The sequence below is a fragment of the Stutzerimonas stutzeri genome (assembly GCF_000952685.1).
Classification (GTDB): Bacteria; Pseudomonadota; Gammaproteobacteria; order Pseudomonadales; family Pseudomonadaceae; genus Stutzerimonas; species Stutzerimonas stutzeri_E.
Genome location: NZ_JYHV01000007.1, coordinates 1 through 57,322, shown reverse-complemented (window position 1 = coordinate 57,322; position 57,322 = coordinate 1). Strand labels below are relative to the sequence as shown.

Genomic DNA, 57,322 nt, shown 5'->3' with positions numbered 1-57,322 from the left:
CCGGCATTCCATACGCATCGCTGCAGCCGGGTATGCGGTTGCGGGTGCCCTTCGGGCGACGCGAGATCGTTGGAGTTCTGGTGGAAGTGGCCAACCACAGCGAGATCCCCGAGGCGAAGCTCAAACCGGCCCTGGAGCTGCTGGATGCGCGCCCTCCGCTACCGTCGCCGCTGTTCAAGCTGTGCCTGTGGACCGCCCAGTATTACCAGCACAGCCTCGGCGACACGCTCAGTTGGGCGCTTCCGGTCCTACTACGCCAGGGCGAGCCTGCCGAGGCCAGGCAGGAGCGCTTCTGGCATGTTGTCAATGGAGCACGACCGGAGGATCCACGCCTTAGCCGGGCGCCACGTCAACGCGAGGCACTGAAGACCATCGGCCAGCATCCGCACGGCGTGGCGCATTCATTGTTGACCCAACTGCAATTGAGCAAGGACAGTCTCGATCTGCTGCTACAGAAGGGCCTGTTGCGCATCGAGACACGCCGCAGTCATCGGACTCAGCGGCACCAGGGTAGCTGGCTACTGCAGCCGGAGCTTCCGCTGAACCAGCAACAACGCGCAGCCTTCGAAGCCATCCGTGCCGGCCTCGATGGCTTCCAGCCGTTCCTGCTGGCCGGCGTCACAGGCAGCGGCAAGACCGAGGTCTATCTTCAGCTAATCCATCAGGTGCTCGAAGCCGGCAAGCAGGCGCTGGTACTGATTCCTGAAATCAACCTCGGCCCGCAAACCCTGGCGCGCTTCGAAAAACGCTTCAATGCGCGTATCGCCCTGCTGCACTCCAATGTCAACGACCGCGAACGCCTGGACGCCTGGCTGGCGGCGCGCGATGGCGAGGCGGACATCATCATTGGCACCCGTTCGGCGCTGTTCACCCCAATGAAGAACCCGGGGCTGATCATTCTCGATGAGGAGCACGACGCCTCCTATAAGCAGCAAGAAGGCCTGCGCTATCACGCTCGCGACTTAGCTGTGGTCAGGGCCCACCAAGAGAACCTCCCGATTCTGCTGGGATCGGCAACGCCGTCATTGGAAAGCCTGCACAATGCGCACATCGGTCGCTACGCGCTGCTGAAGCTGACCCAGCGTGCCGGTGGTGCCCAAGCGCCCCGGTTTCTGCGCCTCGACGTGAAAAGCCGCCCGCTGGATTCAGGCATCTCCGGCCCGCTGCAACAAGCCATGGCACAGACACTCGCCGCCGGGCAGCAGGTGCTGGTGTTCCTGAACCGCCGCGGCTTCGCCCCTTCGCTGCTGTGCCATGATTGCGGCTGGCTCAGTCAATGCCCACGCTGCGACGCCCGAATGACTCTGCATCAACGCCACAATGAGCTGCGCTGTCACCACTGCGGGCATTCCGAGCGTCCACCCCGCAATTGTCCGGAGTGCAACAAACTCGACCTGCGTCCTGTAGGTGCTGGCACCGAGCGCGCGGAAGAACGTCTGAGCATTCTCTTTCCGGACTATCCGGTGCTGCGCATCGACCGCGACAGCACGTCACGCAAGGGATCCATGGAGCAATTGCTGGCTACCATCAACCGTGGCGAACCCTGCCTGCTGGTGGGCACCCAGATGCTCGCCAAGGGACATCATTTCCCTCGGGTCACCCTGGTCGCGATCCTCGATGCGGACGGCGGCCTATTCTCGGCAGACTTTCGCGCCAGCGAGCGAATGGCCCAATTGATCGTACAGGTGGCGGGGCGCGCAGGCCGTGCCGAAGAGCCTGGCAAGGTCATCATCCAGACCCATCTGGCCGACCATCCGCTGCTGGTTCAATTGACCGAGCAAGGCTATTTCGCCTTCGCCGACCAGGCATTGAGCGAGCGCCGCGCCGCGGGCCTGCCACCGTTCAGCCATCTTGCTTTACTACGCGCCGAAGCGGCAAAGCCCGGCCAGGCTGAAGACTTCCTCGACCAGGCCTGCAGCCAAGCCGAACACCTGACGACGCAACTCGGCTTAAGCGGGGTTGAATTGCTCGGCCCGGTGCCCGCACCGATGGAGCGACGCGCCGGGCGCTTCCGCGCCCAGCTGCTGCTCCAGGCCAATGCCCGAGCCCCGCTGCACAAGCTGATGAGTGCATGGCTGCCCCAGGTGGAAGCGCTCCCGGGCAGCCGTACGGTACGTTGGTCGCTGGATGTCGATCCGATCGACCTGTTCTGACGCTGGATGAATCCGGCCTTAACCGGCAACCAAGCACCTTAAGCCTTGAAGGTTCGCCCCTCGGACGTCGATAATGCCCAGTTTTCGACCAAAGCCTTCGGGCCGACCGAGCTCACGATGAAAGACAGCATCCGCCACCTGATCCAGCAAGCCCTGACCCGTCTCACCGCTGAAGGCGTGCTGCCCGAAGGGTTGAGCCCGACCATTCAGGTGGAGAACACCCGCGACAAGGCTCACGGCGATTTCGCAAGCAACATTGCCATGATGCTCGCCAAGCCTGCCGGGATGAAGCCTCGTGACCTCGCACAGAAACTCATCGAGGCGCTGCCGGCCGATCCCGGCGTCAGCAAGGTGGAAATCGCCGGCCCAGGCTTTCTCAACTTCTTCCAGAACAGCGCCGCGCTGGCCCAGCGCCTTGACACTGCGCTTGCCGACCCGCACCTGGGCGTCAGCAAGGCAAGCCCACCCCAGCGGGTCGTGGTCGACCTTTCCTCGCCGAATCTCGCCAAGGAAATGCACGTAGGCCACCTGCGCTCCACCATCATTGGCGATGCCGTGGCGCGGGTGCTTGAGTACCTTGGCGACGAGGTGATCCGGCAGAATCACGTCGGCGACTGGGGCACTCAGTTCGGCATGCTGCTCGCCTATCTGGAGGAGAACCCCGCCGCGGCCGAAAGCGAGCTGTCCGATCTCGAGCAGTTCTATCGCGCGGCCAAGCGGCGCTTCGACGAATCCACCGACTTCGCCGATCGGGCCCGTGAATTGGTGGTGAAACTGCAAGCAGGCGATGCCGACTGCCTGCGCCTGTGGACCCGCTTCAACGAGATATCCCTGTCGCACTGCCAGAAGGTCTACGACCGCCTCAACGTCAAGCTGACACCGGCCGACGTCAAGGGCGAGAGCGCCTACAACGCCGAGCTAGGCGACATCGTCGAGTCGCTCAAGGCCAAAGGCCTGCTGAGCGAAAGCAACGGTGCCCAGTGCGTCTTTCTCGATGAGTTCAAGAATGCCGAAGGCAACCCCTTACCGGTGATCGTCCAGAAGGCTGGTGGCGGCTACCTGTACGCCACCACCGACCTGGCGTCCATGCGTTACCGCAGCCAGCAACTCAACGCCGATCGCGCCCTGTATTTTGTCGATCAGCGTCAAGCGCTGCATTTCCAGATGGCCTTCGAGGTCGCGCGCCGCGCCGGCTTCGTGCATGAGGGAATGCAACTCGAACATATGGGCTTTGGCACCATGAACGGTGCCGATGGCCGCCCGTTCAAGACTCGCGATGGCGGCACGGTGAAGCTGGTCGACCTACTCGACGAGGCCGAGCAGCGCGCCTACAGCCTGGTCAAGGGTAAGAATCCGGACCTGAGCGAAGCCGAACTGCGGCAGATCGCTCGCGCTGTAGGCATCGGCGCCGTTAAATACGCGGACCTCTCCAAGCACCGCACCAGCGACTACAGTTTCAACTTCGAGCAGATGCTCAGTTTTGAAGGCAACACCGCGCCCTACCTGCTTTATGCCTACACTCGCGTGGCCAGCGTATTTCGCAGACTGGGCACCGGCATGGACGGGCTTGTAGGCGAGATACGGCTGGAAGCCGAACAGGAACAAGAGCTGGGCGCAAAACTCGCTCAGTTCACCGAGGTGCTGAACGGCGTCGGCGAAAAGGGCGTCCCGCATTTACTGTGCAGCTACCTGTACGAGCTGGCCGGGCTTTTCTCCAGCTTCTACGAGCACTGTCCAATACTCACCGCCGAAAGCGAAACCGTGAAACAGAGCCGCCTGCGTCTAGCTGCCCTGACCGGCAAGACCCTCAAGCAGGGTCTGGAGTTGCTTGGCCTGGAAACGCTGGAGCGAATGTAAGTGGCAGCCAGGAAGAAACCTGCACCGAAGCGTGGCGCGAGCCGCTACCAAGCGCCCGCTAAGAAACCCGTGCCCGGATGGATCTGGCTGGTTTGCGGCTTGGTCATCGGCGGCTTCATCATGTTTCTGATGAACCTCGAACCCGGCGGGGACGAGATCAAGCGTGCCAAGGACACGCCCAAGCCCAAGGAGCAGCCGAAGCGCCATCCGCCGACTACAGGCCAACCGGTGAAGCCGAAATACGACTTCTATACGCTGCTGCCCGAATCCGAAGTGATCCTGCCGCCTGAAGCACCGAAACCGGAGCCTCCGAAACCGGTCACCGCAGAAGAGGCAGCCAAAATCGATGCGGCGCGTGCCGAAGCCGCTTTGAATGGCCAGGTACCGCCACCTCCGCCGATGGTGGCCAAAGCACCGGTTACCCAGTTTTTCCTGCAGGCAGGCTCGTTCCGCAAGCAAGCCGAAGCAGAAAGAGTCAGGGCTCAAATCATCCTGCTGGGTCAGGATGTGCGGGTCGAGAACGTCACCGTCCGCGACGAGGATTGGTATCGGGTGTTGGTCGGCCCCTACGCCAACCGGGAGCAGCTTGGCCAGGCTCAGAAGACGCTTTCGTCAAGCGGCTATAACAACCTGTTGCTGCAGCAGCGGCAGACTCGCTGAGCCGATGCCCCTACCGCAGCGCGCCATAAACGCCTGCGGTGCTCCAACCCCGGGCTCAGGCCTTACCCTACGAAGTTGCTGCCCGCTATCGCTCGCGCGGCGCGTAGGCGAACACGTCTGCGCGCATCTGAGTCGCATCCATTCCCGCCTCGACCAACGCATCCAGCGTGCCATAGATCATCGCTGGCGAACCGCTGGCATAGACATGAACCGGCTTGAGGTCAGCGAAGTCCTCGCAGACCGCTTCATGCAACATGCCGCAACGTCCCTGCCAGCCGCAGACGTCACTGACGACCTGATGGAGCGAAAGGTTCGGCATGTGCTGCCACTCATCCCAATGCGGTAGCTGATAGAAGTCCTCCGGACGCCTTACGCCCCAATACAGGTGCACGGGATGAGCGAAGCCTTCGGCTCGACAGTGCTCAATTAGACTGTGCATTTGCGCCATGCCGGTTCCCGCCGCGATCAGTACCAGCGGACCATCCGGCAGCTCGGCCAGATGGGTGTCGCCGAACGGCATCTGCACTTTGACCATGCCATTGCGTCTGATGAAATCAAGCAGCCCGATCGCGGACGGCTCGCGCGCCAGCACATGCAGCTCTAGCTCACGCCCCCGCCCAGGCGCGGACGCCAGGGAAAAGGCGCTGAACTCGCCATCTTCGCGCTCTAGTAGCAGATATTGGCCAGCGTGATAGCGCGGTGGTTTGCCGGCGGGCGCGCGGAGCCGCAGCCGGAACACGTCGCCACCCACCGCTTCGCAGCTGATCAACTGACAACTGAGGGTCCGCACCGGCAGTTCGCCCGGGGCCAGCACACCATCCCACAGCAAAACACAATCTTCCTCGGGCTCAGCCAGACAGGCGAAGACCTCCCCATGGTCGCGACTTTCGCCACGCTGGCGCACTCGACCGTTTACCAGCAAGGCGGCGCAGATCAGACAACTGCCGTTGCGACAGGCCTGCGGACAGTCGAAGCCTAGGCGCCGAGCCGCATCGAGAATCAGCTCGCCAGGTTGAACTTCAAGCACCGCGCCGGAGGGTTGCAGCGTAACTTTCATTTATTCAAAAACCTGAAATAACGACGGCCAGTCATCAGTCGATACCCAGCCCGGCCCAGAGTTCGTCGATACGCCGCTTGACCGCCTCGTCCTGAACGATGGCACGCCCCCATTCGCGACTGGTCTCGCCCGGCCACTTGTGCGTGGCATCGAGGCCCATTTTGCTGCCCAGACCGGAAACCGGGGAGGCGAAATCGAGGTAGTCGATGGGGGTGTTTTCGATCAGCACCGTATCGCGCTTGGGATCCATACGCGTGGTGATCGCCCAGATGACGTCGTTCCAATCCCGTGCGTTGATGTCGTCATCGGTGACGATGACGAACTTGGTGTACATGAATTGCCGCAGGAAGCTCCATACGCCCAACATCACGCGCTTGGCGTGGCCGGGGTACTGCTTCTTCATGGTAACCACCGCCATACGGTAGGAGCAGCCTTCCGGTGGCAGGTAGAAATCGGTGATCTCCGGAAACTGCTTCTGCAGAATCGGCACGAAGACCTCATTGAGCGCCACGCCGAGGATTGCCGGCTCATCCGGCGGACGACCGGTGTAAGTGCTGTGATAAATGGCGTCGCGGCGCTTGGTGATGCGCTCGACAGTGAATACCGGAAAGCGATCGACTTCGTTGTAGTAGCCGGTATGGTCGCCGTAGGGGCCCTCGTCCGCCATTTCGCCGGGCTGGATATAACCCTCGAGCACGATCTCGGCACCAGCCGGCACCTGCAGATCGTTGCCGCGGCACTTGACCAGTTCGGTGCGGCTTCCGCGCAACAGACCGGCAAAGGCATACTCTGACAGCGAATCGGGTACCGGCGTGACCGCGCCGAGGATGGTGGCCGGATCGGCGCCAAGCGCCACCGCGACCGGATAGGGTCTGTCCGGGTATTTCTCGCACCACTCACGGAAATCCAGCGCGCCGCCTCGATGACTAAGCCAACGCATGATCACCTTATTGCGGCCGATCACCTGCTGACGGTAAATACCCAGGTTCTGACGCTCTTTGTTCGGCCCCTTTGTGACAGTCAGTCCCCAGGTGATCAACGGTCCAGCATCACCCGGCCAGCAAGTCTGTATCGGCAGCGCTGACAGATCGACGTCGTCACCCTCGACGATGACCTCCTGACAGGGCGCGTCCTTGAGCACCTTTGGCGCCATGCTGATAACTTTCTTGTAGATCGGCAGCTTGCTCCAAGCGTCCTTGAGCCCCTTCGGTGGCTCTGGCTCCTTGAGGAAGGCCAGCAGCTTACCGATCTCGCGCAACTCCGACACCTCCTCGGCGCCCATCCCCAGCGCGACACGTTTGGGCGTACCGAACAGGTTGCCGAGCACGGGCATGTCGAAGCCGGTTGGATTCTCGAAGAGCAACGCCGGTCCCTGCTTGCGCAGGGTGCGATCGCATATTTCGGTCATTTCCAGAACGGGAGAAACAGCGGTCGAAACGCGCTTGAGCTCACCGCGCTGTTCCAAACCACTGATAAATTCGCGCAAATCGCGGTACTGCATGCTTGAGCCTCGCATGGGCCGGCAAGTGTCGAGGGCGCAGAGTTTAGCCTTGGCGCCGCCGATTCCGAAACCTGCAGACAGCCAAAGGCCGGGTTTCCCCGGCCTCGACGGTACAACCAGTCGCTTACTTGCGCTTCATCGACATGAAGAATTCTTCGTTGGTCTTGGTGTCCTTGAGCTTGTCCAGCAGGAACTCGATGGCGGCACTTTCATCCATCGGGTGTAGCAGCTTGCGCAGAATCCAGATGCGCTGAAGCTCTTCCTCACTGGTCAGCAACTCTTCGCGACGGGTGCCCGAGCGATTGATGTTGATGGCCGGGAACACACGTTTCTCAGCGATGCGGCGATCCAGTTGCAGCTCCAGGTTACCGGTACCCTTGAACTCCTCGTAGATTACCTCGTCCATTTTCGAACCGGTTTCGACCAGCGCGGTGGCGAGAATGGTCAAGCTACCCCCCTCCTCGATGTTGCGCGCCGCACCGAAGAACCGCTTGGGCTTCTCCAGCGCATGGGCATCGACACCACCGGTCAGCACCTTGCCGGAACTTGGGATCACAGTGTTGTAGGCACGGGCCAGACGGGTGATGGAGTCCAGCAGGATGACCACGTCCTTCTTGTGCTCGACCAAGCGCTTGGCCTTTTCGATCACCATTTCAGCCACCTGCACATGACGGGTCGGCGGCTCATCGAAGGTGGAAGCGACCACCTCACCGCGCACGGTGCGCTGCATCTCGGTCACCTCTTCCGGGCGTTCATCGATCAGCAGAACGATCAGATGGCACTCGGGGTTATTGCGGGTGATATTGCTGGCGATGTTTTGCAACATGATGGTCTTGCCCGCCTTCGGCGGTGCGACGATCAGACCACGTTGCCCCTTGCCGATCGGCGCGCAAAGGTCGATCACCCGGCCGGTCAGGTCTTCGGTGGAACCGTTGCCGGCCTCCATCGTCAGCCGCTTGTTGGCGAATAGCGGTGTCAGGTTCTCGAACAGGATCTTGTTCTTGGCATTTTCCGGCCGATCGAAGTTGATCGTGTCGACTTTGAGCAGCGCGAAATAGCGCTCGCCTTCTTTCGGCGGGCGGATCTTGCCGACGATGGTGTCACCGGTACGCAAGTTGAAGCGGCGAATCTGGCTCGGCGAGACGTAAATGTCGTCAGGCCCGGCGAGATAGGAAGAATCCGCGGAGCGCAGGAAGCCGAAGCCGTCCTGGAGAATCTCCAGCACGCCATCACCGGAGATTTCCTCACCGCTTTTGGCGTGCTTTTTCAGCAGCGAGAAAATCACGTCCTGCTTGCGCGAACGGGCCATGTTGTCGATGCCCATCTGTTCGGCCATTTCCAGCAGTTCGGTGATGGGCTTTTGCTTAAGTTCGGTCAGATTCATAGAAAGAGTCAGGAAGGATGAAGAAAGCGATTAGCTTGAGAAGCCGCGCAGCAAGAGACGAACGGAGTTCGTTGTGCTTTATGAGGCGGAAGTGCGTCGGCGACGGCATGCAGAGGGCGACGGGAGAAGCGTCGCGAGTCCGAATTTAGCACTGCGCAGACGAAGCGTCCACTCTGCAGTTAAAAAAAGCCCCCGCATTCGCGAGGGCCTTTTAAAGACGGAGCTTCGATTCAGATGTTGCTGTCGAGAAACGCAGCCAGCTGCGACTTCGACAGAGCGCCAACCTTGGTGGCTTCGACATTACCGTTCTTGAACAGCATCAGCGTCGGGATGCCGCGCACACCATACTTCGGTGGGGTTTCCTGGTTCTCGTCGATGTTCAGCTTGCAGACTTTGAGCTTACCCTCGTATTCCTTGGCAATCTCATCGAGCACAGGAGCGATCATCTTGCAGGGGCCACACCACTCGGCCCAGTAATCGACCAGCACAGGGCCGTCAGCCTGGAGCACGTCCTGCTCGAAACTGCTGTCGCTGACATTATTGATGTATTCGCTCATGGATTTTCTCCAGGGTCAAAACAGAAAGTGACGCCATCATAGCCCGGCTTGGTGCGGACCGAAAGCCGCAGCCTGTCACCTGGACAATCGCCAAATGGCAACGGGTGCAAGCTATGGGCGCGATATCCAGACGCTTCGTATGGGCGTTGCGCGTTGGCGGATGTCGATGATCATGTCAGGATGTCGGGGTTTTGCACAGAGACTGTCCCATGCGCCCACTAGTCGCCGAACCTTCTCCGATGATCGCCGCCCTGGATCTCGGATCGAACAGCTTCCACATGGTCCTGGCCCGCACCAGCAACGGCGAAATGCGCATCATCGAGCGGCTGGGTGAGAAGGTCCAGCTGGCCGCCGGTATCGACGAAAATCGGATGCTCGATGATGACGCCATGCAGCGCGGCCTCGACTGTCTGCGCCGCTTCGCGCAACTGGTCAATCATCTGCCTCAGGGCGCTGTACGGGTGGTCGGCACCAATGCCCTGCGCGAAGCCCGTAACCGTGCGCAGTTCATCCGTCAGGCCGAGGCGATTATCGATCATCAGGTCGAGGTGATCTCCGGCCGCGAGGAAGCACGACTGATCTATCTCGGCGTATCGCACACCTTTCCGGCGGCCGCCGGAAAGCGGTTGGTCGTAGACATCGGCGGCGGTAGCACCGAGTACATCGTCGGCCAGGGTTTCGATTCGCTGCTACGCGAAAGTTTGCAGATGGGCTGCGTGAGTTTCACCCAACGCTTCTTCCGTGACGGCAAGATTACCGCTGCGCGCTATGCCCAGGCTTATACGGCGGCGCGGCTGGAGCTGATGAGCATCGAGCACGGTTTGCGTCGGCTCGGCTGGCAGGATGCGGTGGGTGCGTCCGGCACCATCCGCGCCATTGGTCTCGCCATCAAGGGTGCCGGGTTGAGCAACGGTCAGGTCACCAGCGAAGGGCTTGGCTGGCTCAAGCGCAAGCTATTCAAGCTGGGCGACGTGGACAAGCTCGACATGGACGGCATCAAGCCGGATCGTCGGGCCATCTTCCCGGCAGGTCTGGCCATCCTCGAAGCGATCTTCGATGCGCTGGAGCTCACCAGCATGGCTCATTCCGAGGGCGCCCTGCGTGAAGGCGTGCTCTACGACCTCATCGGCCGCCATCATCATGAGGATATCCGCGATCGCACGCTGAGCTTTCTCATGGAGCGTTATCACGTCGATCTCGAGCAGGCGACGCGGGTCGAAAGCAAGGCACTGGAAGCGCTCGATCAAGTGTCGACCGACTGGGGGCTGGACGAGGATTGGCACCGTGAGCTGCTTAGCTGGGCCGCGCGGATTCACGAAGTAGGTCTGGATATCGCGCACTATCATTATCACAAGCACGGCGCCTACCTGATTGAGCACTCCGATCTTCCCGGATTTTCTCGTCAGGACCAGCAAATGCTCGCACTGCTCGTGCGCGGCCATCGCCGCAACATACCGAGCCAGAAGTTCGAAGAACTGAGCGAAGACGGCGTAAAGCTCACCCGGCTCTGCGTGCTGTTGCGCTTCGCCATCCTGTTCCACCACATCCGCGGACCGCAGCAGGCGCCAGCGTTCACGCTCAAGGCAGGCGACAACAGTCTCGATGTGGCCTTTCCCGAGGGCTGGCTGGAGAACAATCCGCTGACCCAAGCCGATTTCGCCCTGGAGGCAGAGTGGCTTAATCGGATCGACTTCACCCTGACGGTACGCTGATCGCGCCGTGCCGGACCGTATAGCGGCCGGCAAGGCCAAGGCACGCGGCGGACTGCTCAGCGTGCCGTCGGGCTACCTAGACGCTCTAACAGCGTATTCTGAACGTTACGCGGGTTCTGGTTGCCACTCGGGCTGTTGCGCAGGTAACCACCGTCGGGCTGCAGCACCCAGCTCTGCGTATTGTCGGTGAGGAAGCCTTCCAGCTCCTTTTTTACCCGTGTGATCAGCTTCTTGCCTTCCACTGGAAAACAGGTTTCGACCCGACGGTCCAGATTGCGCTCCATCCAGTCCGCACTGGACAGATAAAGTTTCTCGTCGCCGCCATTGAGGAAGTAGAAGACCCGGCTGTGTTCAAGGAAGCGGCCAATGATCGAACGCACTTGAATGTTGTGCGAAACACCAACGACCCCCGGGCGCAGGCAGCACATACCGCGCACGATCAGATCGATCCGCACGCCGGTCTGGCTGGCCTTGTACAGGGCGCGAATCATCTTCGCATCGGTCAGCGAGTTTATCTTGAGAATGATATGCGCCGGCTTCCCCTCGCTGGCGTGCTGGGTTTCCTGGGCGATCATGTCGAGCAGCGCCTTCTTCAGGGTGAACGGCGCATGCAGCAGCTTCTTCATGCGCATGGTCTTGCCCATGCCGATCAACTGGCTGAACAGCTTCGACACGTCTTCGCATAGCGCATCGTCAGAAGTCAGTAGGCTGTAGTCGGTGTACAGCCGGGCATTGCCGGCGTGGTAGTTGCCGGTCCCGAGATGCGCGTAGCGCCGCAATTCGCCATTTTCGCGGCGCAGGATCAGCATCATCTTGGCGTGGGTCTTGTAGCCAACCACACCGTAGATCACCACAGCACCGGCCTGTTGCAGTCGGCTCGCCAGCTGCAGATTGGACTCCTCGTCGAAGCGCGCCCGCAGCTCGATCACCGCAGTGACTTCCTTACCGTTACGCGCCGCTTCCACCAACGCGTCGACGATTTCCGAATTGGCGCCGGAGCGATACAGCGTCTGTTTGACTGCCAGCACGCACGGATCCTTGGCAGCCTCGCGCAGAAGGTCGACCACGGGCGTGAACGACTCATAAGGATGCAGCAGTAGAATGTCCTGCTTGCCGACGACGCTGAAAATATTCTCGCTGTTCTGCAACAGCTTAGGGATTGCCGGTGTGAATGGCGTGTACTGCAACTCCGGGTGGCTATCCAGACCGGTGATGCCGAACAGCCGGGTCAGGTTGACCGGACCATTGACCCGATAGAGCTCGCTTTCGCTCAGGCTGAACTGCTTGAGCAGGAAATCCGCCAGGTGCGGCGGACAGGTGTCCACCACCTCCAGCCGCACCGCATCGCCATAGCGGCGGGAAATCAATTCACCACGCAGCGCTCGTGCCAGATCCTCAACATCCTCGGTGTCCACCGAAAGATCAGCATTTCGCGTCAAGCGGAACTGATAGCAGCCCTTGACCTTCATGCCGTGGAACAGGTCGTCCGCATGCGCATGGATCATGGAGGACAGAAACACATAATTGGCGCCGGGACCGCCCACCTCTTCGGGGACGCGTATCACCCGCGGCAGCAGCCTGGGTGCCGGAATGATCGCCAACCCCGAGTCGCGGCCAAAGGCATCGATACCTTCCAGCTCAACGATGAAATTCAGGCTCTTGTTCACCAGCAAGGGAAACGGATGGGTCGGATCCAGGCCGATCGGGGTGATAATCGGCGCGATCTCGTCTCGGAAATATCGACGCACCCAGGTCTTGAGCTTCGTCGTCCAGTGCCGCCGACGAATGAAGCGCACCTGATGCTTGGCCAATTCCGGCAGAAGCACCTCATTGAGAATCGAATACTGTCGATTGACCTGTTCATGCACCAGATCGGAAATCCGCGCCAGCGCCTGGTGCGGCTGCAGACCATCGGCACCTGCCTGTTCGCGAGCGAAGGTGACCTGTTTCTTCAGCCCGGCGACACGGATTTCGAAGAACTCATCAAGGTTGCTGGAGAAGATCAGCAGGAACTTCAACCGTTCCAGCAATGGATTGGACTCATCCAGCGCCTGCTCCAGCACTCGGATATTGAATTGCAGCTGCGACAGCTCACGATGGATATAGAGGCTGTTGTCGTCCAGATTCGGCACTGGTTGTACCGGCGGCGCGGGCACCTCCTCCACTTTCTCCGCTTCCTGCGGAAGCTCCAGTGGCAATGGCGCCTCATCGGCGGAGGCCAGCTGCAATTCGCTCTCGCTGAGTCCCTGAGTAGTCATCAATCTGCCTCGGAAGGGCTTATTGCCCCTGTTTCAATTGTTGTGCCGCCTGTTTGGCGAAATAAGTCAGGATGCCATCGGCGCCCGCGCGTTTGAAGGCAGTCAGCGATTCGAGAATTACCGCATCGCTCAGCCAGCCGTTCTGAATAGCCGCCATATGCATCGCATATTCACCGCTGACCTGATAGACGAACGTGGGCACGCGAAAGGCATCTTTGACGCGCCACAAAATATCCAGATAGGGCATCCCAGGCTTGACCATGACCATGTCGGCGCCTTCGGCGAGATCGGCTCCCACCTCATGCAGCGCCTCGTCCCCGTTGGCCGGGTCCATTTGATAGGTGTTCTTGCTGCCCTTGCCGAGGTTCGCCGCCGATCCCACCGCATCGCGGAACGGGCCGTAATAGGCGCTGGCGTACTTAGCCGAGTAGGCCATGATGCGCACGTTGTGGTGATCGGCGACTTCGAGCGCTTCACGAATCGCCTGGATACGCCCGTCCATCATGTCTGATGGTGCCACCACCTGGGCGCCGGCTTCGGCATGGGACAGCGCCTGCCGTACCAGCGCATCGACGGTAACGTCGTTCTGCACGTAGCCATGCTCGTCGAGTATGCCGTCCTGGCCATGAGTCGTGAACGGATCGAGGGCCACATCGGTGATGACGCCAAGTTCCGGGAAGCGCTCACGCAGCGCTCGCGTCGCACGCTGGGCGATGCCGTCCGGATTCCACGCCTCAGAGGCATCGAGCGATTTCTTCTCCAGCGGAGTAACCGGGAACAGCGCCAGCGCAGGAATCCCCAACGCCACCCATTCCTCAGCCTCCTGCAGCAGCAGGTCGACGGACAGACGCTCCACACCTGGCATCGACGGCACCTGCTCGCGACGATTCTCGCCGTCGAGGACGAATACCGGCAGGATCAGATCGTCCACGCTCAGCACGTTCTCGCGAACCAGCCGACGAGAAAACTCATCGCGACGGTTACGACGCAGGCGAGTAGCGGGAAACAATCGATTGGCAGGAACGAAACTCACAACGGACTCCTGACCCGCAACGCGGGCGAATATGACGTTTATAGGCCGACTTCGTGACCAGTTGATGACAGCGGCATCCACACCAGCCACCGAATGACGTCATTGTCGCCACCCAAGGCGGGCACTGCCAGTGCTTTGAGCGACCAATCCTCGCGCGAATGCATCTCGGCCGGAGTCTGCATCGACTGAACACCCGTCGCGATGGAGCATCCAAGCCTATGAGGCATGGGCTTACCTTGAACCTCGCCAAGGATTAGCATCGATCGCCTTCGTCCGGCTCTGTTGCTGGGCCGCTGAATCTGACCAGGAGTACCCGATGAACAAAAAAGTCGCCGTGATTCTTTCCGGCTGTGGCGTCTACGACGGCTCGGAAATCTATGAGAGCGTGATTACTCTGCTGCGCCTGGATCAGAGGGGCGCCACGGTTCAATGTTTCGCGCCGAACATTGAACAGATGCACGTGATCAATCACCTGACCGGCGACGAGATGCCGGAGACCCGCAACGTGCTGATCGAATCCGCGCGGCTGGCTCGCGGCCAGATCAAGGATCTGAAGGACGCGAACGTCGAAGACTTCGATGCGCTGATCATGCCAGGCGGGTTTGGTGCGGCGAAGAACCTCTCCGACTTCGCCACCCAAGGAGCAGACTGCACGATTCTTTCGGACGTGATATCGATCGCACAGGCCTTCGCCAAGGCCCGCAAGCCGGTCGGCATGATGTGTATCGCCCCCACGATGGCCGCACAAATCTTCGGTCCCGGCGTGGTCTGCACGCTGGGCAATGATGACGACCCAGCCGCAGCCGCATCACGGGAAATGGGCGCCGAACACCAGGCATGCGAAGTCACGGAGATCGTCGAAGATTCCAAGCACAAGCTGGTGACAACACCTGCATATATGCTCGCGCAATCGATCAGCGAGGCGGCGTCGGGCATCTACAAGCTGGTCGATCGGGTTCTGGAGCTGACCAATAAATAAGCATCCCTCGCGACGCCCCAATCCCGAGCCCCGGCTCGGGATTTTCGTTAAGCCTGTGGCTATACGGCCAATCGTACCGGTGCTCCCGCCGCGCCACTGGTCAATCTTGCCTCGCTCCGGCAGCTTTGGCTGATCTGCCAGGAAGCCGCTGCTCATGCCCCCCTACAAAATCGACACAATCGAAGAGCAACAGCAGGCCGTACGCCAGCTTTTCGAGCGCATTCCGTTCAACGAGTATCTGGGCATCGAGCTTGACGAAGTGTCTCGCGAGCGCGTCGTGATGCATCTGCCGATGAAACAGGAACTGGTCGGCAATTTCTTTCATGGCATTCTGCATGGTGGCGTGATCGCCTCGCTGCTCGACGTCGTTGGTGGCGCCATGGCAATGATCGGCGCGTTCGAAAAGCATCAGCACCTAACCATTGAAGAACGCGCTCTGCGTCTCTCGCGTCTCGGCACCATTGATCTGCGCATCGACTATCTGCGCCCGGGACGAGGCAAGCGCTTCAGCGCCAGCGGAACGCTGTTGCGCTCAGGCAATAAGGTTGCGGTGGTTCGCTCTGAATTGCACAACGAGGAAGGCGTACTGGTGGCAGTGGGTACAGGCACCTATCTCTGCGGCTGAGCCATGCGCGCGGCACACCCGAAGGGGAACGGTCGGCCGCTAATTGTTTCGCCTAGCGGGCTCTGGCTCGCATCAGCTGGGTCAGCAGGCGATCCAAGGCATTGGCGAAGGCCTGGCGATCCCTTTCGCCATAGGCCGCCTGACCACCGCTGGCCTGGCCCTGTTCACGCAGGTCGGTGAATAGATTGCGCACCGCCAGACGCTCGCCCATGTTGCGCTCATCGAACTCGCGACCGCGCGGGTCGAGCGCAGCTACCCCCTTTTTGACCAGACGATCAGCCAACGGAACATCGCTGCAAATCACCAGCTCGCCGGGCTGGGCGTGCTCGACCAGATAATCGTCCGCAGCGTCCGGACCACTGGGTACTACGATCAGGCGAACACAGGCGAAGGCTGGTTTGATCTGACTCTGCCCCGCCACCAGCAACACGTCGAATTTGCGCTTGAGGGCGAACTTGATCAGCTGCTCTTTCGCCGCCTTTGGACAGGCATCGGCGTCGACCCACACCCGCAACGGTTCGATCGCCGTCATACCGCAGCCCGCCGCACCGTCGCCAGCAAGGCCGCCGTGCCGGCGAACATGGCGGCAAAGCTGCGATTGACCAAGCGCTGCTGGCGGGGCGTGCGCAGCAGCCTCAATACCTTGGCCGCCAGCCCGGTATAGCCAGCCATGACGATCAGGTCGACCACTACCATGGTGGTCCCCATATGCAGGTACTGCACCACCAGGTCCCGATGCGGATCAAGAAACTGCGGCAACACGGCAAGAATGAACACGATGGCCTTCGGGTTGCTGGCATTGACCAGAAACCCGCGGAAAATCAGGGCAAGCGGCTGCCCGATTGGCCGTGGCCCAGCGCTATCGTCAAGCACCGAGGGCACCGCTTGCCACTGCTTCAGCGCGAGCCATAGCAGGTAGGCGACACCAAACCATTTGATCAGGCTGAAGGCCAGTGAGGAGGTCGCCAGGACGGCGCCCACCCCCGCCGCCACGACTGCGATCTGCAACGCCAGCGCGATTTGCAGGCCAATGGCGTTCCAGTAGCCGCGCCAGAAGCCGTACCGCAACCCACAGGACATAGAGGCGATGGCCCCCGCGCCCGGCGACAGGCTGATGACCCAACAGGCAACAAAGAAGGCAAGCCAAGTTTCGAACGTCATGTTGAATCCTCACACCACCGGCTGCACCGAGCAGGCGCAGCCGGCGATAGGCCTCAGTCCGGTATGTCTTTGCCGAGCTTCACCGGCTCTTTCAACTTGCGATTCATTGCCTTGCGCATGCGAATGTTGAGGGCTTCGACCGTCAACGAGAATGCCATGGCGAAGTACACGTAACCCTTGGGTACGTGTGCACCGAACGCTTCTGCGACGAGCAGCGTGCCCACTACGATCAGGAACGACAGCGCGAGGATCTTCAGTGTCGGATGCTTGTCGATGAAATCGCTGATGGTGCCGGCCGCCAGCATCATCACCCCGACGGCGATGACGATCGCGGCGATCATAACTTGCACGTTGTCCACCAGCCCCACCGCGGTAATCACCGAGTCCAGCGAGAAGACGATATCGATCACCGCGATCTGCAGGATGATCCCAACGAAACCGGCCTTGGCCGCGCCTGCGGTGGTGCCGTCCTGCGCCTCTTCCCCTTCGACGCTGTGCCAGATTTCCATGGTGCTCTTGAACAGCAGGAACAAGCCGCCGAAGAACAGAATCAAATCCCGCCCGGACACGCCGTGGTCGAACACGGTGAACAGCTCGTTGGTCAGACGCATCACCCAAGCGATGGATAGCAGCAAGAGAATCCGCGTGCCCATCGCAAGGGCCAACCCAAAGAAGCGTGCCTTGGGCTGCTGCTCCTTCGGCAGGCGCCCCACCAAAATGGAAATGAAGATGATGTTGTCGATGCCGAGGACGATTTCCAGGGCGGTCAGGGTCAGAAACGCGACCCAGATTTCTGGGCTGCTAAGCCATTCCATGAGTGTTACTCGTGTGTGCTGTGATTGGAGGTTTGGATATCGGTCCCACGCCAGCGGCGCAAGACTTTCTGGAAGAACAAGCTGTTTGGCACCTGAACGATCGCACCGGTTCCACTCTCGGAGACTTCCTCCAACGTGGTGTAGAGCATGTTGATGTCGATGACACGGCCTTTGACGATCGGCTTGTCGAAGCTCTCGACCAACTCCACCAGATCGCCCAGCCGAAAGGGCCCCACAGTCATGATCAGCACGGCGCAGAGCAGATTGGACAAAACACTCCAGATAGCGAAAAAGGCGACTGCCGCCACCGCAACGAAACCGGAGAACGCTGTCCAGAGCACCGTCGCCGACACCCCGAAGCGCTCGAGCACCATGATCAGCGCGCCGCCGATGATGAGCCAGCGAACGCCACCGCGCAGCGGCAGCAGCAATTCAGGCGGCAATGGATAACGGCTGCCAAGTCGACCTAGCCCACGCGTCACCAGACGTTGCAACAGGTAAGCGATGAACAGGATCAGCAAGACCTGCAGCCCGAGCAGCAACGGGTCGCGCCATTGCTGGGAAAGCAGTAACAATTGCTCGCTCATACGCTGCCCTCGAGCTGCACTTGCAAGGTTTCCAGCGCTTCCAGTGCGACCAGCCAGGCCTCCTCCAGCTCACCCTCGCGCACTTTCAGCTCCGCCTGCTTGGCCAGCAGCTCGCGCAACTCATCTTTGCGCGCAGCCTCGTAAAGTGCGGCATCACCTATGCGCTGTTCCAGCACGGCCAGCTTTTCCTGAACTCCGGCCAGCTCGTTTTCAAGCTTGTCGGCCTGGCGCTTGAGCGGCGCCAGCTGCTGGCGCAACGCAGCCGCCGCCTGACGCAAGGCACGCTTGTCGGTCTTATCACCGGCGGGCTCGGCTGCGCTGGACGGTTGCTGACGGGCGCGGTAGTCCACCAACCATCGAGCGTAATCTTCCAGATCTCCGTCGAAGGTGACGACTCGCCCATCGGCCACCAAGAGAAACTCATCGGTCGTGCTCTTGAGCAGATGGCGATCGTGCGACACCACCAACACAGCCCCCTCGAAGTCCTGCAACGCCAGCGTCAGAGCCAGACGCATCTCCAGATCCAGATGGTTGGTCGGCTCGTCGAGCAGCAACAGGTTGGGCTTGCCCCAGGCGATCAACGCCAGCGCGAGTCGCGCCTTTTCTCCGCCGGAAAAATTCAGGACTGGCTCGTCACAACGATTGCCGCGAAAATCGAAACCACCGAGAAAATCGCGCAGCACCTGTTCGCGCTCACCCGACGCGACGCGCTGCAAATGCAACAGCGGGCTGGCCTTGGCGTCCAATGCGTCGAGTTGATGCTGGGCGAAATAGCCGATCACCAAATTCTCACCGCGCTGCAGACGACCGCCCAGGGGTTGCAACTCGTTGGCCAGCGTCTTGATCAGCGTCGACTTGCCCGCACCATTGGGACCGAGCAGGCCGATCCGTGCGCCAGGCACCAGTTGCAACTTGACCTTGTCCAGTATCAGCCTGTCGCCATAGCCGAGACGCCCTTCGGCCAGATCCAGCAACGGACTGGAAACCTTGTCCGCTTCACGGAACATGAAGTCGAACGGCGAATCGATATGCGCCGGGGCCAGTTCTTCCAGTCTCTCAAGCGCCTTGATTCGACTCTGCGCCTGGCGCGCCTTGCTCGCCTTCGCCTTGAAACGCCGAATGAAGTCCTCCATGTGCTCGCGCTGCGCCTGCTGCTTTTCGAACGCTTGCTGCTGCTGTGCCAGGCGTTCGGCACGGGCACGCTCGAATGCCGAGTAACCCCCGCGATAGAGGGTCAGCTTGCGCTGTTCGACATGCACCACGTGGCCGACCACCTCGTCGAGGAAGTCGCGGTCGTGGGAAATCAGCATCAGGGTGCCCGGGTAGCTTTTGAGCCAGGCCTCCAGCCAGAGAATGGCATCCAGATCGAGGTGGTTGGTGGGTTCGTCGAGCAACAGCAGATCCGAAGGACACATCAAGGCCTGCGCCAGATTCAGGCGCATCCGCCAACCGCCGGAAAAGCTGCTGACCGGTAGATCCATCTGTTCGTTGGCGAACCCCAGGCCGGCGAGCAGCTTGCGCGCTCGGGCATCGGCGGAATAGCCATCGGCGTTGTCCAGCTCGGTATGCAAACGCGCCAAGGCGGTGCCGTCATGAGCGGACTCGGCGATGGCCAGCTCGACCTGGACACGGCGCAACTCGGTGTCGCCATCGAGGACATAATCGACGGCTAGGCGATCGAGCGTGTCGACCTCCTGGCGCATGTGGGCGATACGCCAATCCGGCGGCAGCTGGCAATCGCCGCCGTCTGCAGTGAATTCGCCACGCAGTAGCGCGAACAGGCTGGATTTGCCGGCGCCATTGGCACCTACCAGCCCCACCTTCTGGCCAGGATGAAGGGTCAGCTCGGCGCCTTCCAGCAGTCGCTGAGGCCCGCGCTGTAGAGTCAGGTTCTGAAGTCGGATCATAATGGCGGCGGAGTTTATCAGGTCGCCCGGAAATCCATCCGGCTCTTACGAAAAAAACCGACACTCATGATCCATGACGATCTCTGGACCTTCGCCCTCAGCTGCTATGCACAGCCCGGTGTGGAGGCAACCTGTCTTGAACTGCAAGCTGCAGGTGCTGATGTTTGCCTGCTATTGACCGGCGCCTGGCTGGAATGCCGCAGCGTCGGCTGTGATGACGCGCGGCTTGCTCAGTTGAAAAATATCAGCGACGACTGGCGGACCAGTGTGGTCGCCCCGCTACGCAACCTGCGCCAGGGCTGGCGCCAACAGGCCATTTCGGACGACGATCTGGCGGGTTTGCGCGCACGCGTGAAGAGGCTGGAACTGGACGCCGAACAAGTCCAGCTCCAGCGTTTGCAGGATGCAGCGCGACATTGGCCGACAAGCTGCAGGCCAGCCGACTGGCTGGAACGACTCTCCATCGACTTGCGCGGCGAGACACGCATGCCGATAGCCATCCTGCGACGTGCAGCAGCGGCTCAACTCGCAGCGGGCGAAGACTGACCGCTTGTTTCGCGTTTGGCCGCGGTCGGTTTGCGTGCTGCCGGTTTCTTCGCAGCCGTCGGCTTGGCTGCCGAAGCCGGTTTGGCAGGGCCAGACTTGGCAGCTGTGCTCGCGGGCCGGCGCGCAGCATTCGCCGCTTTCGCTACGGGCGCCTTGGCTTCGGAGGGCTTATCCGTGGCGCTGCTTTTGGCGCTGGCCGGTCTGGCTCGCGCCGCACGTGCAGGCACCTTGCCTGACGCTGCCTTGCTATCTGCTGAGACGTCGGCGGCCGGTTTGGCTACATTGGAAGTAGCTTTGGTTCGGCTCGCAACACGAGGGGCGGCGGGCTTGTCGCGCGACACCAGCGCTTGGGCGGCGGCTTTTTCGACCTGGGTAACGCCCTGAGCCAGTTTCAGGCTCTGTTCCGCGTCGCGTTTCAGTTCAGCCAGGTAACTCAGCGTTTCACTCTGCCGCGCCTGCAACACGGCGAGCACATCGTCCAGCTCGGCCAGTTTGGCGCGAGCCTTGGTCTGCGCCTTCGATTTGCCAGCATTACCGGCGTCATCAAGCTTGGCGCGCGCCTTGACGATTTTCTCCTGCGTCTTGCCACGCTGTTTTTCGAGCTGCGCCAACAGAACTTCAGCGTCCCTCTGCGCCTCGCTACAGGCCTTCTGCAGATGCACCACCAAACTGTGCGAAAGCTGCTGCAACAGATGCAGCGGAGTGCTGACGGGGTTTTTCTTTGCAGCCATGAAGACGTCTCCTGACGAAATGGATGCAGCCACCAAATAAGGTTCCCAGGCAATCGCCATAGGCCGCGGCTAAAACCGCAGCCACTCTATACAGGACCAGCTTCAAGCGGTAGCGGCGGTCTGTTTATGCGCGGTGTGGAGGACTTCGATCAGACAATCTTCCAACTCGAAGCGCTCATGCAATAACGGCCCCAGTCGCTTCAGCTCATCGGGCAAATCCGGGCTGCTCAAGCAATCGCCTTTATCGCAACGGTCATTGAAGGCCACCGCTACCTCGGTAATGGCTTCGATTCGCGGATAGATCTGACGGGCGAGTTCGAGGCCGCGCTCATCGCCGAACGCTTCGGCCTCATTGAGCAGTTGCTCGTAGATTTCGAAATGACCGGCCGACACGTAGTCGAGCAGAATTTCGCAGAATTTCTGCAAGGCGGAACGGCTGGCAACAGCCTCACCGACATGCAATCCATCGAATGCGTTGATCAATGCATGGCGTTCTTGCAGCCAGCGGTCGATCAGCAAGTGCACACCTCCCCAGCGTTCCTGGGCGTTCCGACAGCTCTCGAGCATGATGACCTCACTTCCCTAATCGATGATGCCTGTTGCGCCTTCCGAGACGGTTATTGTCTTGGGATATCGGCCTTGGGTGAGTGACAGCGACGGACGGAAACCGACGCTGCCAGAGCAGACTAAGCTGAGGCGATCGATGCATCAAGCAGCACAGACCAAATTACTCCGAGCAATCAAATGTCCATCGCTTCGCTCTGGATCATTGACCACCAAGCGCAGCGATCATTCGCTCACCCTGACGAAAAGCCTCAATCGCGTCGCAACAGCTGCCAGAGACAGAAAACCACCATCCCGATGAACGCCAACAAGGTCCATTCCGGGATGCTCATCCCCAGCAATGTCCAGCTGACTTCGGCGCATTCGGCCGTACCATGGAGCACCAGACGGGCAATTTCCTGGAACGGTAACGCATCCATCATGTACTCGAGACTGGGCAAGCAGCTCGGCAGTTGGTCGGCAGGCATGTTCTGCAGCCAAATCTGACGAATGGCCGTGGCACCGCCTGCCACCGCGAACAGCAGCGCCACCGCCGAATATACGCGGCGACCGGTTTTGTGCGGCCCGTGAAGCGCGGCAATCAGGCAGACCAGGCCGAAGCCGATAACGCAAATACGCTGAACGATGCACAGGGGGCATGGCGCGAGCCCGACCACATGCTCGAGATACAGTGCAGCGATCATCATCAGCACGCAGCCGATGAATGCCAGAAGAAACAGCGAACGTGGGCTGGCCAGGTTCATGGTGACTCCGCAGACAGGAAAAGTTCGCTACGGTAGTGCTGCGCGCGGCGAGCTGCAAGCCATACGGAAATCGGCGCAACGGCACGGGATGGCCGTCACGCCACGCGCCCACTGGTTGCTAGCTGCCGTTGACCACTTGCAACCGGTTGTTGCTGGACTGATCGAGAAGCCCGAGCCCTTCCTGAAATAGGCGATTGCTACGCTCTTTGTCACCCAGCTGGGCCAGCAAGCGCGCCAGCTCGGCGCAGGTTTGCGGACGATGCTCGAGCCGCAGGCTCGCTTCCAGATAGTCCCGCGCCTTGCCCCAGAACTCGTTGCGGAGGCTCAGGCGGCCGAGCGCGAGCAGCAATTCGGGGTTGTCCGGATGCGCCTTGAGCCAGGCCTCCGCATGGGCCAATTGGCGTGAAGGCTCGCGCCCACGAACGCGACCGTAGCGCTCGATTAGGAGGTCGTCGAACTGGCGCTTGAGCGCGGCATACAGGATTTCCTCCGCCTTTTCCTCCGCGCCCAGCCGGCTCAAGCCATCCGTATAGGCACGTACCAGCAGCGGTTCGTTACGCAATTTACTCGGTACGGTTTGCCAGCGTTGATTCAGCGCCTGCTGCGCGTCCTCCGAGGTCGCGGCTTGCACCTGCCCCACCTGCTCCAGAGCGGCGGTCCAGGCCAGCCGTTCCAGCTCATCTAGCCGAGCGGGAGGCAGCACGCGGTGCTTGCGCAGCTCTGGTAGCAGCCGGCACAGGGCAGGCCAGTCCTGCAGTTGCACGTAAAGCTGCTGAAGCAAGGTCAGCACATAGGGATGGCGCGGGTGATCGCTGTGCAATGCATTCAGGGACTCACGCGCCGCATCGTACTGGCCGCGAGCGATTTGCAACTGGGCCTGTGTCAGTCCTACAGCCAGGCCGGCTTCGGGTTCGCGTTCGCGGGCTTTGCGCAGCAACTCATCACTTTGCTCATACTCGCCCAGCTCGCTCGCGGCACGGGCGGCACCGAGATAGTGCACCAGCGGTTGGCGATCATGCTCGGCGGCGATACGCAGGTGCCCGAGCGCAAGCCCCCACTGCCCTTCGGCCAGCTCCCGCAATCCCGCGCGCGAGGCCTTGGCTACACGGCGCGCGCGATGGCGCCGGGACCAGGGATTGACCAGTGCGCCGGACGCATGAAGCAATCCGATAACCCAGTGAACCACCATCGCCAACAGCCAGAGACAGGCGATCAGGCCCAGAAATATCCAGAAGCTCGATTCATAGCGAAAGCGGTCATAGCTGATCAGAACGTAGCCGGGGTCCTGGTAAATGGCCCAGCCGAAAAAGCCGACCACCACCAGCAGGATAAGAACAACAAAGGCCAGTCGCTTCATGTGCGCAGATCCCCTTCGGCCGCTTGGTCGGCCTCGCCGGCCGGCTCACCGCGCTCGGCAGGAGCGGCAGCAGGTTCGCTGTTTTGGGACGATTCACGCTTTTGCACATAGGCCTGCATGGCCTGTAGCGCCGGCGCTAGATCCGGCAGGGTGACCGACACCTGCCGCTTCGCCAGCTGCTCGATGCGATCACGCAAACCTCGGCTCTGGCCGTTTTCCTCGCTGAAGTGGTCTTCGATCAGCCGGGCGGCCTGATCCAGCGATTGCCGATAGACTTGTTCGTTGCCATTGAGCACCGCCCACTGCGCCTGCTCGATGGCCAACGATAGGGCGAGCCGCACTTGCGCCAGGCTCTGGCCAGCCAGCAGTGGTTTGACATCGGTCCCGGCATTGAAATCGATCCGCACGTAGCGCGTCAGCTCGTCCAGCCATTGCCGCCAGCGGCTTTCGTTCTGCATATCTGGCGTGCCGGGGCCGTTTTCGAACTCAGGGGCCAGGCCGCTGAGTTGATTGGCCTGTCCACGCAGCGCGCCCAGTTGCATGAACAGGCCGGTCCGATCCAGATCCGGCAGGCTGCGCAAGGCCTCGAGCCCCTCCAGCAGTTTCTGACGTGCACCATACGCGCCCGGATCGTCCTGCTTGCGCAAAATCAGATCCGCCTCGGCAATCAAGGATTGCGCACTGTTCACGTCTTGCATGGCCGACAGACGCAACATCGCCATACGCAACAAATGTTCGGCCTCAGCCAACCGCCACTGTTCTCGGCTCGCCCCCAGCACCTGCTCCACCCGCCCCGCGAGCCGCTGCTGATCACTCTGCAACTCGGAAAGCAGGCGACGCCGGTCTTCCAGCTGTTCCGCCGAAGGCAGCTGCTCCAACCGTCCGAGACGACTGGCCAGCTGTTGATTGCGCGTGTCCAACTGACTCGCCTGCTCACGGGTCGCCTGTACCGCATCGAGCTGCTGGCGCTCCCGCTCAGCCAATTGCTGGGTCTGCCAGACGCTGTAGCCTCCAGCAGCCAGACCGGCCAGGCCGACCAGCAGAGCCAGGCCGGCCAGTGCTTTACCGCCGCGGGAATCGGTCGCAACAGGGGTGGCTTTGGGTGGCGGAGCCTTGGGTGGCTCTTTCGAATCTTTTTTGTTCTCTTTTTCGACGGGCTTCGGTGGGGTGACGGGATCGCTGCCCGTGGGTTGTTTCGCTGTCTTATCGGAATCTGCTTCGCTCACGTTTCCATCCTTTGCATCAGGAGGCGGGCTCGGGATTGCCCCGTAGCGCCGCCAGCAAAGCCGCGGTTCCGGCACCACGGCAGTCCACTATTCTCTTGGCGCCCAAAGACGCAGCCATTCCGGCCACCCGAGGGCTAGGTACGAACAAGGGTAGCTCACGCAGCATGGGCCAGTCGTCCCCTGCCAGTTCGTGCAGGGACTCTAAACCCTGCCCACTGCTGACCACCACGGCATTCAGCCGTTCCGAACGAAGGATCTCGATCAGTGCGCCTGGGTGATAGTCGGGTAGGCAGCGCCGGTACAACTCAAGGCTGTCGACCTGGGCACCGCGGTGGCGAAGCGTTTCGGCAATATGTTCGCGACCGCCTTCACCGCGCAGGATCAAGACTTTCGGGTCCGCTATGTCGAGCGCCGCAGTCAGACGCGGCAGCGCCAGGAGAGCCTCGCTGTCGTCGCCACGATCAGGCCAACAGGCATTCACGCCATGGTCTTTCAGGATGGCCCCTGTAGCAGCACCAACGCTGAACCAAGCTTGGCCAGGCGATGGCTGCAGCCCATAGCGATCGAGCAATGCCAGACCCAGCCTCGCCGCTGGCTTGCTCACTACCACCACCGCGCCATAACGATCCAGCTCGCGTATCGTGGTGCGCTGCCCCACGGTCTCGTCCAATGCTTCGATCTCGAGCAGTGGCAGGCTCGCGCTGTGGATACCCGCCTCAGACAGCGCTGCAGCCAAGGCGACGCATTCTTCAGCCGGACGCGTCAGCAGCAGACGCCAGCCGCTCACGCCTTGCCGGCCTCACCGTAAACGTCCTGCAGGATCTTGGCCGCGCCTTGTGCCAGCAGCGCTTCGGCAACGCGCACGCCGAGCGTTTGCGCATCGGTGGCCGGAGCACGGTCTTCGGCGCGCAACAGCAAGGTGCCATCCGGCTGTCCGACCAGGCCCCGCAACCACAACTGATCGCCTTCAAGCACTGCATAACAGGCAATCGGTACTTGGCAACCGCCATTCAGATGACGATTCAGTGCACGCTCAGCACTGACACGCAACGCCGTCTGCGGATCGTTCATGCACTGCAGTAGTTGATGTAGCTCCGTATCGCCAGTCCGGCATTCGATACCGACTGCACCCTGGCCTCCTGCTGGCAGACTGTCTTCGACGCCGATGCTGGAGCGGATGCGTTCACCGAAACCAAGGCGGATGAGACCGGCCGCGGCGAGGATGATGGCGTCGTACTCGCCGGCATCGAGCTTGGCCAGACGGGTGTTGACGTTGCCGCGCAGGAACTGAATCTTCAGATCCGGGCGGCGCGCCAGCAATTGCGCCTGACGCCGCAGGCTGGAAGTACCGACGATCGCTCCCGGCGGCAATGCATCGAGATTCTCGAAGCGATTGGAAACAAAGGCGTCGCGGGGATCTTCACGTTCGCAAACGCAGTACAGGCCGAGCCCTTCGGGGAACTCCATCGGCACGTCTTTCATAGAGTGCACGGCAATATCTGCCTGGTTCTCCATCAGCGCCGTTTCCAGCTCCTTGACGAACAGCCCCTTGCCACCGATCTTCGCCAGCGGAGCATCGAGCAGCTTGTCACCGCGACTGACCATCGGCACCAGGCTGACGGACACGTCGGGATGAGCAGCCTCAAGGCGCGCCTTGACATATTCGGCCTGCCACAGGGCCAGGGCACTTTTTCGGGTGGCGATGCGAATTTCGCGGGACATGGGCAATTCCTGGCAAATGAACTGCCGCCGATGATAACAGGCCGGGCAACCCGGCTGGATTGGCAGGAATCAAGGAAAGTAGCGTGGAGCTAGAAGCTAGAAACGGCGCAGCATGGTGCGTCCCTGCATCAACCCAGCCCCCACCGCCGCAGCACTCGCTCACGGCCCTGCGGCCACCAATCAGCTTCTGACTCACAGCTGCGCCTCAAAGGTTCTGCATCAGCTTACGCACACCGGCGACATGTCTCCGGCTGACCGTCAGCGGCTCACCTTCTAGGCCCTTGAGAAACAATTGAAAATGACCAAGCGGCGTGCGCTGTAGGCGTTCGATGCGGTCCCGGTACACCAGGGCGTTGCGATGAATGCGTACGAAGCGGTCGCCGAACTCGTCCTCGAGCGCCTTGAGCGGCTCGTCCAACAGCACCTCGCCGCCCTCGTGACGCAGGGTCACGTATTTATGATCGGCGATGAAATAAATCACCTTGGGCAGCGGAATCAGCTCGATGCCCTTGCGAGTCCGGGCGCTGATATGGCTGCGAGGTCCGGTCCCTGAAACCGCCGCAGGACGTGTGAGTGCGGCAAGCTGGACCCGGTTCGGGCGCTCAGCCTTCTTCAGCGCCTCGGCCAGATGCTCCGGGCGCACTGGCTTGACCAGATAGCCGACCGCACTGACCTGGAACGCATCCAGCGCGAATTCGTCATGGGCCGTACAGAAAATCACGGCCGGAGGGGCATCGCGCTCGCAAAGCTTGGCAGCGACCTGAAGACCATCGAGGCCTGGCATACGGATATCCAGCAACACGACATCGGGGCGCAGTTCCTCGATCAGGGACAGCGCCTCCTCGCCGTTGGCGGCGGAAGGTTCCAGGACACGATAGCCGTCAAGATCACCTACCAGTCGGCTAAGGCGCTCGCGGGCTAGAGGTTCGTCATCGACAATCAGCACATTCATATGGATCTGGCTTCCTGCTTTTGTGTCGCACACGGATAGCGTAGACAGGTGTAGTGACGGGCGTTATGCCGCTTCACGCTGAGACTCGCTGCGGGACCGAAAAGTGCCGTTAGTCGTGCGTCTATATTGTGCAGGGCCTGCTGCGTGCCCCGGGATGGCGGCGTTTGGGCGGCCTCATCAAAGGGATTGCTGACCTCCAAATGAAACACGCCATCGGCATAATGCGCCGCCACGCTGACCATTCCTCCCTCGATCCGAGGCTGAATACCATGAATCAGCGCGTTTTCCAGTAGCGGTTGCAAAGTCAGCTGAGGAATCGGCAGATCATCCGGAACGCCCTCCACCTGCCATTCGATCTGCAGCCGCTCGCCAAGACGGTAATGCTCGATCGACAGGTAGCGACGCGACAGCTCCAGCTCCTCGCTCCAGGGCACCAGCGTTCCGGGACGCGCCAGGCTGGCGCGAAACAGATCGGACAGGTCCAGCACCGCCTGCTCGGCCTTGCTTGGATCCGTCGCGACCAGACTGGCGATACTGTTCAGGCTGTTGAACAGAAAATGCGGACGAATGCGCGCTTGCAGCGACTCGATGCGCGCCTTGAGCTCGGCCTGCTCCTGTCGCCGCCACTGGCTCTGGAGGTAGAAGTAGCGCAACAGCAGCCCCGACATGATCAGACTGATCAATGCATGTCGCAGGTACAAATTGACCTCACCGACACGAGTCAGCGGCCCGCCCAACTGGTAGATATCGGCCACCGCCGTGCAAGCCAGCGTCAGCCCAACCACCAAAGCGCAGCAGGCCAGGCCCGCCAGCCAGGGCGACAATCGCGCCAATAACGGCCTCAACTGGCAGGTCAGGCCGGCCGATAGCAGCATCACCCACTGCACGAACAGCGATGTCAGCGCCAGACGCATCCAGTTGAAGCTGGGCTGCATCGGCTCGGCCAGCACCAATACCAGCACCAGTAGTTCGGCGAGCAAAACCAGTCCGAGAAGCGCTTCTGGCTCGCACAATTCGGGCACGAAGAAGTCATCGGTCTGGGCAGCTGGGCGTGACCGGCTGGAGGTTTTTATTTGCATGGAGTGAGTTTCCGCGCGGCTAGGACACAAAGCAATGAGCAGACCGGGGAAGGTCGAATGGCTGCCACCGCATCTGTAAACGCCTTAGTCTATCGACGCCTCAAGAACCGGAAGTACTAAGCCTTCGCAACTTGCGCGCGGAATCGAATCGGCGACGGTTCATCGGGGCGGTTAAAGACACGAACAGCCTGGCCGATACGGAAATAGTGGCCTAATGATTGCATTGCGCCTACCGACCATTGGCCGCCCGGGGCGGCAGGAGTATGAGCCGTGCTGCTGTTTTCCTCTTTGCGTAGCCGTTTGCTGCGTCCGGTATTTCTCACATTGTGTGCGGCGGTGGTGGTGCAGGTTGTGGTCGCTCTCGCACTGACGAGGGGCACTATCGGCGCGCTGGAGCAGGAAATTCGGAAAAGCCTGGACCAGGATGCCGCGCGCCTGCTGGGCGAACTTCAATCCGCTGATGTGGAAGTGCGAAGCGGTCTTTCCAGTCTGTCCGAGCGCATGCGAGGCGATCTCGCCCAAGGCCTGACGCAGCGCCTTACCGGCGAACAGGCACAGCTGCAGGACGTGCTCGAACGCCACCTCAAGCAATCCGGCGATGACTTGGCCATTTTGCTGGCTGGCGTCGCGCCTTCGGCGATCTGGGACAACGACATTCCCGCGCTGACCGAGTTCGTCAGGATGGCGCACCGAAACCCGGCGGTCGTCTTCGTCGTTTATTTCGATGCCGGCGGCAATCAACTCACCCGTCATCTGAATCGCAAGGACCCGAGAATCAAGGCACTGATCGACAAGGGCAACGGTCGATCCGCTTTCGACAAGGTTCTGTCCGCAGCCGCGAACGACCCGGCGCTGTACCTCGCTAAGGCCGCCATCAACCCCAAGGGCGCCGTCATTGGCCAGGTTGTTCTCGGCTTGTCCACATCGGCGGTAGACGCCGAGCTCGCCGCCTTCGACAGCCGGTTCCAGACGCTGATCGAGGGCACCGTGAAACTGGTCGAAACCGGCCTTGCCGCCACCGCCAGCGACAGCGCAAAGGTATTGGCTGCGCGCCTGACGGCTGCTGCGGAAGTGGCGCAAGCCCTCGATGCGAACAGCCAGAAGGCCGTGAAACAGTCGGCGACCAGCCTGCTGTGGAAAATCAGCCTCGGCCTCGCGATAACTGGCGCGCTCCTGCTGATTGCCGTGACGCTGGTGCTGGGCCGTCGGGTCTTGCGGCGCCTGGGTCTGTTGGTGACGGCGCTGCGCGACTTGTCGGCCGGCCACGGCGACCTCACCCAACGCGTGAAGATTCACAGCGCGGACGAAGTGGGCGACATGGCCGATGCCGTCAACCTCTTCCTGGCCAAACTTCAGCCCATCGTCCAGGAAGCGCGCGCGATCGCCGTGCAGACCGGTACTGAAATCGCTGCGCTGAGCAGCCGCAGCACTGCCGCAGCGACCGCTGCCGAGCGCCAGCGCGATGAGGTGGCCGGCAGCCTACAGGCGCTTGCGGACATGACGCACCGCGCCCAGGAAGAAAGCCAGGCAATGCAAGCTGCGCTGGAGCAGGTGATTTCGATCCGCAAGGCGGCTCGCGACAACGAGGCCATCTCGGACCAGGTCGAAAAAACCATCGCAGCACTCGGCGAAGGCGTACGCAGCAGCACCGAGGTGATCGAGAAGCTGGCCAAGCAGAGCGAACAGATCGACGTCGTGCTGACCGTGATCCAAGGCATTGCCGAACAGACCAACCTGCTCGCGTTGAATGCGGCCATCGAGGCAGCTCGTGCCGGCGAAAGCGGCCGCGGCTTTGCCGTCGTGGCCGATGAGGTACGAGCGCTGGCCAGCAAGACCCAACAGTCCACCGGCGACATCCGGGCGCATATCGAGAGCCTGCAGCAAGGTGCGCGGACTGCCGTATCGACCATCAGCAGCACAGGCGAGCAGGCCGACAGCGGCTTGGCTTCGCTCACGACCAGCCGCGAGCTGCAGCGCACGCTCCAGCTCGCCGTGGCGCAGGTGCATGACACCGTACAGGAAGCGACAGCGGGTGCCGAACGGCAGGCCAGTACTGCGTCCGATGTCCGCGCCCGGGTGCAGGTGATCCTGACCGAGGCCGAACGATCGGCCGACGCGGTTACCGCCACCGCCACCAGTGGCCGAGCGCTAGGCAATCTGGCAGACCGGCTCGAAGCCAGCCTGGGTCAGTTCAGGGCGTGACGGGAAATCGCGCCGGGTAGTCGCTCAGGTTTGAGCGCGATCCTAGCCGACGTCGCTTCCGGGCGGCTCCCCGGTTGGCCAAAGACCGGGGAGCGCATGAGGGGCCACTGAACCCTGTTATTATTCGGCCTTTCTTTCGCCCATTCCGATTCTGCGAGCGCATTCATGAGCACCGACAAGACCAACCAGTCCTGGGGCGGCCGCTTCAGCGAGCCCGTCGACGCCTTCGTCGCCCGATTCACCGCCTCCGTCGAGTTCGACAAGCGCCTGTACCGCCACGACATCATGGGCTCCATCGCCCACGCCACCATGCTGGCAAAGGCCGGAGTGCTGAGCGATGGCGAACGTGACGAGATCATCGCCAATCTGAAGGACATCCAGGGCGAGATCGAGGCTGGCAGCTTCGACTGGCGCGTCGATTTGGAAGACGTGCACATGAACATCGAAGCACGACTGACCGACCGCATCGGCGTGACCGGCAAAAAGCTGCACACCGGACGCTCACGCAACGATCAAGTCGCCACCGACATCCGCCTGTGGCTGCGGGATGAAATCGACACCATCCTCGGCGAAATCACCCGCCTGCAGCAGGGCCTGCTCGGACTGGCGGAAGCGGAAGCCGATACGATCATGCCCGGTTTCACCCACCTGCAAACGGCACAACCGGTCACCTTCGGGCATCACCTGCTGGCCTGGTTCGAGATGCTCTCGCGCGACTACGAACGCCTGGTCGACTGCCGCAAGCGCACCAACCGGATGCCGCTGGGCTCGGCCGCACTGGCCGGCACCACCTACCCGATTCAGCGGGAAATCACCTGCGAACTGCTGGGTTTCGAGGCGATCTCCGGCAACTCGCTGGACGGCGTCTCCGATCGCGACTTCGCCATCGAATTCTGCGCCGCCGCCTCCGTGGCGATGATGCACCTGTCGCGATTCTCCGAAGAGCTGGTGCTCTGGACCAGCGCGCAGTTCCAGTTCATCGACCTGCCGGACCGCTTCTGCACCGGCTCCTCGATCATGCCGCAAAAGAAAAACCCGGACGTGCCGGAGCTGGTTCGCGGCAAAACCGGACGCGTGTTCGGCGCGCTGAGCGGCCTGCTGGTGCTGATGAAAGGCCAGCCACTGGCTTACAACAAGGACAACCAGGAAGACAAAGAGCCGCTGTTCGACGCCGCCGACACCCTGCGCGACTCGCTGCGCGCCTTTGCCGACATGGTCCCGGCGATCAAGCCGAAGCGCGAAATCATGCGTGAAGCGGCGCTGCGCGGCTTCTCCACCGCGACGGATCTGGCCGACTACCTGGTGCGCAAGGGGCTGCCCTTCCGCGATTGCCACGAGATCGTCGGTCATGCAGTGAAATACGGTGTCGACAGCGGCAAGGATCTGGCCGAAATGAGCCTCGACGAGCTGCGCCGGTTCAGCGACCAGATCGACGAGGATGTCTTCGCCGTGCTGACCCTAGAAGGCTCGGTGAATGCCCGCGACCACATCGGCGGCACCGCCCCGGCGCAGGTTCGCGCGGCCGTCCAGCGCGGCCGCGAACTGCTCGCCTCGCGTTGATACGCAACCTGAAGAACAGTCGACGACTTCGTTCGTCGGCTGTCCCAGCGTGGTCAATTCCCTGGCTGCGCCTATTGCCCATCATCGTGGCCAGGCGCTGAAGTACGCTCCGCCGCCCGTCCAAGCCACACGTTCAGCTGGAAGTCTGTACATGCCCTTGAATATCCGTCATGCCACCCGAGAAGACGCAGCGTTGATCCTGCGCTTCATCACCGAACTGGCGATCTACGAGCGCGCCGAGCACGAGGTCAAGACTGAAGTCGCTGGCATCGAAACCAGCCTGTTCGCAGAGAATGCCAGCGCCAGTGCGCTGATCTGCGAGAGCGATGGCCAACCGATCGGTTATGCGGTGTATTTCTTCAACTACTCGACCTGGCTCGGCCGCAACGGCCTGTACCTCGAAGATCTTTACGTCACCCCCGAGGCTCGCGGCACCGGTGCCGGCAAGGCGCTCCTCAAATATCTCGCGCGCCTTGCGGTGTCCCGTGGTTGCGGGCGCTTCGAGTGGTCGGTATTGGACTGGAACGAGCCGGCGATTCGTTTTTACGAATCACTGGGTGCGCGCCCGCAGGACGAATGGACGACCTATCGCCTGACGGGCGACGCGCTGCAGGCGCTGGCAGAGCAGGTCTAAGATCGACTCAAGGGGGAACTCGACCGACCGGATAGCGCCAAACGCGTTAATGCCCGAGTTGCTCCCCCTTATGACCGACCTCAAAACGCTGTTGCTCAATCAGGACACCGTAGGCGCTGAAGTCTTCGACTCGCCGAAGGAACGGTTGAATTTCTATCGTTCGGAGATTCATTTCGAGTCGACGCTACTGGCCAGCCGCACCAGCGGCTACCTGTCTTCGCAGTCGTTTCTGATGATTGCCTTCGCCTCTTCCATGGCCAATACCAATCCCGACTGGGGAAGCCTGTTCAGGCTGGTTGTGCCGAGCGTGCTAGCGCTGCTTGGACTGCTCACCTCGCTGCATGCGATACCCGGCATCCGGGCGAGCTTCGACGTGATAGAGCGCTGGCATCGCAAGCAGGCCGAGCTGCTGCAGACCGAAGGCAATGTCGGCCTGCTACCCAACCACGATTCTGCCCTGTTCGGCGAGGGAAATAGCCCGCCGGGAGGAGAGCGCTACAAACGTACACTGCTGTTCTCGCTGCGCACGCCCGTCATTTTTGGCGCCGTTTGGGCGCTGCTGGGCGCATTCTGCATCGTTCTTTATTTCTTCGGCTGATCAGAGCCAGTCGCGGAACTTGAACCAGGCATAGGGAATGATCGCGGAGACCACCATCATGCCCAACGCCATGGGGTAGCCGAGCGACCAGCCAAGTTCGGGCATGCGCTCGAAGTTCATGCCGTAAACCGTCCCCACCAGCGTAGGGGGCAGGAACAGCACCGCGGCGATCGAAAACACCTTGATGATGCTGTTCTGCTCGATATTGATCAGGCCCAGGGTGGCATCGAGCAGGAACGCGATATCGCCGAGCAGGCGTGCCTGGTGCTCGCCCAGTGATCGCACGTCCCGCTCCAGCGCCTTCAATAGGCCCTTGGCGACGCCCTGTTTGGGCTCGTCGGCATGCAGACGATAGAACGCGATCAGTCGACTCGAACTGAACAGGCTTTCGCCCAGCTGCGACAGCAGCGAGCGATGCTGCCCGAGCTGTTGAATGATCTGCTGCAGGTCCCTGCGGTGCTCCTTTCCTTCATCGAAGATGCGCCGCGACAAGGCCTGCAATTCGATTTGCACGCTTTCCAGCACGTCCGCGATGCGATCGACCACGGCGTCGGCCAAGGCGAGGAAGATCTGATGACTGGTGGCGTAGTTGGACGGCTGCCGTGAGCTCTTGGATTCGAACTGGCGAAACGCGCTGAGTTCGCTGTACCGCACCGTCACCAGGCGGCGCTTGGTCAGCACGAAGGTCACCTCGGCATTTTCCGGGCGCCGATCGGCGATCCCCATCACCACCGTGGTGGTCATGAAGATGGCGCCGTCCTCGTCGTAGAACCGCGACGAATCCTCGATTTCCGCCAGTTCTTCGCGGGTCGGAATATCCAGCCCCAGTTCCGACTCGACAAAGCGCTCTTCCTGTTGATCAGGCGACAACAGGTCGATCCACAGCACGTTATCGGGCAGCGTCTGCAGGCTTTCGGCAACGCGACGCACCAGCGCGCCATTTTCAAGGCAGTACAGAGTGATCATTGCTGCGGTCGTGCTCCTTGATGGTCCATAGTAGAAATAGAGACCGGCCCAAGCGAAGCGTTCAGAGGTTCGCGGCTGGCGCCAGCTTGCCGGGACTCGCCGAAACCCGCTATCGAGATTTTTCCTGACGAGAGTTGCGACATGAACGATGCCACGTCCGATGAAGATGAAAGCTTCGCCGAAGAAACCCTGATCCAGGCGATCGAAAACCAGCTCGAAGCCGGCGAGCCTGCCGCCGCGCAGGCTACGCTGAACAAACTGACCCTGGTCGGCTACGAACGCGACGAGATTCTCAAGCTGATGGCCCTCGTCCTCGCCCGCGAGATTCGGCAGATGCTCGAGCAAGACCGCGCATTCGACGTCGAGAGCTACGAAACGCAGCTGCGCAATCTGCCTGATCTCGCCGAATAGGCGAAGAGTGCGGCACGTCGCGGCGCACAGCATCTACACTTCGCAAACCGGGCCAAGGCCCACCACCCGAAGGAACAGTCATGTCCTATACCCCCGAACTGGTAGCCGAGCTGGAAATCCTTAGCCTGTTCAACCTCGACAACACACTCGAAGGTCTGAAAGTCCATCAAGACGCCGATCAGGCAGCGATCGCCGCTGCTCGCCGGCTGCATACCAAAGGCCTGACCACTCAACCCGACGGCGGCTATCTGACCAGCCTCGGCCGTGACGCAGCCGAGCACGCGCAAGCGCTGCTGACGATCCTTTCGGAAACCGTCCCGGCCTGAATTCGTTCGGTTCTTCGCGAGAGCACCGCGCCGACTGAATTGCGCCATAGCGCAACCGTTCTGTCGGCCGGCAGCGATTGTTGCTGTTCTTCCTCTTCCTGCCTTGCGTTTTTCCTCCGGCCTTCAGCCATGTTATTTTTCCGCCCTTTCTGCCTCGCTCAACAGGCGGATCCCAATCGCTTTCACGAACAATCTGAATGACCCGCCACCAGGAAATCCGCCCCGTTCTCGAAGAGGGTATCGACCGCAAGGTACTCGGCGTCCTGCGCGACCGCTTTCTGTCAGTGAATGCCGGACGCCTGGAGCGTACCCGGCTGGCGATGTCGCCACGTCAGCAAGCGGTGCTCAAATTGTTGCCGCTGCTGTTTCATGTCAATCACCCGATTCTCCCGGGGTATGTGTCGGGAACCACGCCAGCTGGACTGGCCGGCTTCGAACCGGACGCCGAAACCCTCGCCGAAGCTCAGCGCCTGAGCCGCTCGTTCGCCTACAAGCCCCTGCGCGGCAAACCACCGCAGCCGATCCTCGGCCTGTTCCTTATGGGCAGCCTGGGTACCGTTGCCCAGGGCGAGCAAAGCGATCTGGATGTCTGGGTCTGCCATGATCCAGAGCTGCCTGCACCTCGGCTCGATGAGCTGCAGCGAAAGTGCGAGCAGTTGCAGGCCTGGGCCGCGACCCAAGGTAGCGAGGCGCATTTCTTTCTGGTCGACCCGGTGCGTTTCACCCAGGGTGCGCGCGAAGCGAAACTGACCTCCGATGACTGCGGCACCACCCAACACTACCTGCTACTCGACGAGTTCTACCGCACCGCCATCTGGCTCGGTGGCCGCACACCGCTTTGGTGGCTGGTGCCGGATTACGAAGAGCATCGTTACCAGGATTACGTCCGCACCCTGCTAGATAAACGCTTCGTGCGCAGCGACGAGGTGCTGGATCTCGGCAGCCTCGGCAATATCCCGCCGGGCGAATACCTAGGTGCGGGCCTCTGGCAGCTGTACAAGGCCATCGAATCGCCCTACAAGTCACTGTTCAAGTTGCTGCTGGTCGAGGTCTACGCCAGCGAGCATCCTCAGGTGCGATGCCTGAGCCTTGATTTCAAACAGGCGGTTTACGCCAACCGCCTGGAACTGGACGACCTCGATCCCTATATCGTCGCGTACCGCCGGATCGAAGCCTATCTGGTCGAACGCGGCGACATGGAACGCATGGCCCTGTTACGGCGTTGCCTGTATTTGAAGGTCAACAAGCCCCTGAGCAATCCGCCAATCGGTCGCCGCAAGAGCTGGAAGCGACACCTGCTTGAACGCCTCACCCGCGACTGGGGCTGGGACGAGCGACAGTTCGCCCTGCTCGATCGTCGCAGCCAGTGGAAAACCCGACAGGTTGATCAGGAGCGCCGAGCGCTGGTCAACGAGCTGACTTATGGCTATCGCTTCCTCAGCGAATTCGCCCGACGCCTGCAGATCACCAGCAGCATCAACGGGCGTGATTTCGGCGTGCTCGGCCGGCGCCTGCATGCAGCCATCGAGCGCAAGGCGGGCAAGATCGAAGCGATCAATCTGGGCATCTCGCCTGACATGGCCGAGCACAGCTTGACGCTGGTGCAGGGCTACGACGCGGCCTCCGATATCTCTTGGGCGCTCTATGAGGGCAATCTGAACGCCCAGGAAGTCACGAACCACTCGCCGCTGAAGCGCTCGCGTGATCTGATACCGCTGCTCGGGTGGTGTCATCGCAACGGCATAGTCGATAGCGCCACCCACGTCGCGCTACACCCGGGCGATAGCGGATTGAGCGAAGCCGAGCTGTTCTCCTTGCTGACCGATCTGCGTCAGGCCTTTCCCATGCCGCCACCTGCCGTAGCCGAGGATGCACTGTTGACGGCGGCGGTACCGACCCAGGTGCTGCTGCTGGTGAATATCGGACTCGACCCGTTCAGCCCTGAGCACCCGCTCTCGCCCGACGAGCGCAACGATCCGTTCGGCTATGGCGCAGCGCGGGAAAATCTTGTCCTGAGCATCGATCGCCTCACCCTGAATAGCTGGAACGAGCTGATCGTCAGTCGCTACGAGGGCGCTTCGGCACTGCCCGATTGCCTGCGCGATTACCTTGACGAACTGCCCGCGCGCGGTGTTCGCCCCGCTCTGCAGGTGCGCTGCTTCTGTCGCCACTCCGGCCTGGCCATCGCACGGCGGGTGGAAACGCTCTTCAGCGACGCTCAGAGCGGCCTCGACGAAGCGAGCGACGGCCGCTACCTGCTGCAGGTACGCCAGCATTTTCACGTGCTCGACCTGACTGCAGGCAACGTCCATCACACGAAGCTGAGCGACCTGCAGGCCGTGGTCGAACATTTGGGCGAGGCACACCAGCGCGCTCGCCCGCTGCGCGTGGATCGACATGCCTTGGAAGGCCAGGACCTGGCGCTGATCCTGGCCCAGGCCAGAGCGCAATGCCTACAGGTGTTCTATCGCATCCAGGGAGCGATGGCGGAGCTGACGGTGTTGGACGAATTCAATGCCCTGTGGCGTCAGCAGGTGCCGTATCGCGACGAGCAGACCCTGCTGACGCCATTGCTGCGCTTCCTTCAGTCGGTGAGCTACCGCCGCACCACTCAGCTGCCGTTCGAAGAAAGCCGTCTGGCGGCCATGGACATCCTCTTCTACCGGCTACAACAGGCTTCGCCGGATCGCCCCTTGGCTGTCGAGCGCCGAGCGGCACCGCGCGAGGAAGCCAGCGATCCGCTCTACGACATCCAAGCGATCATCGAACCCAGCGAAAAGGGCCGCTCGCAGGTAGCGCTGTATTGCAACCATCAGGAGTTTTCCAGCCTGGAATATGGCGCCGGGCTCTTCGCCGCGGTAGCTCGCTACATCCTCGCCCAACGGAGCGGTGGCGAACGTTATCCCTGCTACATCACCGACCTGGATCTGTCCGGTCTGCACGGTGGGGGGAGAACCCAGACCGTGCAGCATCTGCGCTACAAAGCGCATCTCGAAGCAGCGCTCAATCAGGCACTGGGGTCGGTCTGAACGGACGCGACGCGAGGACTAAAACGCTCGTTACAGACCAACGTCGCCGGCCGCTTCAGGTTGGTACTCGACCGCCAGCAACGTGAGTTTGAGCACCTTGCCGCCAGGGGTCGGCCAATCGATGTGCTGGCCGACACTCATGCCCAGCAGGGCGGTACCTACCGGCGCCAATACCGATACGGTGCCCTCCTTTCCGGCATCCTGCGGGAAGACCAACGTAAGATGGTAGTCCTTGCCGCTCCCCTCCTCGCGGCAATGGACGCGCGAGTTCATCGACACCACGCCAGCAGGCAGCTCGCTACGCTCGACCACCTGGGCACGCGACAACTCTTCTTCGAGCGCCTCGGCGGCCGGACCGTAGTCAGCCAGGCTGTCGAGCAGCCGCTCGAGCCGCTGCAAATCAGGTTGAGTGATGATAATGGGCGGTGCACTGGCCATGGTTCCGGGTGAGCTCCTGTAAAAAACGTCGGTGGGTAAAAAAGCAAAACCCCGCCCGAAGGCGGGGTTTTTTAACCTGCACTCGACCCTATCACAGCTCATTAAATAAGCAAGGGTGCCGGAAAAATCACGGCCCAGGTACGGCGACCCGGCTCAGGCAGCGTCTCGCATCACAAGTCTTCGAATTCGAGCGCCTCGCCCCCCTGCTCCTGCGTAACCCGGGCCAATAGTTCACCGAGTCGCTCGTCGTTGGTGTCACAGATCCACAACGACGCGGCTTCGTCGTAATCGAAGTGGAAGCCGCCCGAACGCGCGGCCACCCACAGTTGGCGCAACGGCGGCTGACGGCTGAAGATCAACTGCGTGCCGTTTTCGAAACGCACGGTGAGAACGCCACCGGAATTGTCCAGATCGACATCCATGCCGCTGTGATCGAACACATCCTCGATTTCTTCCTGCGCGGCATCGACAAGATCGTGAAAGCGGGCTTCGCTCAGACTCATGAATCGTTTTCCTCGGTGCGGTTTTGTACGGCGGGACAGGGCCGCCGACGATGCCGACGAGCTTAGCAGGCCACCGCCGCGTCTAGCGAGCGGCTGTCGGAGCGGTCGCCCGATGTGGCTGCCGACGAGCGCGGCCACATAGGCAATCCGGTAGGTGCTGGGTATACTCCGGCCCATCGATTTTCAAGGATTGCCCCCGATGAAGCGTCTACTGCTTCCACTTATTGCACTCGCGGTTCTCGCTTCCGCACTTAGCGGCTGCGGCCAGAAAGGCCCGCTGTATCATCCGGACGACGAAGCAACCGCCAACGAACGTTCCAAAGACCGTTTCGAACTGTAAAGGAGGCATTCCATGGAGGCCTTCTCGTACCGCGACGGTCAACTCTTCGCGGAGGGCGTGGCGCTGCCCGCTCTCGCGCAGCGCTTCGGCACCCCTACCTACGTCTATTCGCGCGCCCATATCGAGGCCCAGTACCGCGCCTATTCCGACGCGCTGCAAGGCATGCCGCACCTGGTCTGCTTCGCGGTCAAGGCTAACTCGAATCTAGGCGTGCTCAACGTACTGGCTCGCCTCGGTGCCGGTTTCGATATCGTGTCGCGCGGTGAATTGGAGCGCGTGCTGGCAGCAGGCGGGCAGCCTGAGCGTATCGTGTTTTCCGGCGTCGGCAAGACCCGTGATGACATGCGGCGCGCGCTGGAAGTCGGCGTGCACTGTTTCAACGTAGAATCCACCGACGAGCTCGAACGTCTGCAGCAGGTCGCTGCCGAGCTCGGTGTAATGGCGCCGGTGTCGCTACGGGTCAATCCCGATGTGGATGCCGGCACCCATCCGTATATCTCCACCGGCCTCAAGGAAAACAAGTTCGGCATCGCCATTGCAGACGCCGACGCGGTCTACGGCCGCGCTCACGCGTTGAGCAACATTGACGTGATCGGCGTCGATTGCCACATCGGCTCGCAGCTCACCACGCTGCCACCGTTTCTCGACGCGCTAGACCGCTTGCTGGCACTCATCGATCGTCTGGCCGTGCGGGGCATCCGCATTCAGCACCTGGATCTGGGTGGCGGGCTCGGTGTGCGCTATCGCGAAGAGCAACCGCCGCTGGCCGGCGATTACATACAGGCGGTGCGCAAGCGCATCGACGGGCGCGACCTGGCGCTGGTGTTCGAACCCGGTCGCTCGATCGTGGCCAACGCCGGTCTGCTGCTGACGCGTGTGGAGTACCTCAAGCACACCGAACACAAGGACTTCGCCATCGTCGATGCGGCGATGAACGATCTGATCCGCCCGGCGCTGTATCAGGCCTGGATGGACGTGGTGCCCGTGCAGCCACGCGAGGGTGATGCGCGTCACTACGACATCGTTGGCCCGATCTGCGAAACCGGTGATTTTCTCGCCAAGGAACGCCCACTGGTCCTGGCCGAAGGCGACCTACTGGCGGTTCGTTCGGCTGGTGCCTACGGTTTTGTCATGAGTTCCAACTACAACACCCGCGGCCGAGCCGCCGAAGTGCTGGTGGATGGCGACGAAGTCTACGAAGTGCGCCGCCGCGAGAGCGTGCAGGAGCTATACGCCGGCGAAAGCCTGCTGCCTGCCTGAGGCCACGACGATGCTTTTGCGTTTTACCAAGATGCACGGCCTGGGTAATGATTTCATGGTCATCGACCTGATCAGCCAGCACGCGCATATCCAGCCGAAACACGCCAAGCAATGGGGCGATCGGCATACCGGCGTGGGCTTCGATCAGCTGTTGCTGGTCGAGCCGCCGCACGATCCCGATGTTGATTTCCGCTACCGCATCTTCAACTCGGACGGTTCCGAAGTGGAGCAATGCGGCAACGGTGCGCGCTGCTTCGCACGCTTCGTGCTCGACAAGCGTCTGACCATGAAGCGGCAGATTCGCGTCGAGACCAAAGGCGGGATCATCGAGTTGGACATCCGCCCCGACGGGCAGATCAGTGTCGACATGGGCCCTCCACGTCTGGTGCCGGCCGATATTCCGTTCCTGGCTGATGGCGAAGCCCTGAGCTATCCGTTGAATGTCGACGGCCAGCAGTTAGAGATCGCCGCGCTGTCCATGGGCAACCCACACGCCGTGTTGCGGGTGGATGACGTCACCACCGCGCCGGTGCATGAACTGGGGCCGAAGATCGAGCACCACCCGCGCTTCCCGCAGCGAGTCAATGCCGGTTTTCTGCAGGTGGTTGACCGCCAGCACGCGAAACTGCGGGTTTGGGAACGTGGCGCTGGCGAAACCCAAGCCTGCGGCACCGGCGCGTGCGCCGCAGCGGTCGCTGCGATTCGCCAGGGCTGGATGGACTCACCCGTACAACTCGATCTACCGGGTGGCCGTTTGTCCATCGAATGGGCAGGACCAGGGCAGCCGGTTATCATGACCGGTCCCGCCGTTCGCGTTTTCGAAGGACAAGTTCGCCTATGACCGAGCAAAACCAGGATAAGCCGCACCTGCCGGACGCCGAAACCGTCGTGGCCTATCTGCGCGCCCATCCGGAATTCTTTGTCGATCACGACGAGTTGATTCCCGAGCTGCGCATCCCCCACCTGCCCGGCGGCGCCGTGTCGCTGGTCGAGCGGCAGGTGAAGCTGCTACGTGAACGCAACATCGAAATGCGCCATCGCCTGTCGCAGCTGATGGATGTGGCTCGCGACAACGACAGGCTGTTCGACAAAACGCGCCGGCTGGTCCTCGACCTGCTGGACGCCAACAGCCTGGAAGAAATCATCGGCGCGGTGGATGAAAGCCTTCGGCATGAGTTCCAGGTGCCCTATGTCAGCCTGATCTTGTTCAGCGATTCGCCGTTGCCGGTTGGCCGCAGCGTGACCGCCGCCGAGGCGCAGCAGGCCATTGGCGGCCTGCTCGGCACCGGCAAAACCGTCTGCGGTGTACTGCGCCCACATGAGCTGGCGTTTTTGTTTGGCGAAGAAGAAAGCAGCGGCATCGGCTCGGCCGCCGTGGTTGCGCTCAACCAACAGCAAGGCATCCTGGCGATCGGCAGCCAGGACCCGCAGCATTACAAGAGTTCGCTGGGCACGCTGTTTCTCGGCTATATCGCCGAGGTGCTGACGCGCGTCCTGCCGCACTACTCAGCACCGCTGCGCTCGGTACGTTAGACGCCGCTGGACGCTGGAAGCCAATGCACGAACCACGAGCACTTCGTCCGGCTTCTACGTTCAGCTTCCAGCTGATGGCTGCCTCTTATCGAAGTGAGCCCTGATGCAGAACGATCTCGACGCCTATTTCGAACACCTGCGCAGCGAGCGGCAGATGTCGCCTCACACCCTCGATGGTTATCGGCGCGATCTAATCAAGGTGATGAACTTCTGCCACAAGCAGCACCTCGAGCGATGGGCCGAACTGAAAAGTCCTCAGGTTCGCCAGCTGATCGCCGAACAGCATCGCCAAGGTCAATCCGGCCGCAGCCTGGCACGTCTGCTGTCGTCGTTGCGGGGCCTTTATCGCTATCTCAACGAGGAAAAGCGCTGCGCCCATGATCCGGCGGCCGGTATCTCCGCGCCCAAGGGCGAGAAGCGTCTGCCGCGCCTGCTCGATACCGATAGAGCGATGCAGCTGCTCGACGGCGGGATTGAGGACGATTTCATCGGCCATCGCGATCAGGCCATGCTCGAACTGTTCTATTCGTCCGGTCTGCGTCTGGCCGAGCTGGTCGGTCTCAACCTCGATCAGCTCGATCTGCCGGCCGGTCTGGTTCAGGTTCATGGCAAAGGCAACAAGGAGCGTGTGCTACCCATCGGTCGCAAGGCCCGTGAAGCGCTGCAGGCCTGGTTACCACTGAGGACGCTGAGCAATCCAGCCGATGGCGCGGTCTTCGTCAGCCAGCATGGTCGGCGCCTCGGGGCTCGCGCGGTACAGCTGCGGGTACGCCAAGCCGGCGTGCGAGAGCTCGGCCAGCATCTTCACCCGCACATGCTCAGGCACAGCTTCGCCAGCCACATGCTGGAATCCTCCCAAGACTTGCGCTCGGTGCAGGAGTTGCTCGGTCATGCCGACATCGGCACCACGCAAATCTATACCCACCTGGACTTTCAGCATCTGGCCAAGGTCTATGATCAGGCGCACCCGCGAGCGCGCCGCAAACAGGACAGCGAGCCATGAGTATTCAGCTGATCACCTTCGACCTCGACGACACGCTTTGGGATGTCGCGCCCGTCATGCGCGGCGCCGAAGCGACCCTGCGCGATTGGCTAGGACGCAATGCGCCACGCCTGGGCGACTTCACCACTGAAGCGCTGTGGGCCATCCGTGAGCGGCTGCTGCAAGCCGACCCTATGCTCAAGCATCGCCTCAGCGAGCTGCGCCGGCAGATACTGTTCAACGCACTGGAGCAGGCCGGCTACCCGCCGGGCGAAGCCAAAGAGCTGGCCGAAGCGGGTTTCCGGGTCTTTCTCGAGGCGAGACACGCTGTCGAGTTATTTCCCGAGGTGCACCCCACACTGGAGCTGCTCGCCAATCGCTACATGCTCGGCGTGCTGACCAACGGTAACGCCGACGTCAGCCGGCTGGGGCTGGCCGACTACTTCCGCTTCGCCCTCTGCGCCGAGGAGCTCGGGGTCGGCAAGCCCGACCCACATCCGTTCCGCGAAGCGCTCAAGCGGGGCGGCGTGGAGGCCACCCACGCGGTGCATATCGGCGACCATCCCAGCGACGATATCGGCGGCGCCCAGCGCGCCGGCATGCGTGCGATCTGGTTCAACCCCGGCGGAGTTGAGTGGCAACACGCCGGCAGACCCGACGCTGAAATCGGCAGCCTGTCCGAATTGCCGCCATTGCTCGACCGCTGGCACTGAGCGCAGCGCGATCAAAACGCGACATCCTGATTCACAAAAAAGCCCGCAATAGCGCGGGCTTTTTCATGGGCGGCGATTCAAATAGGCCGACTGCCGTATTTGCTGTCCGGCTTTTTCGGCGGATCGGCGACTACATTGGGCTCGACTTCCTGCACACGTCCTCCCCGCGCCAAAAATTCCTCCATGGCGCGCGCCAGCTCATCGCGTTCGCGCTGCTTGGCCTCCAGACTTGGCAGCTCGTCGACGACGACAGCCTTGGCCTTGGCCTTCTTGGTCGTTGGAGTGGCGCGCTCGCTGTCGGTCCCCTCTTCATCAGCGAGATCGTCGCCGTCGTCGGCAGCAGCCAGCTCCTCGTCATCTTCCTCGTCGTTAACGTCCAGGTCTTGTTCTAATTCTTCGTCGCTCATGTTCAACCTCGTACCTTGCCAAAGCGGAAGTTATAGCCCAGCGATGTGATTTGTTCGCCATCGCCAAAAAAAATTCAACTTGCCATTCCGTACAGCGTTGCAAGGATCTGCCTGGAGCCGCCCTGATCACGGTGCTCGCCCAGATAGATACCCTGCCAAGTCCCCAATGCCAATCGCCCCTCACTGACCGGCAAACTCACCTGGCAACCGAGCAGGCTCGCCTTGAAGTGTGCCGGCAGATCGTCCGGCCCCTCGTAATCATGTTCGTAACCATCCTGACCCTGCGGCACCAGGCGGTTGAAGAACCGCTCGAAGTCGCGCCGCACCGCGCCGTCGGCGTTCTCGTTGATGGTCAGCGAGGCCGATGTATGACGCAGCCACAGGTGTAACAGACCGACCGGGCATTGTTGCAGTTCCGGCAGTTGTGCAAGCAGCTCGTCGGTAACCAGGTGAAAACCGCGCGATTTCGGGCGCAGCGTGATCATCGTCTGTTGCCACATGCCGGAGCCTCTGCGATCACCTGAACGGGCGCATTCTAGCGCGGCGCCAGAAAAAACAAAGGGCGCCATAGGCGCCCTCGTCATTAGATTGCAGGTCAACGTTTACTGGTGAACTCCGGGTAGGCTTCGAGGCCGCACTCGACCACATCAACACCCTCGTATTCCTCCTCTTCGCTGACACGCAGGCCGAACACGGCCTTGATGATGCCCCAGACGATCAGGCTGGCGATGAACACCCAGGCAAAGATCGACACCAGACCCAGCAGCTGCGCTCCGAACGAGGCGTCCGCATTGGTCAGCGGTACGGCCAGCAAGCCCCACATGCCGACAACACCATGCACCGATATAGCACCGACAGGGTCATCAAGCTTGAGCTTGTCCAGGCCAAGGATGCTGAACACTACCAGTACGCCGCCCACACCACCGATCAACACGGACTGCAGCGCGCTCGGGGTCAGCGGCTCGGCGGTGATGGCGACCAGACCGGCCAGTGCACCGTTGAGGATCATGGTCAGATCGGACTTGCCGAACAGCAGGCGCGCTGTGATCAGTGCCGCAACTAGGCCACCGGCAGCCGCCATATTGGTATTGGTGAACACCTGAGCGACCGCGTTGGCGTCTTCGATGGTGCTCATCTTCAGTTGCGAACCGCCGTTGAAGCCGAACCACCCCATCCACAGGATGAACGCACCGAGGGTCGCCAGCGGCAGGTTGGCGCCGGGGATCGCGTTGATCTGACCGTTCGGGCCGTATTTGCCCTTGCGCGGCCCCAACAGCAGCACGCCAGCCAGAGCAGCGGAAGCGCCGGCCATGTGCACCAGACCGGAACCGGCGAAATCGAGGAAACCAGCCGCGTCGAGGAAACCACCGCCCCATTTCCAGAAACCCTGCACCGGGTAGATGATGCCGGTCATCACCACTGCAAAGGCGATGAAAGCCCAGAGCTTCATCCGCTCGGCCACCGCACCAGAAACGACCGACATGCAGGTCGCAGCGAATACCACCTGGAAGAAGAAGTCCGCGCGCGTCGAGTAGTAAGGCGCGTCTTCGCCGCCGGCGGCGACCACGTCTACCGCGTTCTCATCGCCGATCAGAAAGCCCAGGCTCGGCAGAATGCCGCCGTCCGGACTGGAATACATGATGTAGTAACCGATCAGCAGATACATGATCGACGCCACGGCGTAGAGCACGATGTTCTTGGTGAGTATCTCGGCGGTGTTCTTGGCCCGGACCAGACCGGCTTCGAGCATGGAAAAACCGGCCGCCATCCACATCACCAGCGCGCCGCAGATAAGGAAGTAGAAGGTATCGAGTCCGTACTGAACGGGTATCAGTGCTGTGCTATCCATTTGTTATCACCTTTTGCCGAGCGCCTCACGACGCTGTTCGGTTAAAGGCGCCCGGGTTGGCTCCGGGCGCACTCCGTGTGCTTACAGGTTGTAGCCACGCTCGTTGTGCAGGCTGAGGTCGAGGCCGATGGTTTCCTCTTCTTCGCTGACCCGCAGCCCCATCACCACATCGATCACCTTGAGAATCACGAAGGTGACGATGGCGGTGTACACGACGGTGAACAGCACACCCTTGAACTGGATCCACAGCTGCAGCGCGATGTTGTCCACTTCACCGAAGCCGCCCAGCGCCGGAGCCGCGAACACACCCGTCAACAACGCACCGACGATGCCGCCGACGCCATGCACGCCAAAGGCGTCCAGGGAGTCGTCGTAACCGAGCTTGCGTTTCAGACTGGTGGCACAGAAGAAGCAGATGGCGCCAGAGGCCAGACCGATGATCAGCGCACCCATCGGGCCCACGGTGCCGGCAGCCGGGGTAACGGCAACCAGACCGGCAACCACGCCCGAAGCGATGCCCAGCGCGCTGGGTTTGCCGTGAGTCAGCCACTCGGCGAACATCCAGGCCAGTGCCGCGGCAGCCGTCGCGATCTGGGTAACCAGCATGGCCATGCCGGCGGTGCCGTTGGAGGCCAGTGAGGACCCGGCGTTGAAGCCGAACCAACCGACCCACAGCATCGCTGCACCAACAAGGGTCAGGCCCAGGTTATGCGGCGCCATCGGCGTGGTGGGGAAGCCCTTGCGCTTGCCGAGCACGATGCACGCCACCAAGCCTGCGATACCGGCATTGATGTGCACCACGGTGCCGCCGGCGAAGTCGAGCACCCCCCAATCCCACATCAGGCCGCCGTCGCCACCCCAAACCATATGCGCGATGGGCGCATAGACCAGGGTGAACCAGACACCCATGAACACCAGCATCGCGGAGAACTTCATACGTTCGGCGAAGGCACCGACGATAAGCGCCGGAGTGATGATGGCGAAGGTCATCTGGAAGGTGATGAACACGCTCTCCGGCACGGTACCGGTGAGGCTGTCCGGCGTCAGCCCGCTGAGGAAGACACGCCCCAGACCGCCAACGAAGGAATTGAGATTGGTGACCCCCGCTTCCATGCCAGCCGTGTCGAAGGCCAGGCTGTAACCGTAGACCATCCAGAGGATGCTCATCAGGCCAGTGATGGCGAAGCACTGCATCATGACCGACAGAATGTTCTTGGAACGGACCATGCCGCCGTAGAACAGTGCCAGGCCTGGAATCGTCATGAACAGCACCAGCGCAGTGGCTGTGAGCATCCATGCCGTGTCACCTGAATCAAGCGTTGCCTCCTGCGCCATGGCGATGCCGGGGCTGATCAGAGACAAAAGGGCTCCTAGCCCTGCGAATTTTCGCAGAGTCATGGTTTTACTCCTGGGGCGTGGGGTTCGTAGGCCTGCTAGGCAGGCAATCGCAAAACGATCGAGATCGTGCGTGGCAGCGAGAAATCAGACTCGGTTGGCTTGGCTGATTTCGGCGAACTCGGGCGTCTCCGCCCGGTCAATCGCTCCCTACGCGACGAAGCCGATCAGATCGCGTCGGTATCGGTTTCGCCTGTCCGGATGCGGATGGCCTGTTCCAAATTGACGACGAAAATCTTGCCGTCACCGATCTTGCCGGTATTGGCCGCCTTGGTGATGGCTTCGATCACCCGATCGAGCTGATCGTCGGCAATCGCCACGTCGATCTTCACTTTCGGCAGAAAATCGACCACGTACTCGGCACCGCGATACAGCTCGGTATGGCCTTTCTGGCGCCCGAAACCCTTGACCTCGGTGACTGTGATGCCTTGAACACCGATCTCGGACAGCGACTCGCGTACGTCGTCCAGCTTGAACGGCTTGATGATGGCAGTGACTAGTTTCATGAAACTCTCCCGTTAGGTGGACTTGCCCCAGAAGTACGAACCCGGCTCAAGTCTAAGCTCAGTGTCTGGCTCTTGTAACGCGCCGGCGTGGCCGAGCGACTCCCGACACCATCAACCGATCCGACGAAACGTCCCGAATCGCCTGCGCACCGCAACGCTCTGGTGCATCGTCATGGCCCTCCAAGCAGAATCGGTGCCAGTTTGCTGGAAAGCGCGGTCTGGTGCGTTCCGCGACGCCGGGATGCCGTGGTGCCTGTAGCGAACCAGCGCAACCGCGCACCAATACCGCGCACAACGACGCAGGCGTCTGCCCATAATCGTGCATGCTGGTAAAAAATGACCGCGGACGGCCCGTGTTACACTGCCCGCCGCTCAGAAACAGGTGATGCTCATGTTTCCACCCAAAGCTTTTCTCGACGCCATCGGCTCCCAGGCTTCGCGCCTGTTCAACGGCGAAACGCCACTACCCCGCCCGGAAATCGAAGCCCAGCTGAAAGGGATCGTGCAGGGCGCGCTGAGTAAGCTGGATGTCGTCAGTCGTGACGAGTTCGACAGCCAGATGGTCGTCCTGGCCCGCACACGGGCGCGGCTCGAAGCGCTCGAGGCCAAGGTCGCCGAGCTGGAAGAAAGACTGGTGCCCCCCGCCTCCGAATAAACCCGGTGGCGACACGATCAAAGGAGTGATCGAATGTCCCTTGCCATTGTTCATAGCCGCGCCCAGGTGGGCGTCGAGGCGCCCAGCGTCACCGTGGAAGCCCACCTGGCCAACGGCTTGCCCTCGCTGGCGCTGGTCGGGCTGCCGGAGACCGCCGTCAAGGAAAGCAAGGATCGTGTGCGCAGCGCGATTCTGACCTCCGACTTTGACTTTCCTGCCCGCCGTATAACCCTCAATCTCGCCCCGGCGGACTTGCCGAAAGACGGTGGCCGCTTCGATCTGGCCATCGCCCTGGGTATTCTCGCGGCGAGCGGTCAGATTCCCCCGGACCGCCTCGATAGCCTCGAATGCCTGGGCGAGCTGGCACTGTCTGGAGCGCTACGCCCGGTTCAGGGCGTTCTGCCCGCCGCACTGGCCGCACGCAAAGCCGGACGTGCTCTGCTGGTACCACGCGCCAATGCCGAGGAAGCCAGCCTGGCCTCTGGCCTGGTGGTCTACGCCGCCGATCATTTGCTCGAGGTCGCAGCGCATTTCAATGGCGTCGCGCCTCTTGCGCCGTTCGAAGCCCAAGGTTTGCTGCGTCAACTGTTGCCCTATCCCGACCTGGCCGAGGTGCAAGGCCAAGTTGCTGCCAAGCGCGGCCTGCTGGTCGCTGCGGCGGGCGCGCACAACCTTTTGTTTTCCGGGCCGCCGGGCACCGGCAAGACGCTCCTCGCCAGCCGTCTTCCGGGCCTGCTACCGCCTCTGGAAGAGCAGGAGGCGTTGGAAGTCGCGGCGATTCATTCGGTCGCCAGCCAGTCACCGCTCGAGCATTGGCCGCAGCGGCCTTTCCGTCAGCCCCATCACAGTGCATCGGGACCGGCTCTGGTTGGCGGTGGTAGCCGACCGCGGCCGGGCGAAATCACCTTGGCGCACCAGGGCGTGTTGTTTCTCGATGAGCTGCCGGAATTCGATCGCAAAGTCCTGGAGGTGCTCCGCGAGCCACTGGAATCAGGCTGCATCGTTATTGCCCGGGCACGGGACAAGGTGCGATTCCCGGCTCGCTTTCAACTGGTCGCGGCGATGAATCCCTGCCCCTGCGGCTACCTGGGAGACCCGAGCGGGCGCTGCCGCTGTTCACCCGATCAGATTCAGCGCTACCGCGGCAAGCTGTCCGGGCCGTTGCTCGATCGTATCGACCTGCACCTCACCGTGGCACGCGAAGCCACGGCACTGAACGCGCCACTGGCCGGCAGCGAAACCACTGCACAGGTCGCGGCCCAGGTCGCCGAAGCGCGACGCATCCAGTTGCAGCGCCAAGGCTGCGCCAATGCATTTCTCGACCTCAGCGGTCTGCGCAGCCATTGCCAATTGCAAGCCGAGGACCAGCAATGGCTGGAACGCGCCTGCGAGCGACTCGGACTTTCGCTGCGCGCCGCGCACCGGATCCTGAAAGTCGCGCGGACCCTGGCAGACCTGCAGCAGCACACGGCCATCGGCCGTGCGCACCTGGCCGAAGCCCTGCAGTACAGACCCGGCAGCCAGGGCGGCTGAGTTACGCCCCCTCCAACGGCGATCGATTGGAATCGGTAATTCAATTGCAAACCGGATTTCCAGGCGGCCCAACCAGCGAAGCGAGGCAGTGGACGACCTGCGTGTCCGGTCGAAAGCTGACCGATATGTTAGATTGCGTCCTCTTCGCCACAGGCGGCCACTCCCTAATCGGTTATCAAAGGAGCGCAGCATGGAGGCCAACAAGTCTTCTTCCCCTACCCTCAACCCCCCCGTTTTCTACGGCTCTGCCGTTCTGATCCTGATGCTGGTGATCTACAGCGTCGCCGCCCCGGAGCATGCTCAGCGCGTCTTCAGCGATGTCCAGGCCTGGATCATCGCCAATGTCAGTTGGCTGTACATTCTTGCCGTGGCGATCATTCTGCTGATGGTCGTGTTGCTGGCCCTCAGCCGGTACGGAGAGATCAAGCTCGGCCCCGATCACAGCGAGCCGGACTATAGCTACCTCACCTGGTTCTCGATGCTGTTCTCGGCGGGCATGGGTATCGGTCTGATGTTCTTCGGCGTCGCCGAGCCGGTGATGCACTTTCTATCCCCCCCGGTCGGCGAAGGCGGCACCGTAGACGCCGCACGCGAAGCGATGAAAATCACCTTCTTCCACTGGGGACTGCACGCCTGGGCTATCTACGCCATCGTCGCGATGATCCTGGCCTATTTCAGCTATCGGCAAGGGTTGCCGCTGACCCTGCGCTCGGCCCTGTACCCGCTGATCGGTGAACGTATTCATGGCCCGATCGGCCACGCGGTGGATATCTTCGCCATCATTGGCACCGTACTCGGCGTCGCCACCTCTCTGGGTCTTGGGGTCACCCAGATCAACACCGGCTTGAACCATCTTTATGGGCTGCCGGTATCGATACCGGTACAGATCGCACTGATCGCAGGCACCACGTTGCTGGCGACCATTTCCGTGGTCACCGGGCTGGACAAGGGCGTACGCCGGCTGTCCGAGTTGAACCTGACGTTGGCGGTCCTGTTGCTGCTTTTGGTACTGATCGCCGGCCCCACCGTGTTCATCCTGCAGACCTTCGTGCAGAACACCGGTAACTACTTCTCCCAGATCGTCACCGCTACCTTCAATCTCTACGCCTACGAGCCGAACGACTGGATAGGCGGCTGGACGCTGTTCTACTGGGGCTGGTGGCTGGCCTGGTCGCCCTTTGTCGGGCTGTTCATCGCGCGGATCTCACGTGGCCGCACCATTCGCGAGTTCGTCACCGGCGTCCTGTTGGTGCCGACTGCCTTCACGTTGCTTTGGATGACGGTGTTCGGCGATACCGCGATTCACATGATTCTCTGGGACCACGTAACCAGTCTGGGTGAAGCCATCGAGCGCGACAGCTCATTGGCACTGTTCGCCTTTCTCGAGCACTTCCCCTTTGCCTCGCTGCTATCGCTGATCGCGATCATCATGGTCGTGGTGTTCTTCGTTACCTCGGCGGACTCCGGTGCGCTGGTGGTGGACATGCTCGCTTCCGGTGGCCAAGGCCAGACGCCCGTCTGGCAGCGCGTGTTCTGGGCCGGTTCCATGGGCGCGGTGGCCATCGCGCTGCTGCTCGCCGATGGCCTGACGGCCTTGCAGACCGCCACGATCGCCAGCGCGCTGCCCTTCACCCTGGTACTGCTCTGCGCCATGTGGGGGCTGCTCAAGGCGTTGCGCGTCGATGCCACCAAGCAAGGCCTGCGCTATCAGTCACTCAGCACCACGCCCACCGCGCCGCAGGAAGGCGGTTGGCGGCGACGCGTGCAGAACCTGACCAAGTACCCGCGCCGCCGCGATGTGGAGCGCTTCATCAGGGAAGTTGCGGCCCCGGCCTGTACTGCAGTGGCCGAGGAGCTGCGCCAGCAGGGCTACAGCGTAGAACTGACCAGCGGTGAGGACAACCGTACCGGGTTGGCGATCACCCACGAGGGCGCTCCCGACTTCATCTACCAGATCCGTCCGCGCGGCTATCCGATGCCGAGCTTCGTCGTCTCCGAAGAAGGTGACGAGGACGAGCGCAACTACTACCGCGCCGAGGTGCACCTCAAGGAAGGCGGACAGAACTACGATGTGATGGGCTGGAGCCGCGAGGGCGTCATCGGCGACATCCTCGACCAGTACGAGAAACACATGCACTTCCTGCACATGGTGCGCTAGCCGGCTGGGCGCCGGGTGCCGCACCCGGCGTTCGCCTCAGCCGCTGAGCTGGGCCTGATGCTCCTGATCCAGGAAGCGCTCCAGCTCCGCCAGTGGCAGCGGCTTGCTGATCAGGTAGCCCTGCACCTGATTGGCGCCGTAGCGCTCCAGCAGTTTCAACTGACCGGCCCGTTCCACGCCTTCGGCCACCACCTCTAGCCCCAGGTCATGAGCCAGACCGATCATGGCCTGGACCAGGCTGTTGTCCGCCTTGGCGCTGACCCCATCGACGAAGCTCTTGTCGATTTTCAGCAGGCTGATAGGAAGCCGGCTCAGGTGCACGAACGACGAAAATCCGGTGCCGAAATCGTCCAGCGAGAAGCGCACACCCAGCTCCGCCAGCGCGCTCATGGTCCCGCTGACCTGATCGCTGCGGCGCATCACCGCGGTCTCGGTGAGCTCGAATTCAAGCCAGCGCGGGTCCACACCGCGCTCCTCGATCAGTCGCTGCAGGGTGACCAGCAATTGGCTGTCCTGAAATTGCCGAAACGACAGATTCACCGCCATATGCAGCTCGCCGGAGCCCTTTTCACGCAGGCTCTGCATGTCGCGCAGCGCCCGTGAAATGACCCAATAGCCCAGCGGAACGATCAGCCCGCTTTCCTCGGCCATGGGGATGAACTCGTCCGGCGCCAGCAGACCGCGCGAGGCATGCGGCCAGCGCACCAGCGCTTCCAGCCCGACGATGCGGCCGGTCTCCATGCACAGCCGCGGCTGATAGTGCAATTCCAGATCATCGCGGCGCAGCGCACGGCGCAGCTCACCTTCCAGGTCCGCCAGGCTGCTGGCGCTGCGATTGACCCGCTCGTTGTAGAGATACCAGGTACACCCTTGCTTGGCCTTGGCCTGCCGCATGGCAACCTGCGCCAGCCATAGCAGCTGATCGGCATCGGTATCGGCCTTGGCGTGGGCCAGCCCGAGGCTGCAGCCGAGCATCAGGCTTTCGCCGTCGAGCCAGTAAGGCTCGGCCAAGGCTTCCACCACCCGATCGGCTACCTGCTCGGCGCGCCCGGAGCGGCGCCCGGTATCCAGTAGCAGGCCGAATTCGTCGCCACCCAGCCGCGCGATCCGGTCGCCAACCTCCAGCTGCGCCTTCAAGCGCGCCACCACTTGCAGGATCAGCCCGTCACCGGCCTGGTGCCCCAGCGCCTCGTTGACCCGGCGAAAATTGTCCAGGTCCAGCAGTCCCAGGGCCAACCCCCCGCCGTCGTGCTCCGCCAGCTCTCCCGCAAGCAACGCCTGGAATCCCTGGCGGTTCACGACTCCTGTCAGCGGGTCCTGCTCGGACAGGCGCTGCAGTGCCGCATGCAGAGCGCACCGTTCTCGTGCATAACGCAGGCTGCGGCGCAACACATCGGCGCTGAACTGCGAACCGACCAGCCAGTCGACAACGCCATCGGGCGCCTCGTCCGGCTCTTCGTCGAGCAGGAGCATGGTAGGAATGGGAAAACGGCCCGAAGCCGGACGGCGGCGCGGCGTGGTGAGCAGCAAGACGTGACCCGCTTCAGCCAGATGCGCAGCGGCGGAGGGCCAGTCATCGGCGATCAGCAGCAGGTGTTGGCTACGCAACGCGACCAGCGCGGCGTGCAAACGTTCGCCCCACTCGGGCTCGTCTGCCAGCAGAACCAGACGCATGGGTTGGATGGGCGCTGTCACGGTGTGTCCCCGGTTCGTGCGGAGCAAGAGGATGGTTGGCCACCTCGACGGCACACCTCCTTGTGCGAAGCGGAGCGGTGACTGAACAGCCTAAGGCGGTCACGGCGCGCATAGACTAGAGCATTCCTGTCCAAAACTGAGTACGGCGGGCGACGACTGGTAGGCACGAAGCCTGGTCAACGTCATCTGGCAGGGCTTGCCCTGCTAAACTCTCGCCCCCCGCTTCAACAGACCGAACGAGAATGTCCCGACTCAACCCCCGGCAGCAGGAAGCCGTGAACTACGTCGGCGGCCCCATGCTGGTGCTCGCCGGCGCCGGCTCCGGCAAGACCAGCGTGATCACCCGCAAGATCGCCTACCTGATCCAGCAGTGCGGCATCCGCGCCCAGTACATCGTCGCCGTGACCTTCACCAACAAGGCCGCCCGTGAAATGAAGGAGCGCGTCAGCAGCCTGCTGCGCGGCGGGGAAGGCCGCGGCCTGACGGTCTCGACCTTTCACAACCTCGGTCTGAACATCATTCGCAAGGAATACGCCAAGTTGGGTTACAAGCCCGGCTTCTCGATCTTCGATGAGGGCGACATCAAGGCGCTGCTGACCGACATCATGCAGAAGGAATACGCCGGTGACGACGGCGTGGACGAGATCAAGGGCTACATCGGCAACTGGAAGAACGACCTGATCCTGCCTGAAGAGGCGCTCGAAAACGCACGCAACCCCAAGGAGCAGACCGCCGCTATCGTCTACACCCACTACCAGCGCACGCTCAAGGCGTACAACGCGGTGGATTTCGACGACCTCATCATGCAGCCGGTCAAGCTGTTCCAGAACCACCCCGAGGTGCTGGAGAAGTGGCGCAACAAGGTGCGCTACATGCTGGTGGACGAGTACCAGGACACCAACGCCAGCCAGTATTTGCTGGTCAAACTGCTGGTGCAGGAGCGCGCGCACTTCACCGTGGTGGGCGACGATGACCAGTCGATCTACGCCTGGCGCGGCGCGCGGCCGGAAAATCTGATGCAGCTGAAGGAGGACTTCCCCTCGCTCAAGGTGGTGATGCTCGAGCAGAACTACCGCTCCACCAGCCGTATCCTCAAGTGCGCGAACATCCTGATCGCCAATAACCCGCACGCCTTCGAGAAACAGCTGTGGTCGGAAATGGGCCATGGCGATCCGATCCGCGTGATCCGCTGCCGCAACGAGGAAGCCGAGGCCGAGCGGGTGGCGATGGAAATCCTCACCCTGCACCTGAAGACCCAACGGCCCTACAGCGATTTCGCCATCCTCTATCGCGGCAACTACCAGGCCAAGCTGATCGAGCTGAAGCTGCAGCACCACCAGATTCCCTATCGGCTGTCCGGCGGCACCAGCTTCTTCGCCCGTCAGGAAGTGAAGGACCTGATGAGCTACTTCCGCCTGCTGGTCAATCCGGACGACGACAACGCCTTTCTACGCGTGATCAACGTGCCGCGCCGGGAAATCGGCTCGACCACACTGGAGAAGCTCGGCAACTACGCGACCACGCGCAAAATCTCGATGTATCAGGCCTGCGACGAGATGGGTCTGGCCGAACATCTCGACAGCCGTTTCACCGATCGCTTGTCGCGCTTCAAGCGTTACATGGACAACCTGCGCCAGCAATGCGCGCAGAACGACCCGATCGCCGCGCTGCGCAGCATGGTCATGGACATCGACTACGAGACCTGGGTGCGCGGGCAGACCTCCAGTGACAAGGCCGCCGACTTCCGCATGGGCAACGTCTGGTTTCTGATCGATGCGTTGAAGAACACGCTGGAGAAAGACGAAGAAGGCGAAATGACCATCGAGGAGGCCATCGCCAAGCTGGTCCTGCGCGACATGCTCGAACGCCAGCAGGACGAGGAAGAAGGCGCCGATGGCGTGCAGATGATGACGTTGCACGCCTCCAAGGGGCTGGAGTTTCCTTACGTGTTCATCCTCGGCATGGAGGAGGAAATCCTCCCGCACCGCTCCAGCATCGAGGCCGATACCATCGAAGAGGAACGCCGTCTGGCCTATGTCGGCATCACCCGCGCGCGGCAGAACTTGGCCATGACCTTTGCCGCCAAGCGAAAGCAGTACGGCGAAATCATCGAATGCATGCCCAGCCGTTTCCTCGACGAACTGCCGCAGGAGGACCTGGAGTGGGAAGGCCAGGAAGACGCGCCGGTAGAAGTGAAAGCGGCCCGCGGCAATGATGCATTGGCGGCGATGCGGGCGATGTTGAAGAAGTAACTAGGCCAGCCCGCAATGCTTCGTAGGAGCCGCGACCCCGCGGCGAATGCAGGCCGAAGGACTGCCAGGGACGAAATCCGAGCAGTTGTAGGGTGGACCACGCTTCACCGATTCACCGGGTGGCGATCCACCGGGTGGCGGTCCACCCGGTGACGGCCACCGAGGCGGAGCACGGTGGATGAAAAGAGCGTCATCCGCTCTATTACCGAAG

The 57,322-nt window shown here is 61.7% G+C and carries 52 protein-coding genes and 1 pseudogene (1 of these 53 cut by a window edge); 24 read left to right on the top strand and 29 right to left on the bottom strand.

The window, feature by feature from the left end; all coding sequences use genetic code 11:
* The 3 genes from UF78_RS02460 to UF78_RS02450 form a co-directional block, all read left to right on the top strand.
* Positions 1-2,153 carry the 3' portion of a primosomal protein N' gene (locus tag UF78_RS02460; RefSeq protein ID WP_045160572.1) on the top strand. It extends 70 nt beyond the left edge of the window, so the window shows 2,153 of its 2,223 coding nt (coding positions 71-2,223); the start codon falls outside the window, past its left edge; its stop codon occupies positions 2,151-2,153.
* A 117-nt stretch (positions 2,154-2,270) separates the two neighbouring features.
* Positions 2,271-4,010 carry an arginine--tRNA ligase gene (gene argS / locus UF78_RS02455; protein WP_045160484.1) on the top strand — a complete coding sequence of 580 codons (1,740 nt, stop codon included), beginning with the start codon at positions 2,271-2,273 and terminating at the stop codon, positions 4,008-4,010.
* Complete coding sequence (locus UF78_RS02450) at positions 4,011-4,670, top strand: SPOR domain-containing protein (protein ID WP_045160483.1); 660 nt, start codon at positions 4,011-4,013, stop codon at positions 4,668-4,670.
* Positions 4,671-4,755: 85 nt separating this feature from the next.
* On the opposite strand, the gene UF78_RS02445 is transcribed toward UF78_RS02450, so the two are convergent.
* From UF78_RS02445 to trxA, 4 genes are all read right to left on the bottom strand, one after another.
* Complete coding sequence (locus tag UF78_RS02445) at positions 4,756-5,727, bottom strand: CDP-6-deoxy-delta-3,4-glucoseen reductase (protein ID WP_045160482.1); 972 nt, start codon at positions 5,725-5,727, stop codon at positions 4,756-4,758.
* Positions 5,728-5,761: 34 nt separating this feature from the next.
* Positions 5,762-7,228, bottom strand: a complete 1,467-nt coding sequence (gene ubiD, locus UF78_RS02440) for a 4-hydroxy-3-polyprenylbenzoate decarboxylase (RefSeq protein WP_045160481.1) — start codon at positions 7,226-7,228, stop codon at positions 5,762-5,764.
* A gap of 124 nt (positions 7,229-7,352) precedes the next feature.
* On the bottom strand, positions 7,353-8,612 hold the full coding sequence (gene rho, locus UF78_RS02435) for a transcription termination factor Rho (protein ID WP_019341285.1): 1,260 nt from the start codon (positions 8,610-8,612) through the stop codon (positions 7,353-7,355).
* 230 nt (positions 8,613-8,842) lie between these two features.
* Complete coding sequence (gene trxA / locus UF78_RS02430) at positions 8,843-9,169, bottom strand: thioredoxin TrxA (RefSeq protein WP_019341284.1); 327 nt, start codon at positions 9,167-9,169, stop codon at positions 8,843-8,845.
* 209 nt (positions 9,170-9,378) lie between these two features.
* Here trxA and ppx point away from each other — a divergent pair, with 209 nt between their 5' ends.
* Positions 9,379-10,881 (top strand): exopolyphosphatase, encoded by a 1,503-nt coding sequence (gene ppx, locus UF78_RS02425; RefSeq protein WP_045160480.1) that lies wholly within the window; start codon positions 9,379-9,381, stop codon positions 10,879-10,881.
* Positions 10,882-10,937: 56 nt separating this feature from the next.
* On the opposite strand, the gene ppk1 is transcribed toward ppx, so the two are convergent.
* Both ppk1 and hemB read right to left on the bottom strand, forming a co-directional pair.
* The gene (ppk1, locus tag UF78_RS02420; protein WP_045160479.1) at positions 10,938-13,139 is read right to left on the bottom strand and encodes a polyphosphate kinase 1; all 2,202 of its coding nucleotides are present in this window, start codon (positions 13,137-13,139) and stop codon (positions 10,938-10,940) included.
* A gap of 19 nt (positions 13,140-13,158) precedes the next feature.
* Entirely contained in the window at positions 13,159-14,172 is a 1,014-nt protein-coding gene (gene hemB / locus UF78_RS02415) for a porphobilinogen synthase (protein ID WP_045160478.1), read from the bottom strand.
* Between the two features lie 316 nt (positions 14,173-14,488).
* Between hemB and elbB the strand changes: the two genes are divergently transcribed.
* Both elbB and UF78_RS02400 read left to right on the top strand, forming a co-directional pair.
* Positions 14,489-15,151, top strand: a complete 663-nt coding sequence (elbB, locus tag UF78_RS02405; protein ID WP_045160476.1) for an isoprenoid biosynthesis glyoxalase ElbB — start codon at positions 14,489-14,491, stop codon at positions 15,149-15,151.
* A 154-nt stretch (positions 15,152-15,305) separates the two neighbouring features.
* The gene (locus UF78_RS02400; protein ID WP_045160475.1) at positions 15,306-15,776 is read left to right on the top strand and encodes a thioesterase family protein; all 471 of its coding nucleotides are present in this window, start codon (positions 15,306-15,308) and stop codon (positions 15,774-15,776) included.
* Between the two features lie 52 nt (positions 15,777-15,828).
* On the opposite strand, the gene UF78_RS02395 is transcribed toward UF78_RS02400, so the two are convergent.
* The 5 genes from UF78_RS02395 to UF78_RS02375 are packed head-to-tail and all read right to left on the bottom strand — an operon-like array spanning position 15,829 to position 20,246.
* Positions 15,829-16,290, bottom strand: a complete 462-nt coding sequence (locus UF78_RS02395; protein ID WP_045160571.1) for a YaiI/YqxD family protein — start codon at positions 16,288-16,290, stop codon at positions 15,829-15,831.
* A gap of 14 nt (positions 16,291-16,304) precedes the next feature.
* Positions 16,305-16,937, bottom strand: a complete 633-nt coding sequence (locus UF78_RS02390; RefSeq protein WP_045160474.1) for a LysE family transporter — start codon at positions 16,935-16,937, stop codon at positions 16,305-16,307.
* Positions 16,938-16,990: 53 nt separating this feature from the next.
* Positions 16,991-17,752, bottom strand: coding sequence for a TerC family protein (locus tag UF78_RS02385; protein WP_045160473.1), 762 nt, complete (start codon positions 17,750-17,752; stop codon positions 16,991-16,993).
* Positions 17,753-17,757: 5 nt separating this feature from the next.
* Positions 17,758-18,339, bottom strand: coding sequence for a mechanosensitive ion channel family protein (locus tag UF78_RS02380; protein WP_045160471.1), 582 nt, complete (start codon positions 18,337-18,339; stop codon positions 17,758-17,760).
* The gene (locus tag UF78_RS02375; RefSeq protein ID WP_045160470.1) at positions 18,336-20,246 is read right to left on the bottom strand and encodes an ATP-binding cassette domain-containing protein; all 1,911 of its coding nucleotides are present in this window, start codon (positions 20,244-20,246) and stop codon (positions 18,336-18,338) included. Before UF78_RS02375 ends, UF78_RS02380 begins: the two co-directional genes overlap by 4 nt.
* 66 nt (positions 20,247-20,312) lie before the next feature.
* Here UF78_RS02375 and UF78_RS02370 point away from each other — a divergent pair, with 66 nt between their 5' ends.
* On the top strand, positions 20,313-20,792 hold the full coding sequence (locus tag UF78_RS02370; protein ID WP_045160469.1) for a TIGR02444 family protein: 480 nt from the start codon (positions 20,313-20,315) through the stop codon (positions 20,790-20,792).
* Here the strand turns inward: UF78_RS02370 and UF78_RS02365 are convergent.
* From UF78_RS02365 to UF78_RS02325, 9 genes are all read right to left on the bottom strand, one after another.
* Positions 20,768-21,523, bottom strand: a complete 756-nt coding sequence (locus UF78_RS02365; RefSeq protein ID WP_045160467.1) for an AlgP family protein — start codon at positions 21,521-21,523, stop codon at positions 20,768-20,770. The two genes, UF78_RS02370 and UF78_RS02365, sit on opposite strands and share 25 nt — an antisense overlap.
* A 102-nt stretch (positions 21,524-21,625) precedes the next feature.
* The gene (locus UF78_RS02360) at positions 21,626-22,090 is read right to left on the bottom strand and encodes an Rsd/AlgQ family anti-sigma factor (protein WP_045160465.1); all 465 of its coding nucleotides are present in this window, start codon (positions 22,088-22,090) and stop codon (positions 21,626-21,628) included.
* Between the two features lie 248 nt (positions 22,091-22,338).
* Positions 22,339-22,830, bottom strand: a complete 492-nt coding sequence (locus tag UF78_RS02355; RefSeq protein WP_045160464.1) for a disulfide bond formation protein B — start codon at positions 22,828-22,830, stop codon at positions 22,339-22,341.
* Positions 22,831-22,948: 118 nt separating this feature from the next.
* A complete protein-coding gene (locus UF78_RS02350) occupies positions 22,949-24,187 on the bottom strand; it encodes a heme biosynthesis HemY N-terminal domain-containing protein (RefSeq protein WP_045160462.1) in 1,239 nt (412 codons plus the stop codon).
* On the bottom strand, positions 24,184-25,413 hold the full coding sequence (locus tag UF78_RS02345; protein ID WP_045160461.1) for a uroporphyrinogen-III C-methyltransferase: 1,230 nt from the start codon (positions 25,411-25,413) through the stop codon (positions 24,184-24,186). Before UF78_RS02345 ends, UF78_RS02350 begins: the two co-directional genes overlap by 4 nt.
* Positions 25,414-25,429: 16 nt before the next feature.
* Positions 25,430-26,200, bottom strand: coding sequence for a uroporphyrinogen-III synthase (locus UF78_RS02340; protein ID WP_045160459.1), 771 nt, complete (start codon positions 26,198-26,200; stop codon positions 25,430-25,432).
* Positions 26,197-27,135, bottom strand: a complete 939-nt coding sequence (gene hemC / locus UF78_RS02335; protein WP_045160458.1) for a hydroxymethylbilane synthase — start codon at positions 27,133-27,135, stop codon at positions 26,197-26,199. The genes UF78_RS02340 and hemC overlap by 4 nt, the downstream gene beginning before the upstream one ends.
* A 205-nt stretch (positions 27,136-27,340) precedes the next feature.
* Positions 27,341-28,087 carry a LytR/AlgR family response regulator transcription factor gene (locus tag UF78_RS02330; protein ID WP_045160455.1) on the bottom strand — a complete coding sequence of 249 codons (747 nt, stop codon included), beginning with the start codon at positions 28,085-28,087 and terminating at the stop codon, positions 27,341-27,343.
* On the bottom strand, positions 28,084-29,166 hold the full coding sequence (locus UF78_RS02325) for a sensor histidine kinase (RefSeq protein WP_045160453.1): 1,083 nt from the start codon (positions 29,164-29,166) through the stop codon (positions 28,084-28,086). The genes UF78_RS02330 and UF78_RS02325 overlap by 4 nt, the downstream gene beginning before the upstream one ends.
* Positions 29,167-29,436: 270 nt before the next feature.
* Here UF78_RS02325 and UF78_RS02320 point away from each other — a divergent pair, with 270 nt between their 5' ends.
* From UF78_RS02320 to UF78_RS02305, 4 genes are all read left to right on the top strand, one after another.
* Positions 29,437-31,368 carry a methyl-accepting chemotaxis protein gene (locus tag UF78_RS02320; RefSeq protein ID WP_045160451.1) on the top strand — a complete coding sequence of 644 codons (1,932 nt, stop codon included), beginning with the start codon at positions 29,437-29,439 and terminating at the stop codon, positions 31,366-31,368.
* 165 nt (positions 31,369-31,533) lie between these two features.
* A complete protein-coding gene (gene argH / locus UF78_RS02315) occupies positions 31,534-32,928 on the top strand; it encodes an argininosuccinate lyase (RefSeq protein ID WP_045160449.1) in 1,395 nt (464 codons plus the stop codon).
* A 151-nt stretch (positions 32,929-33,079) separates the two neighbouring features.
* Entirely contained in the window at positions 33,080-33,562 is a 483-nt protein-coding gene (locus UF78_RS02310; protein ID WP_045160448.1) for a GNAT family N-acetyltransferase, read from the top strand.
* Between the two features lie 70 nt (positions 33,563-33,632).
* A complete protein-coding gene (locus UF78_RS02305; RefSeq protein WP_045160447.1) occupies positions 33,633-34,160 on the top strand; it encodes a hypothetical protein in 528 nt (175 codons plus the stop codon).
* Here UF78_RS02305 and UF78_RS02300 read toward each other — a convergent pair whose 3' ends face one another.
* Complete coding sequence (locus tag UF78_RS02300) at positions 34,161-35,126, bottom strand: magnesium transporter CorA family protein (protein ID WP_045160445.1); 966 nt, start codon at positions 35,124-35,126, stop codon at positions 34,161-34,163. It abuts the gene before it with no gap.
* Between the two features lie 153 nt (positions 35,127-35,279).
* Here UF78_RS02300 and UF78_RS02295 point away from each other — a divergent pair.
* The 3 genes and pseudogenes from UF78_RS02295 to UF78_RS02285 all read left to right on the top strand — a co-directional run.
* Positions 35,280-35,537 (top strand): annotated as a pseudogene (locus tag UF78_RS02295) (hypothetical protein); the annotation flags it as partial.
* 80 nt (positions 35,538-35,617) lie between these two features.
* Complete coding sequence (locus UF78_RS02290) at positions 35,618-35,863, top strand: TIGR02647 family protein (RefSeq protein WP_045160442.1); 246 nt, start codon at positions 35,618-35,620, stop codon at positions 35,861-35,863.
* Between the two features lie 197 nt (positions 35,864-36,060).
* Positions 36,061-38,892, top strand: a complete 2,832-nt coding sequence (locus UF78_RS02285) for a class I adenylate cyclase (protein ID WP_045160440.1) — start codon at positions 36,061-36,063, stop codon at positions 38,890-38,892.
* 30 nt (positions 38,893-38,922) lie between these two features.
* On the opposite strand, the gene rnk is transcribed toward UF78_RS02285, so the two are convergent.
* On the bottom strand, positions 38,923-39,330 hold the full coding sequence (rnk, locus tag UF78_RS02280; protein WP_045160438.1) for a nucleoside diphosphate kinase regulator: 408 nt from the start codon (positions 39,328-39,330) through the stop codon (positions 38,923-38,925).
* Between the two features lie 170 nt (positions 39,331-39,500).
* Positions 39,501-39,833 carry an iron donor protein CyaY gene (gene cyaY / locus UF78_RS02275; RefSeq protein ID WP_045160437.1) on the bottom strand — a complete coding sequence of 111 codons (333 nt, stop codon included), beginning with the start codon at positions 39,831-39,833 and terminating at the stop codon, positions 39,501-39,503.
* Positions 39,834-40,032: 199 nt separating this feature from the next.
* On the opposite strand from cyaY, the gene lptM reads away from it, so the two are divergent.
* The 6 genes from lptM (at position 40,033) to UF78_RS02245 (ending at position 44,661) form a co-directional block, all read left to right on the top strand.
* Positions 40,033-40,173, top strand: a complete 141-nt coding sequence (gene lptM, locus UF78_RS02270) for an LPS translocon maturation chaperone LptM (protein WP_045160435.1) — start codon at positions 40,033-40,035, stop codon at positions 40,171-40,173.
* Positions 40,174-40,185: 12 nt separating this feature from the next.
* Entirely contained in the window at positions 40,186-41,433 is a 1,248-nt protein-coding gene (gene lysA, locus UF78_RS02265) for a diaminopimelate decarboxylase (protein WP_045160433.1), read from the top strand.
* 10 nt (positions 41,434-41,443) lie between these two features.
* The gene (gene dapF, locus UF78_RS02260; RefSeq protein ID WP_045160432.1) at positions 41,444-42,274 is read left to right on the top strand and encodes a diaminopimelate epimerase; all 831 of its coding nucleotides are present in this window, start codon (positions 41,444-41,446) and stop codon (positions 42,272-42,274) included.
* Positions 42,271-42,966 (top strand): DUF484 family protein, encoded by a 696-nt coding sequence (locus UF78_RS02255; protein WP_045160430.1) that lies wholly within the window; start codon positions 42,271-42,273, stop codon positions 42,964-42,966. The genes dapF and UF78_RS02255 overlap by 4 nt, the downstream gene beginning before the upstream one ends.
* A 103-nt stretch (positions 42,967-43,069) precedes the next feature.
* On the top strand, positions 43,070-43,969 hold the full coding sequence (gene xerC / locus UF78_RS02250) for a tyrosine recombinase XerC (protein WP_045160428.1): 900 nt from the start codon (positions 43,070-43,072) through the stop codon (positions 43,967-43,969).
* Positions 43,966-44,661, top strand: coding sequence for an HAD family hydrolase (locus UF78_RS02245; protein WP_045160426.1), 696 nt, complete (start codon positions 43,966-43,968; stop codon positions 44,659-44,661). Before xerC ends, UF78_RS02245 begins: the two co-directional genes overlap by 4 nt.
* A gap of 77 nt (positions 44,662-44,738) precedes the next feature.
* Here UF78_RS02245 and sutA read toward each other — a convergent pair whose 3' ends face one another.
* The 5 genes from sutA to glnK form a co-directional block, all read right to left on the bottom strand.
* A complete protein-coding gene (gene sutA / locus UF78_RS02240; protein WP_045160425.1) occupies positions 44,739-45,068 on the bottom strand; it encodes a transcriptional regulator SutA in 330 nt (109 codons plus the stop codon).
* Between the two features lie 74 nt (positions 45,069-45,142).
* Positions 45,143-45,568, bottom strand: coding sequence for a secondary thiamine-phosphate synthase enzyme YjbQ (locus UF78_RS02235; RefSeq protein ID WP_045160423.1), 426 nt, complete (start codon positions 45,566-45,568; stop codon positions 45,143-45,145).
* Between the two features lie 95 nt (positions 45,569-45,663).
* A complete protein-coding gene (locus UF78_RS02230) occupies positions 45,664-46,917 on the bottom strand; it encodes an ammonium transporter (protein WP_045160422.1) in 1,254 nt (417 codons plus the stop codon).
* A gap of 81 nt (positions 46,918-46,998) precedes the next feature.
* On the bottom strand, positions 46,999-48,315 hold the full coding sequence (locus UF78_RS02225; RefSeq protein WP_045160420.1) for an ammonium transporter: 1,317 nt from the start codon (positions 48,313-48,315) through the stop codon (positions 46,999-47,001).
* A gap of 164 nt (positions 48,316-48,479) precedes the next feature.
* Positions 48,480-48,818, bottom strand: coding sequence for a P-II family nitrogen regulator (gene glnK / locus UF78_RS02220; protein ID WP_003096476.1), 339 nt, complete (start codon positions 48,816-48,818; stop codon positions 48,480-48,482).
* 391 nt (positions 48,819-49,209) lie between these two features.
* Between glnK and UF78_RS02215 the strand changes: the two genes are divergently transcribed.
* The 3 genes from UF78_RS02215 to UF78_RS02205 all read left to right on the top strand — a co-directional run bounded on the left by UF78_RS02215 (position 49,210) and on the right by UF78_RS02205 (position 53,164).
* Entirely contained in the window at positions 49,210-49,473 is a 264-nt protein-coding gene (locus UF78_RS02215) for an accessory factor UbiK family protein (RefSeq protein ID WP_045160570.1), read from the top strand.
* Between the two features lie 33 nt (positions 49,474-49,506).
* The gene (locus tag UF78_RS02210) at positions 49,507-51,006 is read left to right on the top strand and encodes a YifB family Mg chelatase-like AAA ATPase (protein WP_045160419.1); all 1,500 of its coding nucleotides are present in this window, start codon (positions 49,507-49,509) and stop codon (positions 51,004-51,006) included.
* Between the two features lie 190 nt (positions 51,007-51,196).
* Complete coding sequence (locus UF78_RS02205; protein WP_045160418.1) at positions 51,197-53,164, top strand: BCCT family transporter; 1,968 nt, start codon at positions 51,197-51,199, stop codon at positions 53,162-53,164.
* A 36-nt stretch (positions 53,165-53,200) separates the two neighbouring features.
* Here the strand turns inward: UF78_RS02205 and UF78_RS02200 are convergent, their stop codons facing one another.
* Positions 53,201-54,838, bottom strand: a complete 1,638-nt coding sequence (locus UF78_RS02200; RefSeq protein WP_045160417.1) for a putative bifunctional diguanylate cyclase/phosphodiesterase — start codon at positions 54,836-54,838, stop codon at positions 53,201-53,203.
* Between the two features lie 263 nt (positions 54,839-55,101).
* Between UF78_RS02200 and rep the strand changes: the two genes are divergently transcribed.
* Positions 55,102-57,111, top strand: a complete 2,010-nt coding sequence (rep, locus tag UF78_RS02195; RefSeq protein ID WP_045160416.1) for a DNA helicase Rep — start codon at positions 55,102-55,104, stop codon at positions 57,109-57,111.
* The last annotated feature ends 211 nt before the right edge of the window (positions 57,112-57,322 follow it).

Excerpts from the sequence above, each read along its gene's own strand:
- argS (WP_045160484.1), top strand. The coding sequence starts at position 2,271 with ATGAAAGACAGCATCCGCCACCTGATCCAGCAAGCCCTGACCCGTCTC.
- UF78_RS02445 (WP_045160482.1), bottom strand. The coding sequence starts at position 5,727 with ATGAAAGTTACGCTGCAACCCTCCGGCGCGGTGCTTGAAGTTCAACCT.
- ubiD (WP_045160481.1), bottom strand. The coding sequence starts at position 7,228 with ATGCAGTACCGCGATTTGCGCGAATTTATCAGTGGTTTGGAACAGCGC.
- rho (WP_019341285.1), bottom strand. The coding sequence starts at position 8,612 with ATGAATCTGACCGAACTTAAGCAAAAGCCCATCACCGAACTGCTGGAA.
- trxA (WP_019341284.1), bottom strand. The coding sequence starts at position 9,169 with ATGAGCGAATACATCAATAATGTCAGCGACAGCAGTTTCGAGCAGGAC.
- ppx (WP_045160480.1), top strand. The coding sequence starts at position 9,379 with ATGCGCCCACTAGTCGCCGAACCTTCTCCGATGATCGCCGCCCTGGAT.
- ppk1 (WP_045160479.1), bottom strand. The coding sequence starts at position 13,139 with ATGACTACTCAGGGACTCAGCGAGAGCGAATTGCAGCTGGCCTCCGCC.
- elbB (WP_045160476.1), top strand. The coding sequence starts at position 14,489 with ATGAACAAAAAAGTCGCCGTGATTCTTTCCGGCTGTGGCGTCTACGAC.
- UF78_RS02400 (WP_045160475.1), top strand. The coding sequence starts at position 15,306 with ATGCCCCCCTACAAAATCGACACAATCGAAGAGCAACAGCAGGCCGTA.
- UF78_RS02390 (WP_045160474.1), bottom strand. The coding sequence starts at position 16,937 with ATGACGTTCGAAACTTGGCTTGCCTTCTTTGTTGCCTGTTGGGTCATC.
- UF78_RS02385 (WP_045160473.1), bottom strand. The coding sequence starts at position 17,752 with ATGGAATGGCTTAGCAGCCCAGAAATCTGGGTCGCGTTTCTGACCCTG.
- UF78_RS02380 (WP_045160471.1), bottom strand. The coding sequence starts at position 18,339 with ATGAGCGAGCAATTGTTACTGCTTTCCCAGCAATGGCGCGACCCGTTG.
- UF78_RS02375 (WP_045160470.1), bottom strand. The coding sequence starts at position 20,246 with ATGATCCGACTTCAGAACCTGACTCTACAGCGCGGGCCTCAGCGACTG.
- UF78_RS02370 (WP_045160469.1), top strand. The coding sequence starts at position 20,313 with ATGATCCATGACGATCTCTGGACCTTCGCCCTCAGCTGCTATGCACAG.
- UF78_RS02365 (WP_045160467.1), bottom strand. The coding sequence starts at position 21,523 with ATGGCTGCAAAGAAAAACCCCGTCAGCACTCCGCTGCATCTGTTGCAG.
- UF78_RS02360 (WP_045160465.1), bottom strand. The coding sequence starts at position 22,090 with ATGCTCGAGAGCTGTCGGAACGCCCAGGAACGCTGGGGAGGTGTGCAC.
- UF78_RS02355 (WP_045160464.1), bottom strand. The coding sequence starts at position 22,830 with ATGAACCTGGCCAGCCCACGTTCGCTGTTTCTTCTGGCATTCATCGGC.
- UF78_RS02350 (WP_045160462.1), bottom strand. The coding sequence starts at position 24,187 with ATGAAGCGACTGGCCTTTGTTGTTCTTATCCTGCTGGTGGTGGTCGGC.
- hemC (WP_045160458.1), bottom strand. The coding sequence starts at position 27,135 with ATGTCCCGCGAAATTCGCATCGCCACCCGAAAAAGTGCCCTGGCCCTG.
- UF78_RS02330 (WP_045160455.1), bottom strand. The coding sequence starts at position 28,087 with ATGAATGTGCTGATTGTCGATGACGAACCTCTAGCCCGCGAGCGCCTT.
- UF78_RS02325 (WP_045160453.1), bottom strand. The coding sequence starts at position 29,166 with ATGCAAATAAAAACCTCCAGCCGGTCACGCCCAGCTGCCCAGACCGAT.
- argH (WP_045160449.1), top strand. The coding sequence starts at position 31,534 with ATGAGCACCGACAAGACCAACCAGTCCTGGGGCGGCCGCTTCAGCGAG.
- UF78_RS02310 (WP_045160448.1), top strand. The coding sequence starts at position 33,080 with ATGCCCTTGAATATCCGTCATGCCACCCGAGAAGACGCAGCGTTGATC.
- UF78_RS02305 (WP_045160447.1), top strand. The coding sequence starts at position 33,633 with ATGACCGACCTCAAAACGCTGTTGCTCAATCAGGACACCGTAGGCGCT.
- UF78_RS02300 (WP_045160445.1), bottom strand. The coding sequence starts at position 35,126 with ATGATCACTCTGTACTGCCTTGAAAATGGCGCGCTGGTGCGTCGCGTT.
- UF78_RS02290 (WP_045160442.1), top strand. The coding sequence starts at position 35,618 with ATGTCCTATACCCCCGAACTGGTAGCCGAGCTGGAAATCCTTAGCCTG.
- UF78_RS02285 (WP_045160440.1), top strand. The coding sequence starts at position 36,061 with ATGACCCGCCACCAGGAAATCCGCCCCGTTCTCGAAGAGGGTATCGAC.
- rnk (WP_045160438.1), bottom strand. The coding sequence starts at position 39,330 with ATGGCCAGTGCACCGCCCATTATCATCACTCAACCTGATTTGCAGCGG.
- cyaY (WP_045160437.1), bottom strand. The coding sequence starts at position 39,833 with ATGAGTCTGAGCGAAGCCCGCTTTCACGATCTTGTCGATGCCGCGCAG.
- lptM (WP_045160435.1), top strand. The coding sequence starts at position 40,033 with ATGAAGCGTCTACTGCTTCCACTTATTGCACTCGCGGTTCTCGCTTCC.
- lysA (WP_045160433.1), top strand. The coding sequence starts at position 40,186 with ATGGAGGCCTTCTCGTACCGCGACGGTCAACTCTTCGCGGAGGGCGTG.
- dapF (WP_045160432.1), top strand. The coding sequence starts at position 41,444 with ATGCTTTTGCGTTTTACCAAGATGCACGGCCTGGGTAATGATTTCATG.
- UF78_RS02255 (WP_045160430.1), top strand. The coding sequence starts at position 42,271 with ATGACCGAGCAAAACCAGGATAAGCCGCACCTGCCGGACGCCGAAACC.
- xerC (WP_045160428.1), top strand. The coding sequence starts at position 43,070 with ATGCAGAACGATCTCGACGCCTATTTCGAACACCTGCGCAGCGAGCGG.
- UF78_RS02245 (WP_045160426.1), top strand. The coding sequence starts at position 43,966 with ATGAGTATTCAGCTGATCACCTTCGACCTCGACGACACGCTTTGGGAT.
- sutA (WP_045160425.1), bottom strand. The coding sequence starts at position 45,068 with ATGAGCGACGAAGAATTAGAACAAGACCTGGACGTTAACGACGAGGAA.
- UF78_RS02235 (WP_045160423.1), bottom strand. The coding sequence starts at position 45,568 with ATGTGGCAACAGACGATGATCACGCTGCGCCCGAAATCGCGCGGTTTT.
- UF78_RS02230 (WP_045160422.1), bottom strand. The coding sequence starts at position 46,917 with ATGGATAGCACAGCACTGATACCCGTTCAGTACGGACTCGATACCTTC.
- UF78_RS02225 (WP_045160420.1), bottom strand. The coding sequence starts at position 48,315 with ATGACTCTGCGAAAATTCGCAGGGCTAGGAGCCCTTTTGTCTCTGATC.
- glnK (WP_003096476.1), bottom strand. The coding sequence starts at position 48,818 with ATGAAACTAGTCACTGCCATCATCAAGCCGTTCAAGCTGGACGACGTA.
- UF78_RS02215 (WP_045160570.1), top strand. The coding sequence starts at position 49,210 with ATGTTTCCACCCAAAGCTTTTCTCGACGCCATCGGCTCCCAGGCTTCG.
- UF78_RS02210 (WP_045160419.1), top strand. The coding sequence starts at position 49,507 with ATGTCCCTTGCCATTGTTCATAGCCGCGCCCAGGTGGGCGTCGAGGCG.
- UF78_RS02205 (WP_045160418.1), top strand. The coding sequence starts at position 51,197 with ATGGAGGCCAACAAGTCTTCTTCCCCTACCCTCAACCCCCCCGTTTTC.
- UF78_RS02200 (WP_045160417.1), bottom strand. The coding sequence starts at position 54,838 with ATGCGTCTGGTTCTGCTGGCAGACGAGCCCGAGTGGGGCGAACGTTTG.
- rep (WP_045160416.1), top strand. The coding sequence starts at position 55,102 with ATGTCCCGACTCAACCCCCGGCAGCAGGAAGCCGTGAACTACGTCGGC.